This is a genomic window from Moraxella caviae, assembly GCF_002014985.1.
Taxonomy (GTDB): Bacteria; Pseudomonadota; Gammaproteobacteria; order Pseudomonadales; family Moraxellaceae; genus Moraxella; species Moraxella caviae.
Genome location: NZ_MUXU01000038.1, coordinates 1 through 57,671 on the forward strand (window position 1 = coordinate 1; position 57,671 = coordinate 57,671).

Annotated in this window: 56 protein-coding genes and 2 tRNA genes (1 of these 58 running past the window's edge); 26 read left to right on the forward strand and 32 right to left on the reverse strand. The window is 48.5% G+C overall.

From position 1 onward, the window contains the following. Positions 1-180: 180 nt before the first annotated feature. The 4 genes from B0181_RS06150 (at position 181) to B0181_RS06165 (ending at position 4,164) form a co-directional block, all read left to right on the forward strand. Positions 181-1,575 carry an FAD-binding oxidoreductase gene (locus tag B0181_RS06150; protein ID WP_078276637.1) on the forward strand — a complete coding sequence of 465 codons (1,395 nt, stop codon included), beginning with the start codon at positions 181-183 and terminating at the stop codon, positions 1,573-1,575. A 135-nt stretch (positions 1,576-1,710) separates the two neighbouring features. Then, the gene (locus B0181_RS06155; RefSeq protein WP_078276638.1) at positions 1,711-2,229 is read left to right on the forward strand and encodes a protein disulfide oxidoreductase; all 519 of its coding nucleotides are present in this window, start codon (positions 1,711-1,713) and stop codon (positions 2,227-2,229) included. Positions 2,230-2,472: 243 nt separating this feature from the next. Further along, complete coding sequence (gmk, locus tag B0181_RS06160; protein ID WP_078276639.1) at positions 2,473-3,105, forward strand: guanylate kinase; 633 nt, start codon at positions 2,473-2,475, stop codon at positions 3,103-3,105. Between the two features lie 81 nt (positions 3,106-3,186). After that, on the forward strand, positions 3,187-4,164 hold the full coding sequence (locus tag B0181_RS06165) for a multidrug resistance efflux transporter family protein (protein WP_078276640.1): 978 nt from the start codon (positions 3,187-3,189) through the stop codon (positions 4,162-4,164). A gap of 364 nt (positions 4,165-4,528) precedes the next feature. Here B0181_RS06165 and trmD read toward each other — a convergent pair whose 3' ends face one another. The 3 genes from trmD to rpsP all read right to left on the reverse strand — a co-directional run bounded on the left by trmD (position 4,529) and on the right by rpsP (position 6,360). Next, the gene (trmD, locus tag B0181_RS06170; RefSeq protein ID WP_078276641.1) at positions 4,529-5,287 is read right to left on the reverse strand and encodes a tRNA (guanosine(37)-N1)-methyltransferase TrmD; all 759 of its coding nucleotides are present in this window, start codon (positions 5,285-5,287) and stop codon (positions 4,529-4,531) included. Between the two features lie 84 nt (positions 5,288-5,371). Beyond that, positions 5,372-5,908, reverse strand: coding sequence for a ribosome maturation factor RimM (rimM, locus tag B0181_RS06175; protein ID WP_078276642.1), 537 nt, complete (start codon positions 5,906-5,908; stop codon positions 5,372-5,374). A gap of 206 nt (positions 5,909-6,114) precedes the next feature. Continuing rightward, complete coding sequence (gene rpsP / locus B0181_RS06180; RefSeq protein WP_078276643.1) at positions 6,115-6,360, reverse strand: 30S ribosomal protein S16; 246 nt, start codon at positions 6,358-6,360, stop codon at positions 6,115-6,117. 409 nt (positions 6,361-6,769) lie between these two features. Here rpsP and B0181_RS06185 point away from each other — a divergent pair, with 409 nt between their 5' ends. Both B0181_RS06185 and B0181_RS06190 read left to right on the forward strand, forming a co-directional pair. Continuing rightward, positions 6,770-8,137, forward strand: a complete 1,368-nt coding sequence (locus tag B0181_RS06185) for an ATP-binding protein (RefSeq protein ID WP_078276644.1) — start codon at positions 6,770-6,772, stop codon at positions 8,135-8,137. 86 nt (positions 8,138-8,223) lie between these two features. Further along, positions 8,224-8,664, forward strand: a complete 441-nt coding sequence (locus B0181_RS06190) for a hemerythrin domain-containing protein (RefSeq protein WP_115338105.1) — start codon at positions 8,224-8,226, stop codon at positions 8,662-8,664. 597 nt (positions 8,665-9,261) lie between these two features. Here B0181_RS06190 and alr read toward each other — a convergent pair. Further along, complete coding sequence (alr, locus tag B0181_RS06195; RefSeq protein WP_078276645.1) at positions 9,262-10,506, reverse strand: alanine racemase; 1,245 nt, start codon at positions 10,504-10,506, stop codon at positions 9,262-9,264. A gap of 314 nt (positions 10,507-10,820) precedes the next feature. Here alr and hutC point away from each other — a divergent pair, with 314 nt between their 5' ends. From hutC to B0181_RS06250, 11 genes are all read left to right on the forward strand, one after another. Next, positions 10,821-11,579 carry a histidine utilization transcriptional repressor HutC gene (gene hutC, locus B0181_RS06200; RefSeq protein ID WP_078276646.1) on the forward strand — a complete coding sequence of 253 codons (759 nt, stop codon included), beginning with the start codon at positions 10,821-10,823 and terminating at the stop codon, positions 11,577-11,579. 369 nt (positions 11,580-11,948) lie between these two features. After that, on the forward strand, positions 11,949-12,236 hold the full coding sequence (locus B0181_RS06205; protein WP_078276647.1) for a YhdT family protein: 288 nt from the start codon (positions 11,949-11,951) through the stop codon (positions 12,234-12,236). Positions 12,237-12,308: 72 nt separating this feature from the next. Further along, positions 12,309-13,766, forward strand: coding sequence for a sodium/pantothenate symporter (gene panF, locus B0181_RS06210; protein ID WP_078276648.1), 1,458 nt, complete (start codon positions 12,309-12,311; stop codon positions 13,764-13,766). Between the two features lie 202 nt (positions 13,767-13,968). Further along, the gene (locus B0181_RS06215; protein WP_078276649.1) at positions 13,969-14,517 is read left to right on the forward strand and encodes a VOC family protein; all 549 of its coding nucleotides are present in this window, start codon (positions 13,969-13,971) and stop codon (positions 14,515-14,517) included. Positions 14,518-14,644: 127 nt separating this feature from the next. After that, positions 14,645-15,652, forward strand: coding sequence for a fumarylacetoacetate hydrolase family protein (locus B0181_RS06220; protein ID WP_078276650.1), 1,008 nt, complete (start codon positions 14,645-14,647; stop codon positions 15,650-15,652). A gap of 85 nt (positions 15,653-15,737) precedes the next feature. Further along, positions 15,738-16,376 (forward strand): maleylacetoacetate isomerase, encoded by a 639-nt coding sequence (gene maiA, locus B0181_RS06225; protein ID WP_078276651.1) that lies wholly within the window; start codon positions 15,738-15,740, stop codon positions 16,374-16,376. 216 nt (positions 16,377-16,592) lie between these two features. Next, positions 16,593-17,930: a short-chain fatty acid transporter gene (locus tag B0181_RS06230; protein ID WP_078276652.1), complete on the forward strand. Its 1,338-nt coding sequence runs from the start codon at positions 16,593-16,595 to the stop codon at positions 17,928-17,930. 83 nt (positions 17,931-18,013) lie between these two features. After that, positions 18,014-18,715: a CoA transferase subunit A gene (locus B0181_RS06235; protein WP_078276653.1), complete on the forward strand. Its 702-nt coding sequence runs from the start codon at positions 18,014-18,016 to the stop codon at positions 18,713-18,715. A 60-nt stretch (positions 18,716-18,775) separates the two neighbouring features. Further along, positions 18,776-19,414, forward strand: coding sequence for a 3-oxoacid CoA-transferase subunit B (locus B0181_RS06240; protein ID WP_078276654.1), 639 nt, complete (start codon positions 18,776-18,778; stop codon positions 19,412-19,414). Between the two features lie 203 nt (positions 19,415-19,617). Continuing rightward, positions 19,618-21,006, forward strand: a complete 1,389-nt coding sequence (locus tag B0181_RS06245; RefSeq protein ID WP_078276655.1) for a GntP family permease — start codon at positions 19,618-19,620, stop codon at positions 21,004-21,006. A 71-nt stretch (positions 21,007-21,077) separates the two neighbouring features. Then, positions 21,078-21,875: a 3-hydroxybutyrate dehydrogenase gene (locus B0181_RS06250; RefSeq protein ID WP_078276656.1), complete on the forward strand. Its 798-nt coding sequence runs from the start codon at positions 21,078-21,080 to the stop codon at positions 21,873-21,875. A 32-nt stretch (positions 21,876-21,907) separates the two neighbouring features. Here the strand turns inward: B0181_RS06250 and B0181_RS06255 are convergent, their stop codons facing one another. After that, a complete protein-coding gene (locus tag B0181_RS06255) occupies positions 21,908-22,636 on the reverse strand; it encodes an RluA family pseudouridine synthase (RefSeq protein ID WP_078276657.1) in 729 nt (242 codons plus the stop codon). Positions 22,637-23,200: 564 nt separating this feature from the next. Here B0181_RS06255 and trxA point away from each other — a divergent pair. The 3 genes from trxA to B0181_RS06275 all read left to right on the forward strand — a co-directional run bounded on the left by trxA (position 23,201) and on the right by B0181_RS06275 (position 26,108). Beyond that, the gene (trxA, locus tag B0181_RS06265; RefSeq protein ID WP_078276659.1) at positions 23,201-23,521 is read left to right on the forward strand and encodes a thioredoxin; all 321 of its coding nucleotides are present in this window, start codon (positions 23,201-23,203) and stop codon (positions 23,519-23,521) included. 485 nt (positions 23,522-24,006) lie between these two features. Next, on the forward strand, positions 24,007-25,269 hold the full coding sequence (gene rho, locus B0181_RS06270; protein ID WP_078276728.1) for a transcription termination factor Rho: 1,263 nt from the start codon (positions 24,007-24,009) through the stop codon (positions 25,267-25,269). A 428-nt stretch (positions 25,270-25,697) separates the two neighbouring features. Next, on the forward strand, positions 25,698-26,108 hold the full coding sequence (locus tag B0181_RS06275) for a hypothetical protein (RefSeq protein ID WP_078276660.1): 411 nt from the start codon (positions 25,698-25,700) through the stop codon (positions 26,106-26,108). 271 nt (positions 26,109-26,379) lie between these two features. On the opposite strand, the gene B0181_RS06280 is transcribed toward B0181_RS06275, so the two are convergent. The 9 genes from B0181_RS06280 to B0181_RS06320 all read right to left on the reverse strand — a co-directional run bounded on the left by B0181_RS06280 (position 26,380) and on the right by B0181_RS06320 (position 35,764). Next, complete coding sequence (locus tag B0181_RS06280) at positions 26,380-27,906, reverse strand: fumarate hydratase (protein WP_078276661.1); 1,527 nt, start codon at positions 27,904-27,906, stop codon at positions 26,380-26,382. A 208-nt stretch (positions 27,907-28,114) separates the two neighbouring features. Continuing rightward, the gene (gene hisC, locus B0181_RS06285) at positions 28,115-29,215 is read right to left on the reverse strand and encodes a histidinol-phosphate transaminase (protein ID WP_078276662.1); all 1,101 of its coding nucleotides are present in this window, start codon (positions 29,213-29,215) and stop codon (positions 28,115-28,117) included. Positions 29,216-29,269: 54 nt separating this feature from the next. Continuing rightward, a complete protein-coding gene (gene hisD, locus B0181_RS06290; RefSeq protein ID WP_078276663.1) occupies positions 29,270-30,574 on the reverse strand; it encodes a histidinol dehydrogenase in 1,305 nt (434 codons plus the stop codon). A 113-nt stretch (positions 30,575-30,687) separates the two neighbouring features. Further along, positions 30,688-31,326, reverse strand: a complete 639-nt coding sequence (hisG, locus tag B0181_RS06295; protein ID WP_078276664.1) for an ATP phosphoribosyltransferase — start codon at positions 31,324-31,326, stop codon at positions 30,688-30,690. 387 nt (positions 31,327-31,713) lie between these two features. Further along, on the reverse strand, positions 31,714-32,976 hold the full coding sequence (gene murA, locus B0181_RS06300; protein ID WP_078276665.1) for a UDP-N-acetylglucosamine 1-carboxyvinyltransferase: 1,263 nt from the start codon (positions 32,974-32,976) through the stop codon (positions 31,714-31,716). Positions 32,977-33,094: 118 nt separating this feature from the next. Next, positions 33,095-33,340: a BolA family protein gene (locus tag B0181_RS06305; RefSeq protein WP_078276666.1), complete on the reverse strand. Its 246-nt coding sequence runs from the start codon at positions 33,338-33,340 to the stop codon at positions 33,095-33,097. A gap of 305 nt (positions 33,341-33,645) precedes the next feature. Further along, entirely contained in the window at positions 33,646-34,542 is an 897-nt protein-coding gene (locus tag B0181_RS06310) for a BON domain-containing protein (RefSeq protein WP_115338079.1), read from the reverse strand. Between the two features lie 260 nt (positions 34,543-34,802). Next, positions 34,803-35,282 (reverse strand): YraN family protein, encoded by a 480-nt coding sequence (locus B0181_RS06315; RefSeq protein WP_078276667.1) that lies wholly within the window; start codon positions 35,280-35,282, stop codon positions 34,803-34,805. Further along, a complete protein-coding gene (locus B0181_RS06320) occupies positions 35,282-35,764 on the reverse strand; it encodes an RDD family protein (RefSeq protein ID WP_078276668.1) in 483 nt (160 codons plus the stop codon). Before B0181_RS06320 ends, B0181_RS06315 begins: the two co-directional genes overlap by 1 nt. A 389-nt stretch (positions 35,765-36,153) precedes the next feature. Between B0181_RS06320 and rlmH the strand changes: the two genes are divergently transcribed. Continuing rightward, positions 36,154-36,636, forward strand: coding sequence for a 23S rRNA (pseudouridine(1915)-N(3))-methyltransferase RlmH (gene rlmH, locus B0181_RS06325; RefSeq protein WP_078276669.1), 483 nt, complete (start codon positions 36,154-36,156; stop codon positions 36,634-36,636). A 166-nt stretch (positions 36,637-36,802) separates the two neighbouring features. Here the strand turns inward: rlmH and B0181_RS06330 are convergent, their stop codons facing one another. From B0181_RS06330 to rsmH, 9 genes are all read right to left on the reverse strand, one after another. After that, positions 36,803-38,032 (reverse strand): multidrug effflux MFS transporter, encoded by a 1,230-nt coding sequence (locus tag B0181_RS06330; protein ID WP_078276670.1) that lies wholly within the window; start codon positions 38,030-38,032, stop codon positions 36,803-36,805. 64 nt (positions 38,033-38,096) lie between these two features. After that, positions 38,097-38,228, reverse strand: a complete 132-nt coding sequence (locus tag B0181_RS12455) for a hypothetical protein (protein ID WP_278044941.1) — start codon at positions 38,226-38,228, stop codon at positions 38,097-38,099. 75 nt (positions 38,229-38,303) lie between these two features. Continuing rightward, the gene (locus tag B0181_RS06335) at positions 38,304-38,516 is read right to left on the reverse strand and encodes a hypothetical protein (RefSeq protein ID WP_078276671.1); all 213 of its coding nucleotides are present in this window, start codon (positions 38,514-38,516) and stop codon (positions 38,304-38,306) included. Positions 38,517-38,760: 244 nt separating this feature from the next. After that, positions 38,761-39,858, reverse strand: a complete 1,098-nt coding sequence (gene mraY / locus B0181_RS06340; protein ID WP_078276672.1) for a phospho-N-acetylmuramoyl-pentapeptide-transferase — start codon at positions 39,856-39,858, stop codon at positions 38,761-38,763. 217 nt (positions 39,859-40,075) lie between these two features. Then, a complete protein-coding gene (locus B0181_RS06345; protein WP_078276673.1) occupies positions 40,076-41,551 on the reverse strand; it encodes a UDP-N-acetylmuramoyl-tripeptide--D-alanyl-D-alanine ligase in 1,476 nt (491 codons plus the stop codon). A 184-nt stretch (positions 41,552-41,735) separates the two neighbouring features. Continuing rightward, a complete protein-coding gene (locus tag B0181_RS06350) occupies positions 41,736-43,283 on the reverse strand; it encodes a UDP-N-acetylmuramoyl-L-alanyl-D-glutamate--2,6-diaminopimelate ligase (RefSeq protein WP_078276674.1) in 1,548 nt (515 codons plus the stop codon). A gap of 60 nt (positions 43,284-43,343) precedes the next feature. Next, a complete protein-coding gene (locus B0181_RS06355; protein ID WP_115338080.1) occupies positions 43,344-45,380 on the reverse strand; it encodes a peptidoglycan D,D-transpeptidase FtsI family protein in 2,037 nt (678 codons plus the stop codon). A 2-nt stretch (positions 45,381-45,382) separates the two neighbouring features. Further along, positions 45,383-45,742, reverse strand: a complete 360-nt coding sequence (locus B0181_RS06360; RefSeq protein ID WP_078276676.1) for a cell division protein FtsL — start codon at positions 45,740-45,742, stop codon at positions 45,383-45,385. Positions 45,743-45,969: 227 nt separating this feature from the next. Beyond that, complete coding sequence (rsmH, locus tag B0181_RS06365; protein ID WP_078276677.1) at positions 45,970-46,944, reverse strand: 16S rRNA (cytosine(1402)-N(4))-methyltransferase RsmH; 975 nt, start codon at positions 46,942-46,944, stop codon at positions 45,970-45,972. 444 nt (positions 46,945-47,388) lie between these two features. On the opposite strand from rsmH, the gene gltX reads away from it, so the two are divergent. After that, positions 47,389-48,900: a glutamate--tRNA ligase gene (gene gltX / locus B0181_RS06370; protein ID WP_078276678.1), complete on the forward strand. Its 1,512-nt coding sequence runs from the start codon at positions 47,389-47,391 to the stop codon at positions 48,898-48,900. Between the two features lie 305 nt (positions 48,901-49,205). Then, a complete protein-coding gene (locus tag B0181_RS06375; RefSeq protein WP_078276679.1) occupies positions 49,206-49,568 on the forward strand; it encodes a cupin domain-containing protein in 363 nt (120 codons plus the stop codon). A gap of 19 nt (positions 49,569-49,587) precedes the next feature. Here B0181_RS06375 and B0181_RS06380 read toward each other — a convergent pair whose 3' ends face one another. After that, a complete protein-coding gene (locus B0181_RS06380; RefSeq protein ID WP_078276680.1) occupies positions 49,588-50,397 on the reverse strand; it encodes a DUF4198 domain-containing protein in 810 nt (269 codons plus the stop codon). A 330-nt stretch (positions 50,398-50,727) separates the two neighbouring features. Between B0181_RS06380 and B0181_RS06385 the strand changes: the two genes are divergently transcribed. The 3 genes from B0181_RS06385 (at position 50,728) to B0181_RS06395 (ending at position 51,884) form a co-directional block, all read left to right on the forward strand. Beyond that, a tRNA-Ala gene (locus B0181_RS06385) sits at positions 50,728-50,803 on the forward strand. Between the two features lie 153 nt (positions 50,804-50,956). Beyond that, positions 50,957-51,032, forward strand: a tRNA-Glu gene (locus tag B0181_RS06390). A 159-nt stretch (positions 51,033-51,191) separates the two neighbouring features. Next, complete coding sequence (locus B0181_RS06395; protein WP_078276681.1) at positions 51,192-51,884, forward strand: metal-dependent hydrolase; 693 nt, start codon at positions 51,192-51,194, stop codon at positions 51,882-51,884. Between the two features lie 75 nt (positions 51,885-51,959). On the opposite strand, the gene B0181_RS06400 is transcribed toward B0181_RS06395, so the two are convergent. From B0181_RS06400 to B0181_RS06435, 8 genes are all read right to left on the reverse strand, one after another. Next, on the reverse strand, positions 51,960-52,415 hold the full coding sequence (locus tag B0181_RS06400; RefSeq protein ID WP_078276682.1) for a CopD family protein: 456 nt from the start codon (positions 52,413-52,415) through the stop codon (positions 51,960-51,962). 99 nt (positions 52,416-52,514) lie between these two features. After that, on the reverse strand, positions 52,515-53,456 hold the full coding sequence (locus B0181_RS06405; RefSeq protein WP_078276683.1) for a DUF3025 domain-containing protein: 942 nt from the start codon (positions 53,454-53,456) through the stop codon (positions 52,515-52,517). Beyond that, on the reverse strand, positions 53,457-54,341 hold the full coding sequence (locus tag B0181_RS06410) for a class II glutamine amidotransferase (protein WP_078276684.1): 885 nt from the start codon (positions 54,339-54,341) through the stop codon (positions 53,457-53,459). It abuts the gene before it with no gap. 84 nt (positions 54,342-54,425) lie between these two features. Next, the gene (locus tag B0181_RS06415; RefSeq protein ID WP_078276685.1) at positions 54,426-54,770 is read right to left on the reverse strand and encodes a DMT family protein; all 345 of its coding nucleotides are present in this window, start codon (positions 54,768-54,770) and stop codon (positions 54,426-54,428) included. A 27-nt stretch (positions 54,771-54,797) separates the two neighbouring features. Beyond that, positions 54,798-55,793, reverse strand: coding sequence for a homoserine kinase (locus tag B0181_RS06420; protein WP_078276686.1), 996 nt, complete (start codon positions 55,791-55,793; stop codon positions 54,798-54,800). Positions 55,794-55,920: 127 nt separating this feature from the next. Then, the gene (locus tag B0181_RS06425) at positions 55,921-56,649 is read right to left on the reverse strand and encodes an amino acid ABC transporter ATP-binding protein (RefSeq protein ID WP_143821579.1); all 729 of its coding nucleotides are present in this window, start codon (positions 56,647-56,649) and stop codon (positions 55,921-55,923) included. A gap of 181 nt (positions 56,650-56,830) precedes the next feature. Next, the gene (locus B0181_RS06430) at positions 56,831-57,496 is read right to left on the reverse strand and encodes an ABC transporter permease subunit (protein ID WP_078276688.1); all 666 of its coding nucleotides are present in this window, start codon (positions 57,494-57,496) and stop codon (positions 56,831-56,833) included. Continuing rightward, a protein-coding gene (locus B0181_RS06435) for an amino acid ABC transporter permease (RefSeq protein WP_078276689.1) crosses the window boundary here: on the reverse strand, positions 57,493-57,671 show its end. Its footprint extends 571 nt past the window's final position; the window shows 179 of its 750 coding nt (coding positions 572-750); the start codon falls outside the window, past its right edge — the gene reads right to left on this strand; its stop codon occupies positions 57,493-57,495. The genes B0181_RS06430 and B0181_RS06435 overlap by 4 nt, the downstream gene beginning before the upstream one ends.

The window sequence follows — 57,671 nt, forward strand, 5'->3', positions numbered from 1 at the left end:
CTTTATCTACGTCAGCCCCATGATTTTTACTTGTGGTAATGTTACTGGGGATTTGGTGGGTGCCAAAGTGGTTGATCAGCTTGAAAAATCTCACCACAAATCCTAAGTTTGCCGAATAATGTACACGCATTTTGCAAAATCTGTTATCATATCCACATTTACCAACAACCGAGAAATTTCATGACCGCACAAAACTTTTTGACCGCACTCAGCCAAGCCTTGCCAGAAATCCCCGTCAAAACTGACGCAGACAGCCTAGACAACTGGGGCAAGGACTGGACGAAGCACTTTGCGCCAGACGCCAGCGCCATCGTCTTTCCAAAAACCACCGAAGAAGTCGCTGCCATCGTCAAACTTGCCAACGAACACGGCACGCCACTTGTACCCAGCGGCGGACGCACAGGCTTGTCGGCAGGCGCGGTGGCGGCGCATGGCGAAGTGGTGGTGAGCTTTGATCGCATGAACGCCATCGGCACATTTTACGAAGCTGACCGCATGGTGGAAGTGGAAGCAGGCGTAGTTACCAAAGCCTTGCAAGAATTTGCCGAAAGCAAAGATTTGTACTATGCGGTGGATTTTGCCTCCAGCGGCTCAAGCCAAATCGGCGGTAACATCGGCACCAACGCAGGCGGCATCAAGGTGATTCGCTACGGCATGACACGCAACCAAATCCTAGGCTTGACGGTCGTAACAGGCAAAGGCGACATCCTAGAGCTAAACGGCGGTATGCTTAAAAACGCCACAGGCTATGATTTTCGCCATCTGTTCATCGGCGCAGAAGGCACACTCGGTTTTGTTACTAAAGCCTTGATTAAGCTGGAAAAACAGCCTGTCAATTTGACCGCCATGGTGCTTGGTGTGCCTGATTTTAACAGCGTGGTCGCCCTACTTGACCGCTTTGGCAAGGCGCTCAATCTCACCGCTTTTGAATTTTTTGACAACGTGGCGATGGATAAAGTGCTGGCTGCAGGACACGCCAAGCCGCCATTTGACAGCCGTACGCCATTTTATGTGCTGCTAGAATTTGAAGCGCTCAGCGATGACGTGCTGGACGTGGCAATGGGCGTGTTTGAAAATTGCGCCGAAGACGGCTTGATTGAAGATGGCGTGATGAGCCAAAGCGTGGGGCAGCTGCACGAACTTTGGAAATTGCGTGAAAGCATTTCTGAGACGATTTCGGTATTCACCCCTTATAAAAACGACGTGTCGGTGCTGATTAGCCATTTGGGCAATTTCATCGCTGACATTGAAACCATCGTCAAAGAAAACTACCCAGACTTTGAAATCTGCTGGTTTGGACACATTGGCGATGGCAATTTGCACCTAAACATCCTAAAACCAGACAACCTAAGCAAAGACGAATTTTTCGCCAAATGCCAAACGGTGAACACGCTGGTGTTTGACACGGTGAAAAAATACAAAGGCTCAATCAGTGCCGAGCATGGCGTGGGCATGACCAAAAAGCCATATTTGGACTACACACGCTCGCAAGCAGAAATTGACTACATGAAAGCCGTCAAAGCGGTGTTTGACCCAAATAACATCATGAATCGTGGTAAGATTTTTGATGTGTGATGGTAATTGACGTAAACTTGTGCGATTGACACAGCTCAGCACGGCTTGTAAACTTTTTCAAGCCGTGTTTTTCTTAAGTTTTTCCTAGCTTTAACTTTACTAAGTTTATCAACCTTTTAAACACCAAAACCAACAATGACCCAAGCCAAACCCGCCCATAAAGTTTTATCCTTGCTTAAAAACCTTCTACTGTATGCGCTGATGTTTCTCGCCATTTATACGGCGGTGAATTTTTGGCGCGCGCCTGCCGCCCCAGCCGCTCCAGCCTTTGCCATCACAAACGCAGACGGTCAGCGCACGGATTTACTTGCCAAAAGCCACGATGAAGCCATGCTGGTGTACTTTTGGGGAACGTGGTGCGGCGTGTGCCGCCTGACATCGCCAAACGTTCAAGCCCTGCACGCCGATGGGCAGCCCGTCATCACGGTAGCGGTGGCGTCTGGCGATGACGCCGAGCTGGGCGCTTATTTAAATGCGCACGGCTACACTTTTGCCACGCTCAATGACGATTCTGGCGAGATGTTTCGCACTTGGCAAGGGCAAGTAACGCCATCGTTTGCCATCATCAAAGACGGCAAAGCGGTGCAAACTTTCACAGGCATTGCGCCTTTATGGTCGCTGCGTTTACGTCTTTGGTGGGCGAATTTGGCGTGATGATTGGCAGTGATTGGAGTGGCGATTGAGCGATGGTTGATGTGGTGGTTGGCATAACATTGGCGCAACAACCGGCATGAAAACTGGCGCAAAACCCCAATCACGCAAGCAACAACTGACTTTTAAGCCGATAAAATCATTGAGTTTCGTCCAGCCGCCACTTATAATAAAGGTTTGAACTTGCCATCATTTATCAAAACTTGTTAGTTTTTAACAACCCAAATTTTCACAAAAAGGCACATCATGAGCGCACAAACCCAAGCAAAAGGTACGTTATTCATCATCACCGCAGCGTCTGGCACAGGCAAAACCAGCCTTGTTAAAGAGCTACTTGCCACCACCGACAATCTAAAAGTGAGCATTTCACACACCACACGCGCGCCACGCCCCGGCGAAACGCACGGCGAGCATTACTTTTTTGTGAGTAAAGATGAGTTTTTATCGCTGATTGATGAAGGCGCATTTTTAGAGCACGCCAACGTCTTTGACAATCATTACGGCACAAGCAAAGCCGCCGTGCAAAGCCTTTTGGACGCTGGCACGGACGTGATTTTGGAGATTGACTGGCAAGGCGCATTGCAAGTCAAAGAAAAGTTTGATGACGTGGTGATGATTTTTATTTTGCCGCCAAGTCGCGCTGCCTTGGCAAGCCGCCTATCAAACCGTGGGCAAGACAGCAAAGAAGTCATTGAAAAGCGTCTGGCAGGCGCAATCACCGAGATGACACAGCACACGCATTTTGATTTTGTGGTGATTAACGATGATTTCGCCACCGCACTTAAAGAATTGCAAGGCATCATCATCACCGAACGCCTGCGCACCGCCAAACAGCGCACACGCCATGCTGCGATGATTGCTGATTTGCTGACGCCCTAATCTGGCAAATTAAACCCAAAATCCAAAACTTTAAAACCCAAACCTTAAACCTAGGGACTGATCAGCTCAATAAGGACACTCATGCTGCGCCTAATTTTCATCGGACTGCTTGCTGCACTATTTTTTAGCACTACTTTTGTGCTGAACGAAATGATAGCAAAGTCTGGCGGGCATTGGTTTTGGTCGGCAAGCGGTCGCTATATTTTTATGTGGCTGCTGCTAAGCGTGATTATTTTGCTAAGGCGTGGCGGCTGGGCGAATTTGTGCGGACTTGTGCGCTTATTTTTCACGCACATCAAATTTTGGGGTGTGGCTGGCGGTATCGGCTTTGGCGGATTTTATGCGTTTTTGTGCTTTGGCGCAGAACACGCACCCGGCTGGATTATTGCCGCCACTTTTCAATCAACGGTCGTGGCAAGTTTGCTGGTGCTTGCGGTATTTGGCGAGCGCATTCGCCTGCCAGTGCTGTTTGCCAGCTTGCTAATTTTTCTGGGCGTGGCGATTGCCAATATTGGCGAAGGCGCACGCAGCAGCACATCGACAAACTTAAGCGAGCTGCTGCTGTTTGGCGCATTGCCTGCGCTCATGGCTGGGTTTTGCTTTCCGATTGGCAATCAGCTGGCATGGTACGCCAAAAATCCCATGCCACGACTTAGTCGCCACGCCATCGGCAAGCACATTCCTGCCATTCGCTCACCGCTTTTAAACAATCCCTTACACATTGTGTGGCTTTTGACGACAGGCTCGCTGCCTTTGTGGGCGGTGCTTGGCGGTATCGTCATGCCGTCTTTGCCTGATGGCGCACAGATTATCAATACCTTTTTGGTGGCACTGTTTGCTGGGGTGATTGCCACAAGCGTGTTTTTATACGCGCGCAGCCACGCCACGACCAGCGCACAGATTGCGGCGGTTGATGCCACGCAGGCTGGCGAGATGATTTTTGCCATCATTGGCAGCGCCTTACTGCTTGGCACAGCTTTACCGTCTTTACTTAGCGGCGCAGGGCTTGTGATGGTGGTTGTGGGCTTGGCGTGGTTTGCCAAAATGCAAGAACATTAGTTTAGTAAATAGGCTTAGAAAATGAGCTTATTTTATGAATTGAACTTAATAAAGCGAAAATCCAGCATTTGATGGTGATTTTTTGTGCAGTTGTTGGGTTGTTGTGCCAATTCAGCTTGCGGTTTTTTTACCAAACAAACTGATGATTTTGCTTAAATGATGGGCTGTAAGTTGGGTTTTCCTTAAAAAATTAAAAAATTAACAAATTCAAAAAGTTGCCATAAAAAGCTGTCGCAAAAATTGGCACAAAAAAGTTGGGCTGCATTACACAAGCCCAGCTTAATCAATCAGTCTGCAAATCAATTTACCAACCCGTTTACCAGCCAGTTTACCAGCTGACAATTTTCACTCCATCAAACTTCGCTCAATCGTCCAGCGCTTTTAGCCAGCGGCTTTGCTCTTTATTTGGCGTGAATGCCGCCCACAAATCAGGACGGCGTGCTTTGGTGCGTTTGACCTGCTCCAAAAAACGCCACTTGGCGATGTTGGCATGATGTCCAGACAGCAGCACGTCAGGCACACGCTCACCGTGAAATTCGTGCGGCTTGGTATAATGCGGACAATCCAGCAAGCCATCTACAAAACTGTCTTCCAGCGCAGAATTGTCGTCCTGCATGACATTTGGCAAGCGGCGAATCACGCTGTCCATCAGCACCATCGCAGGCAGCTCGCCGCCAGTCAGCACATAATCACCGATGGAAATCTCACGCTCCACATAGCGGCGCAAAAAGCGCTCGTCCACACCTTCATAACGCCCACACAGCAAAATCATGCCATCAAGTGGCGCAAGCTCACACACCATCGGCTCGTCCAGACGCTCACCTTGGGGCGATAAATACACCACAGGACAGTGATAATCATCACGCCCAAGGCGGCTAAAATGCTCGCGCGCCAAGTCCTTAGCGTGCAGCACCGCCTTTTCTAGCGGCTCTGCCATCATCACCATGCCCGGCCCACCACCAAAAGGACGCTCGTCAATGCGGCGATAATTATCGGTGGTGAAATCGCGCGGATTGATGGTGTGCAGCACCACTTGCGCCTTTGCCAGCGCCCTACTCGTGATGCCAAAATCGCTCACCGCCCGAAACATCTCAGGCATGATACTAATCACCGCAAAAAACATCGCTTTGCCTTTTTGGTTTGTATGTTGTTAAATTTTAAAGAAAATTTTATAAAAATGCGTACGCAATTTAGCACGCAGCACGCATCAATAATCCGCGCCCCATGCCACCAGCATCGTTGCCGCTGCCAAATCCACTTTTAGCACCACGTCCTTATGCCAAGGAATCAGCCGTTCTTCGTTGTCAATGCTCTCAGCCGTTGGTGCAACGGTGATGATTTCGTGCGCGCCTGTTTCAAATAAATTTTTAATCTTGCCCAGCGTCTCGCCTGCTTCGTTCACCACGACAAGTCCCACCAAATCCGACCAATAATACTCTTCTTCATCAAGCGCAGGCAAATTGGCACGCTCCGTCCACACCGTTACGCCATTCATGGTTTCTGCGACATTGCGGTCTGGCACTTCTTTAAAACTTGCCACCAAGCCCTGACCTTGCTCACGCCAATTCGTTACCGTCAAAGGCTTAAAGCCAGTTGCCGTCTTCATCCACCACGGCTGCATAGCAAACACATCAGCACGGTTGTCGGTGTCGCTAAACACCCACAGCCAGCCTTTAATGCCATAAGGCTTTTTGAGCGTGGCGATTTTAATCAGTTGGTCAGCGTTGGGCGCAGTTGCAGTCATGGTATTTCCCCACAAGTATCGTTTGCGTTGGTATTTTTATTGGTTTGGTTTTTAAAAATTGCCGTTATTTATCAACTTGACAACAATCCAAAACCCAAACCAACAAAAACACAGGCAATAAAAATCGGCTTGCGTCTTTGCTTTCGCAAAACCACGCAAACCGACTTTCGGCATGACGCCTTGCCTAAATAAGACTTAGGCGTGTATTAAGCAGCTTGTTTTGCTTTTACAAGTTGCGCTACACGGTCAGAAGGCTGTGCGCCTTTTGCAATCCACGCATTGTATGCATCTAGGTCAATGCGGAAAGTTTCTTCTTGACCACGAGCTAGTGGGTTGAAAAAGCCGATTTTTTCAATGTGGCGACCATCACGAGCAGCGCGCTTGTCAGCAACAACAACTTGGTAAAATGGGCGTTTTTTTGCGCCACCACGGGCTAGACGAATTACAACCATGATATTCTCTCAAAAATTCGTAAAAAATTTCAATAAATGGGTATGGTGCAAGAGTATTATAATCGTTCCACCGCCTAAATTGAGGATGAGCCGTGGCGCAGAACCATTAAATCAGCCAATTATAGCAAATTTTTAGCACAAAGCAAAGACAAATTTCATCAATGTGCGTAAATTTTTGGTAAATGGCGTGAAATTTGATGGCGGCTGGCGTAATTTTACCGCTGAATGCTGGCGGTGAGTTTTGATGGTAAATCTACTGGCGATTTTATTTTGGTTTTCGCAGCAATTTCACACCAACTTTTGCACTGATTGCACACTAATTTTACGCCAATTTCACACCAATTTTATGCTTGAGTTTTCACCCACGCAGCGCATTTGTGCTACAATGTCGCAAACACAAGGAATACTCATGAGCGCATTTCACACCCTACTTGCCAAGGCGCGCCGCCGCTTTTATTCAAACACATGGCAGACCATCATCGTGGTTTTTTTCATCGTTTTTGCCAGTGTTGGGCTGTCAATTTGGCTGTTTTGGCGAAGTTTATATTTACCAGAACTTAAAAATCACGCCAGTTATCTTGCCAGTGAAATTCGCCTGATTGATAATGCACGCGCCAAATGGCAGGACGATTCGGACGTGCTGGCGTGGATTGAACAAGAAAGCCACTTGCAAATCGTGCGCAATCCTGATGATTTTCCAGACGTAACCGACAAGCTGTTTGTCGGCAGCGTAACGGACATCTTAGCGGCGGAAGTTGGGGCAGACTTAGGGCGCAGCGTGCAGGTGTATTTTAAATTTAAACCTGTGCCAAAGCTGTGGGTGCAAGACAGTGCCAATGCCGACATTTGGCTGAGCGAGCCTGTTACGCATTATTCGCAGTACAGCACAGGGCTTTTGGCGGGTTTTATTTTTGGCTTGCCGTTTTTGACTTTACTCACCATTTTTATTCTTGTGCGGGGTCTTAACCGCCCTTTGCGCAAGCTGGAACGTGCCGCCAGCGACTACATTTCCCAAGGACACGCCACCACCTTGCCCACGCAGGCAGGCCCCAGCGAAATTCGCCAAGTGAATACCGCTTTTAATCGCCTTTTTACCACGCTTAGCCAAGCGCAAAAAGAGCGCACCATCATGCTGGCTGGGATTTCGCACGACTTACGCACGCCGCTCACCAGAATGCGCCTGACTGCCGAAATGCTGCCTGACGAATTTTTCCGTGAAGGTTTGGTGTATGACATTGAAGACATGGACGCGATTTTAGAGCAGTTCATTTCCTTTATGAAAGACGGCTCGGACGAACCTGTGCGCCTGACCAATCTTGAAACGATTTTCAAAGAAATCATGGTGCAATTTACAGGCACACGCTTCATTTACGAAAGCACGCTCACCGAAGATGTGCCCGTGCGTCCGCTGTCCATCAAGCGGCTAATCATCAACCTTGTGAACAACGCCATTCGCTATGGCGAGCAGCCCATCCACCTAAACGCTTACATCAAACCCAGCGACACAGAAGGCGAACACCCCACGCTCATCATTTGCGTCAAGGACGAAGGCACAGGCGTGGCGGACGACCAGCTTGAGCGCATCATGCAGCCTTTTGAACGTGGGGAAACCGCCCGCACCACACAAGGCAGCGGACTTGGGCTTGCCATCGTCAGCCGCATTGCCAGCCTACACCAAGGCACGGTACAGGCCATCAACCACCCAGATGGCGGCTTGCAAGTCAGCGTGCTGATTCCGCTTTTGACCAGAGCGCATGACGGCAGTGATGATGAGTGATTGTGATTGCCCAGTCAAGCCACTTTGCCAAACAAGCATACTTTGACACCATCAAAACCACAAAACAAGAAAAACTGGGAGAAAATATGAAACGCCACCCTTGCCTGCAGCCTTTATCTCGTGAGCATCATTTGGGCTTGGTGCTATCTCGCCGTGCCGCAAGCCTTGCTGATGATGACGCAGCGGGCATTGCCGAGCATTGGCAAGCACTCACCGACTATCTCACCACGCAAATTCCTGCGCATTTTGCCACAGAAAAAGAGTGCATTGCCGATGTGATTTTCGCCAAATTGCCCAGCGATGAAGCCGTGCGCCTAGCCAATGAAATGCTAAAACAGCACAATGAAATTGAAGCCTTGCTGCAAATTTCTGCACCCACCGCTGCCGATGTGCGTAAATTGGCGCAAGCACTGCACGACCACATCCGCTTTGAAGAGCGTGAAGTTTTCCCTGTGGCGCAAGCGGTGCTTGACAACAATGAACTACAAGCGCTGTACGCTGCCAGCAGCGATGCCGCCAAAAAGTAACGCGCCACAAAAGCGATACGCCAAAAAAAGCGCACGTCAATACAGCACGCCAATTTTGCGTGAAACACCTTGTGTGCGCGGATATTTTTGGTGCAAATCCAAAATATCGCTCAATTTTTCACCCTGATACATTTATCAATCTGTCGCCCAGTTTTCGCCAAAAATATCGCCAAGCCTTGCCATTATTAGCCTTGCCAAGCCTTAAAATTCTTATCCCCAAAATCTGTGGATAACTTTGTGGAAATGGCGTGATTTTATCCGCCCAAGCCTTTATCATTCGGTGCTTGCAGCGTGATTGTAATTTGTCATCATTATGACACATTGATAAATTTTATCTTTTAAAATCAATTATTTATAAATAATTGATATTTTTTATAAAGACACAGAAAATCGCAATTTTTTCAAATCATCGCACGCATGATGTTCCACGAAATTGATAAAGATTTTATGCTAAAATCTGTGGATAACTCATCAAAATTTATCATCATATCAATTCTTAAAACATGGTAAAAATCGCTTTTTATCTCATTTTACCAACGAAAAACCCAACCAATTTGGCTGGGTTTTGCGGTGAATTTCGGTGAAATTCAATCAAATTTAGGGCTTTTTGATTTTTGGATTTGAATTGCCCCAAATGGTGTACAAATCAGCAAGCAATGCGTCATTGATGTCTTCTATTTCCGCCTGCGTAATCTCGCCTGCGCCCTGCTTGCCATAAATCACCACTTCATCACCCGCCACCACGTCAGGAAAATCGGTTACGTCCACCATCGTGGTGTTCATGGACGTTTTGCCCAGCACAGGCGCGCGATGCCCACGAATCAGCACCACACCTTTATTGGTGAACGCACGGCGATAACCGTCCGAATAGCCAAACGGCAAATTCGCCAAATACGAATCGCGTGTCAAGGTGTGCGTGCCATCGTAGCCGACTTTCGTGCCAGCCTTATAAAAATGCACCGCCGCCACGCGCGATTTAAAGCTCATGACAGGCTCATAAGCGGGCTTGGCGTCAATCGTATCGCCATACACCAAGCCGCCCGGGCGCACCATGTCAAGGTGAGATTCTGGCACGGCAATGGTGGCAAATGAGTTGGCAGCGTGCAATGTCAGCTTGCTGCGGTCAAGTTTGGCGGTGTCAATCAACCAGCTGCTTTGCTCATTAAACAGCGCTAAAGCCGTGCGCACAAAATCTTCATCTTCCACCGCAAAATGCGTCATAATGCCCGTCAGCTCAAGGTTTGGCAATGCCACGATTTGCAGCGCATCGCCCTTGCCACGCCCATCTGCCAAATCCAAGCCGTTTCTATCCATGCCGCCAGCGTTGAGCGACAGATGATATTTGATTTTTTGGCCGTGCTTTGCCGCCAGTGCGTCTAGGGCTTTGGCGTGGTTTAGATTGCCGATAAGCTCTTCCATCTGGTAAGGCAGCGCCGCTTCAATCTCATCAATGCTTGCCGCACGCACACGCGCAATCACGCCTTGATAGCCGTGCGCCCTTGCCACACGTGCTTCTTCGTTGCTGGCGATGCCAATGCACGGCACGCCAAGTTTGATGACGCTTGGCATGAGCAAATCAATGCCGTTGCCGTAGGCGTCCGCCTTCATGATGACGCAGACTTTGGATTTGCCGTCCAGCTCACGCATCAGGCGACCAACGTTATTTTCAAAGGCGCTTACGTCCACTTCCAGCCATGCGTTCGCTGATTTGGCTTGGCTGATGTCATAATTGCCAAAAGTCTGAAGTGGCGGCGCAGCGGTGGCGGTGCTTGCCAAGGCGATGGCAGCGGCGAGTAGGGTGGGTTTGAGTGTGGCGACTGGTGAAAATTGAGCAAATTTCATCATTTATTCCTTGTACAGCTTATTAAAATTGTTTGCCAAATGTTAAAAAATCACCCTATCTTATCACAGCTTTTACATTGTGTGCGATATATATTGCGCTTGGCATGATTTTTTGGCAAAATTACGAACATTTATTCACCAAATTGCAAGCAAACCGTGTTTTTAGTATGATTGGCGTTCAATTCATTTGCTTGCATTTTGGGTAAAATTGACCATTTGCAAGTTTGGATTTGCCTTGTATTACTTAATCCGCTTGCAAATTTACTTTAAATTGCAAGCAAAAACCGCCAAACAGCCAGCACACGAAGCCAGCCATGACAACTTACAACAAAAGCACCCACACCGAACCCATCTGCAAAACCACGGACGAAACCAGCGTACCTGTGTACGAACGCATCAAACGCTACATCTTAGCGCACATTCACGATGGCCGCTGGCGCACAGGCGCAATGATTCCCAGCGAAAACGAGCTTGCCGAAACCTTTGGCGTGTCTCGCATGACGGTCAATCGCGCGGTCAAAGAACTGGCAATAGAAGGCGTGCTGGAGCGCAAACAAGGCGCAGGCACGTTCGTTATTCAAAAGCAATTTAGCCAAACTTTCGTTACCGTGCACAGCATCGCCGAAGACATTGAGCGCATGGGCAAACGCTACCACGCCAAGCAAATTTTCGGTGGCGCACAAGCGTACAACACTCTGCCCGCCGAAGCGCAAAAACTTTTCACCCCACAGCAAACGCCCTATCGTGTGGACGTGGTGCATTTTGGTGATGATGTGCCGCTGCAATACGAAAGACGCTGGGTGGATTTGAATCTTGTACCAAAATTTGCCGAACAAGATTTTAACATCGTCAGCACCAGCAACTATCTCATCGCTCAAACGCCGCTGGTGCGTGGACTTTACACCATTGAAGCGCTCGCCTGCCCTGACGACATCGCAAGCTGCCTTGCCATGCCTGCGGGTGCGCCTGCCTTGTGCTTGCGCCGCCACACTTATTCAGGCGAGCTTGTGGTTACGCTGGTGCAAATGTGGCACAATGGCGCAAATTTTAGTTTCACTGGCACGCTGGAATGACTGCGCCACAATTCGTACGTCAAACCACTTAAACCAACAACAAACGCAAGCTGGATTCTGCCCCAGCTTGCAAATTCTTTTTTTAAATCCGCCATTTTAAACCCATCACTCAAAATTCACCGCCTACAATTCACCGCTCACAATTCACCACAAACCCAATCCAAACCCAGCTCAAATCCGCCTCGCGCCCAATTCACCGCCATTTCTTTAAAAATCGCCACGCTACGCCATAAGTTGTGCTAAACTAGCCTGTTTTTTTACGCAGCTTGCAATGGCAAATCACTTTACAAACCGTCTTGCAAGCCGCCCTTGCAAATTGCAAGCCATTACAAACCGATAACACAAGCCAACACCAACAACGGAGTTGTCATGACCAAATCCCAAGAACACCAACTCGCCAAAGAAGCGATGTGGGCTGTGATTTTAACCGTCTTTTATCTGATCGGCTGGGTGATTGCCGCCTATTTTAGCCCTGATGGCGCAGGATTTTTTGGCTTTCCTTTGTGGTTTGAAGCCAGCTGTTTTTATTTGCCGCTGCTGTTTTTGTTTGTTAGTTTTGTGGTGCTAAAACGCGTGTATCAGCCGCTGGATTTGGACGCTGCTGCACACGATGGGACACAGCCAAACGATAAAACCATCAATAAAAATAATCAATAGAAATAATCAATAGAAATAATCAATAGAAACAATTATTTATAAAAATACCATCGCCACACCCAGAGAAACGCCATGACTTTTGAAACGACTGCTTTTAATATTGAGATTTTTATTCCGCTGGTGCTGTATTTGCTGTTTGTTTTTGGCGTGGCGTATCATGCCTATCGTAAGCGGCAAGCGGGCAATTTTTTGAGTGAATATTACGTTGGCGGACGCTCGATGTCAGGTTTTGTGCTGGCGATGACCACCGTTGCCACTTATGTCAGCGCAAGCTCGTTCATCGGTGGGCCGGGGGCGGCGTATCATTATGGGCTAGGCTGGGTACTGCTTGCCATGATTCAAGTGCCAGCAATTTGGCTGACGCTTGGTGCCTTGGGCAAAAAATTCGCCATTCACGCCAGACGCACAAACAGTATTACTATCAATGACTTACTGCTGGCACGCTACAAAAATCCTGTGGTGGTGTGGATTGCGTGTGCGGCTTTGTTGCTGGCGTTTTTTGGCATGATGGTGGTGCAATTTATTGGCGCTGGGCGACTCTTGGAAACGACGCTTGGCATTCCTTATGCGCTGTCGGTGATGGTTTTTGCGCTGGTGGTGGGGCTTTATACGTTTATTGGTGGTTTTCGTGCGGTGGTTTTGACGGACACGGTGCAAGGGCTTGTGATGATGATTGGCACGCTGCTTTTGCTGGGCGGTACGGTGATGGCGGTTGGCGGCGTGGATACAGCGATGGCAAGCCTTGCCGCTATTGACCCTGCGCTGCTAAAGCCTGCAGGCGTGGGCGATAAGCTGTCGGCAAGTTTTATGGCGTCGTTTTGGGTGCTGGTGTGTTTTGGCTTGATTGGGCTGCCGCACACTGCCATGCGTGCGATGGCGTACAAGGACAGCGCGGCGCTGCACCGTGGTATGTGGATTGGCACGCTGGTGATGGCGGTGCTGGTGCTGGGCATGCACCTGACAGGCGTGCTGGCGCGCGTGGTGATTCCTGATTTGGACGTGCCTGACAAGGTGATTCCTGCGCTGATGATGCAAGTGCTGCCGCCTGTGGTGGCTGGCGTGTTTTTGGCAGCGCCGATGGCAGCAATCATGTCGTCCATTGACTCGATGCTGATTCAATCGTCCAGCACGCTGATTAAGGATTTATACCTTGCCATCAAGCCTGCCGCCGCCCAAGACGAAAAACGCATTGGGCGCTACTCCACAAGTTTTACGCTGATTTTCACCTTTATTTTGGCTGGCGTGGCGGCTGTCAATCCGCCTGATATGCTCATTTGGCTAAATCTTTTATCCTTTGGCGGACTAGAAGCGACGTTTCTTTGGGTGCTGGTGCTGGGTCTGTATTGGGATAAGGCGAACGCCACTGGGGCAATTTTTTCTATGGTGGCAGGATTGGCAAGCTACATCATTTTTGCGCTATTTGAGATTAAGATTTTTGATTTGCACGCGGTCGTGCCTGCGCTGGTGCTGGGTTTGATTGGGTTTTTGGTGGGTAATGGGTTGGGTGTGCGTAAACAGCACACCATCTAAACGCCAAAACACCCTTTTATGAACGCTTGCGCCGATGGTGCAGGCGTTTTTAATGCGTAGAAGTTGTTGGCTTGGGCTGCGCTTAACCAACCAATACATTACAATTCATCGCAAAATCCGATAAATAATCCGAATAATTGCCATTTACTCCCTGTCAATTTTTTGATGAAATAAACACATCTTTTCAAACAAGGAGTGTATCATGCCCATCACGAACGGCATTCATCACGTTGCCTACCGCTGCAAAGACGCCAAGGAAACGGTGCTTTGGTATCAAAAATATCTCAACCTGCCATTCGTGCTTGCGATTGCCGAAAATCAAGTACCGTCCACCAAAGAGCCAGATCCTTATATGCACATCTTTTTGGATGTAGGCGGCGGCAATATTTTGGCGTTTTTTGAACTGCCCACCAAGCCAGAAATGGGACGAGATGACAACACGCCACTATGGACGCAGCACCTTGCACTACACGTTGATAGCATGGAAAAAATGCTGGCAGTCAAAGACAAACTAACCGCTGACGGCATTGATGTGCTTGGGCCTGTGGATCACACGCTGTTTCAAAGCATTTATTTCTTTGATCCAAATGGACATCGCATTGAGCTTGCCTATCAGACCAGCACGCCCGCCATGGACAAAGCGCTTGATGCGGTCAAATGGCAAATGCTGGACGAATGGGCAGCCACCAAACGTGCGCCAAACCACGCACGCTGGATTCATGACGGCACACCGCCGCCAGTCTTGGATTGATATTTGCGATTTATTGAAAAATTCAATAAAACCGGCTTACCAACATTAACCTTCAAAACACTCAGCTCAAAACAAACCAGTAAGCCAAATTAAAAACCCAAAATTCATCAACGCTCAAGGATTACCCATGAAACTTGCCACCCTAAAAACCCACGAACGCGATGGCGTTTTGGTTGTCGTCAGCAAAGACTTACAACGCTGCCAAAAAATCGCCGACATCGCCACACTGCAATACGCCCTAGACCACTGGCAAGACTGCGCTCCCAAGCTGCAAGCAGTTTACGACACGCTCAATGCCAACGAAAATACAGGCGAAGCATTTGATGAAGCAGCCTGCCATTCTCCGCTGCCACGCGCCTATCAGTGGGCGGACGGCTCAGCGTACATCAATCACGTTGAACTGGTGCGCAAAGCTCGCGGCGCAAGCGTTCCTGAGTCTTTTTATGAAGATCCTTTGATGTATCAAGGCGGCTCGGACAGCTTTCTTGCACCGCATGATGACATCACAGCGCACGAAGATTGGGGCATTGATTTAGAAGCTGAAGTTGCCGTCATCACAGGCGATGTACCGCTTGGTGCAAGCGCAGACGAAGCCGCCAAAGCCATTCGCCTTGTCATGCTGGTGAACGATGTGTCGCTGCGCAATTTAATCCCTGATGAGCTTGCCAAAGGCTTTGGGTTTTTCCAAAGCAAGCCTGCATCCGCCTTTAGCCCTGTGGCGGTTACACCTGATGAACTCACCGCTTGGCAAGGCAGCAAACTGCACCTGCCGCTTGTCGTGCATATCAATGACAAACCTTTTGGTAAGCCGAATGCTGGCACAGACATGACTTTTGATTTTGGGCAGCTTATCGCTCACGCCGCCAAAACCAGAAATCTTGCCGCCGGAACAATCATCGGCTCTGGCACGGTGTCAAATAAACAAGACAGCCTATGGGGTTCAAGCATTGAGCATGGCGGTGTGGGCTACTGCTGCCTTGCTGAGCTAAGAATGTATGAATCCATAGAAAGCAAGGCGCAAACACCATTTTTAAAACATGGCGATACCGTGCGCATTGAGATGTTTGATGAAAACCACGAAAATATTTTTGGCACGATTAAAAACACGGTAAACGCCATCAACCGCCAAGCCTAAGCCAAATCGCGGTTGGTTGGTCTATGTCATCAGCACCAAACCGATAACGCTCGCCAAATCAAAACGGTAACATTAAGGCAATTTTATGGACAAATTCTACACTTATTTTCGCAGTTCAGCCGCCTATCGTGTGCGCATTGCTCTTGCACTTAAAGGCGTGGCGGTAGAAAGCCTGCCTGTAAATCTGCGCACAGGCGAGCAGCATGGCGACTATGCCGCCGCCAATCCACAAGCGCTTGTGCCTGCGCTATGCACCGCCGATGGCGTGTTGTTATCACAATCGCTTGTGATTTTGGAATACTTAGAGCAAACTTACCCGAATCCACCCCTGCTGCCATCTGATTCCATGCAAGCATTGGCGGTAAAATCCATTGCCTATCACATCGCCTGCGACATTCACCCGCTTAACAACCTGCGCGTACTAAATTTTTTAAAAAATGAGCTGGCGCACTCTGAAAACACCATACAAACATGGTACGCCCACTGGGTGCGCAAAGGATTTAGCGCACTAGAAAAGCAGCTGGCAAATAGCGCAGGTAAATTTTGTTTTGATGATGCGCCTACGCTTGCCGACTGCTGCCTAATTCCACAAGTGTACAATGCCAAACGCTATGGCATAGCGATGGAAGATTTTCCCATCATCACACGCATTTATGAGTATGCGCTCACCCAGCCTGCCTTTATCGCCGCCAAACCTGAAAATCAGGCGGATTTTGTGGAGTGAATCCACTTGTGTATTTGACTGCCAAAGCATGCCAATTTACGATAAATTTCCATAGCAATCGCTTGCCAAAAACGTACCAATCAAATATACTTACCAAGGCGTGTCCGTTTTTATGTTCGGATTTGATACGCATTGCCCTACTTGCCTGCGCGCCATCACTCACGCTATGGCTTGTGCATTGGCTAGGATAGCCATCAATGTTGCAAAGGATTGCTCATGTTTCGCACACTCACTCATTTTAGCGTTCAGCTTGTCAATCGCTACCTGCCTTCACCGTTTAGCTTTGCGGTGCTGCTTACTCTTTGCGCCTTTTTGCTTGGCATGACACTCACACACCAAAGCCCCGTCGCCATGGCGGTGCATTGGGGCGATGGCCTGTGGTCGCTGCACGGCTTTGCCATGCAGATGGCGCTGATTTTAATCACAGGCTATGCGCTGGCAAACGCACCCATTGTCCAAAACTTTCTGGATTTTCTAGCAAGCAAAATTACGCGCCCCACCACCGCCATTTTTGTCGTTACATTTGTAGCGATGATTGGCTGTTTGCTCAACTGGGGATTTGGTCTGGTGATTGGTGCAATTTTCGCCAAATCACTTGCCAAAAAAGTACCAAACGTGGATTATCCACTACTGGTTGCCGCTGCTTATTCAGGGTTTTTGGTGTGGCATGGCGGCTTATCAGGTTCAATCCCTTTGACGCTAAGCTCTGGCGGTGAGACGCTCGCCACTTTGTCAGGCGGCACATTGATGCAAGCCGTGCCACTGTCGCAGACCATTTTTAGCACCTACAATCTGGTGATTGTCGTATTGATTGTACTGATTGTGCCGCTGATGAATGCGTTTATGCACCCCAAAAAGCCCACCACCATCGACCCCAAGCTGATTGCACCCACCAAAAGCACTCTGCCCACACCCACCACGCCTGCCGAACGCTTGGACGACAGCCGCATCATCATGGCAATCCTTGGTGTGGTGGCGTTGCTGTATTATGTGGGCAAATTCACACAAGGCGTAGAAATTGGGCTAAATATCGTCATTGGGCTGTTTTTGTTTGCAGGCGTTGTGTTGCACGGCTCACTGGAGCGGTATTATCGTGCGGTTGGCAATGGCATTGGCGGCATTACTGGCATTGTGCTGCTATTTCCGTTTTACGGCGGCATCATGGGGCTGGTAACAGGCAAAAATGCAGACGGCACATCGCTTGGCACGGTATTTACTGAATTTTTCTTGCAATTTGCCACCCAAGACACTTTTGCATTGCTGGCATTTTTAAGCGCAGGCTTGGTGAATTTTTTCGTGCCATCTGGCGGCGGACAATTCGCTGTACAAGGCGTCATCATGCTGCCAGCTGGCGCAGCTTTAGGCGTAGATCTCAGTGTATCCGCCATGGCAATCGCATGGGGCGATTCTTGGACAAACATGATTCAACCGTTTTGGGCGCTGCCACTTCTAGGCATTGCAGGGCTAGACGCACGCGCCATCATGGGATATTGTCTGATGATATTTTTCATTTCAGGCGCAATCATGGCAGGCGGTTTATACTTTTTAACATGACAAGCCGTTATTGACATGAAAGTAAATTTTATCAATAAAATCAGTTTTTTAGTAAACTTACCACATCATCAAAAGGAGCATGTATGATTTCAAAAGTTTATCCCACTGCCAGCGATGCTTTGGCAGACATCATCGCCGACAACCAAACCCTTGCTGTGGGTGGATTTGGCCTGTGCGGCATTCCTGAAGCCTTGATTAGCGCACTCAAAGACAGCGGCGTTACAGGCTTGACGTGCATTTCAAACAACGCTGGCGTGGACGATTTTGGTCTAGGCTTACTGCTCAAAAACCGCCAAGTCAAAAAAATGATTGCGTCTTATGTGGGCGAAAACAAGGAATTTGAGCGTCAATTTTTATCAGGCGAACTGGAGGTAGAACTCACACCCCAAGGCACGCTTGCAGAAAAATTACGCGCAGGCGGCGCTGGCATTCCTGCCTTTTATACCGCCACAGGCGTTGGCACGCAGATTGCCGAAGGTAAAGAAGTGCGTGAATTTGATGGGCGCAGCTACATTTTAGAACGCTCGCTCACCGCAGACATTGCATTAATCAAGGCGCAAAAAGCAGACAAAGCAGGCAACTTGGCGTTTAATAAAACCGCACGCAATTTCAATCCAGATTGCGCCATGGCAGGTAAAATCACCGTCGCCGAAGTCGAAGAATTGGTGGAGATTGGTGAAATTGCCCCTGATGACGTGCATTTGTCAGGCATTTTTGTGCAGCGAATCATCGTAAACGACAAGCCTGAAAAACGCATTGAAAAAATCACCACCAAACAATCCTAAATTTTTAGATTGCAAAACAAACCATAACTTTAGTGCATTTATACAATCAAGGAGAAAAACATGGCTTGGAGCAGAGACCAAATGGCGCAGCGTGCCGCCGAAGAACTACAAGACGGTTTTTATGTCAATTTAGGCATCGGGCTGCCGACGCTGGTTGCCAACTACATTCCAGACGGCATGGACGTATGGCTGCAGTCTGAAAATGGGCTTTTGGGCATTGGTGAATTTCCAGAAGCTGACAAGGTAGACGCAGATTTGATTAACGCAGGCAAACAAACCGTTACCGCAAAAACAGGCGCAAGTTTTTTTAGCAGCTCAACGTCCTTTGCCATGATTCGTGGCGGCCATGTCAATTTGGCAATCTTGGGCGCGATGGAAGTGTCCGAAAAAGGCGATTTGGCAAACTGGATGATTCCCGGAAAACTCGTCAAAGGCATGGGCGGCGCAATGGATTTGGTGGCTGGCGTGGGGCGTGTCATCGTACTGATGGAACAAGTGAACAAATACGGCGAACCAAAAATCCTGCCAGAATGTACGCTGCCTTTGACTGGCAAAGGCGTGGTTAATCAAATCATCACCGAGCTTGGCGTGTATGATGTAACTGCTGATGGCTTGGTACTGACCGAGCTTGCCGATGGCGTCAGCGTAGACGACATCAAAAAAGTAACGCCTGTGCCACTGACAGTTGCACTTGGATAAAAGCTGGCGAAACGCATTGGCTGCCCGTACATCAAAACGCAACCAATGCAACCACTAAAGCGACTAAAGCATTTGCCGCCTAATTTATCAAACGTAAAATGGATTTCGCTTTTATAAATACAGTTCGCTGTCTTCATTAAATAACGAAGACAGCGAACAAATCGAGCGCATGGAAAACCAACTGCCAGCAAAAGGAGTTTGCAATGCTTAGCATATTGCCGATTGTTTTAACCTTGTTTTTATTGATGTTTTTTGCGTATCGTGGTTATTCTGTCTTGATTTTAGCACCGATTATGGCGGCGCTGGCTGTCATTTTGACAGGCGATTGGCTTCATAGCTTGCCTGCTTATACAGATGTTTTTATGACGGCGTTAAGCAATTTTTTATTAAAATTTTTCCCTGTGTTTTTGCTGGGCGCATTATTTGGCAAGCTGATGGCCGATTCTGGCGCTGCCACCAGCATCGCACACTTTGTCGTCAATAAACTGGGGGGGGAACGCGCCGTCTTAGCAGTGGTGCTGATTTGTGCCCTACTCACCTATGGCGGCGTTTCGCTATTTGTGGTCGCCTTTGCCATTTACCCCATCGCAAAAAACCTATTTTATCAAGCTGACATTCCAAAACGTCTGATTCCAGCCGCCATCGCACTGGGATCTTTCACCTTCACCATGACCGCCTTGCCCGGCTCACCTGCAATTCAAAACGCCATTCCAATACCCTATTACAGCACCAATGTTTTTGCCGCACCAATTCTAGGACTGATTGGCGGTGCGATTATGTTTGTTGGTGGTGTATGCTGGCTCAATCGCTGCGTTCAGCGCGCTAAAATCTGTGGCGAAGGCTATGGCAAGCACAGCGATGATACGCTCGAGCAAATCAAACCAACGCACAATATCCCCTTTATCATGGCAATCACGCCACTCGTGCTGGTGGTACTGATTAACGCCTTGCTGATTTATTTTGTATTTCCACGCATGGATTTTTCCGCATTAGATAGCACGTTTCCTGCGCTAAACATTGGCAGCTCTTTAGGATTGTGGTCGCTGATTATTGCCATGCTGGCAGCGTGCTTATCCGCCATGATTATTCATTTAAAAAGCCAATCAAATCTAAAACACACCATCAACCAAGGCGCAACCGATTCCATGTTGCCAATTTTCAACACCGCATCAGAAGTTGGTTATGGTGCTGTGATTGCTTCGTTGGCAGGATTTGCGCTGATTCGTGATGGCGTGCTGAATTTATCGCCAAGCAATCCGCTGATTTCAGAAGCCGTCGCCATGACGACACTGGCAGGCATCACAGGGTCGTCTTCAGGCGGACTTAGCATCGCCCTATCCACGCTTGGTGATGAATACCTTGAAATGGCACTTGCTGCAGGAATCAGCCCAGAACTCATGCACCGTGTCGCCACGATGGCGGCAGGCGGACTAGATACTCTGCCACACAGTGGCGCAGTAATCACCTTGCTTGCCATCTGCAAATTAACACACAAAACTTCATATCTAAACGTCGCGGCAGTTACCATCGTCATTCCGCTGATTGCGACAGCCACCGTCATCGCACTCGGGACAATGTTCGGCTCTTTTTAATGGTTATTCATTAAAAAATTGACAGATTTAACGCTTGGCAGCTGCTTGCAAGCATTTACAAGGATACAACGATGAATTTATTAGCCCAAGATTTGACCAATAAAGTTGCGCTCATCACAGGCGCTGGCAGTGGATTAGGCAAACAAATGGCGTACACTTTTGCACAAGCGGGAGCAAAAGTTGGCGTTGCCGACATCAATCAACAAAGCGCTCAAATGGTCGCCGCAGAAATTATTAAAAATCACGGCACGGCATTGCCAATTTTAATGGACGTCAGCTGCGAAAAATCCGTGAATGACGGCATGAAGGCGCTGATTGATGCTTATGGCGATATTGATATTTTAATTTGCAATGCAGGCATTCAAACCATCAGTCCGATTGACAAACTGGCGTTTAGCGATTGGCAAAAAATGCTTGCCATACATCTTGATGGCGCGTTTTTGACAACCAAAGCCGCCTTGCAATACATGTATCAAAATGACAATCCCAGCACCATCATTTATATTGGCTCTGTACATTCGCATGAAGCCAGCGCATTAAAAGCGTCTTATGTCGCTGCCAAACATGGCTTGCTAGGACTAAATCGCGTGCTTGCCAACGAAGGTGCGGTGCATAACGTGCGCTGCTGCGTCATCTGCCCGGGATTTGTAAAAACGCCATTGGTAGAAAAACAAATCCCCGAGCAAGCCAAAGAAAAAGGCATCAGCGAGCAAGCAGTGATTGATGATGTCATGCTGGTCAATACGGTGGATAAAGAATTTACCACCGTAGACGATGTGGCGCAGTTGGCGCTGTTTTTATCGGCTTTTCCCACCAATGTCTTTACTGGTCAATCCATCGTGGCAAGTCATGGGTGGTTTATGAATTAGCAAACAATTTGGTCTTGATTAACGCTCAAATGCTAAAACCCCACCTCACTCACCCAATCCATCCACGCGCCGTGCGTTGGGTGTTTTAGGCGCAGCTTGTGGGCGTGCAGATTTAAGCGTGGCGCAAGCTGCCTTGCCACGCCTTCAGCATAAATCGGATCGCCAATCATCACATGACCCAAATGCACCATATGCACCCGCAGCTGATGACTGCGCCCCGTGATGGGCTTTAACGCCACTCGTGTAACCGCGTGCTGCTCACCGCTCTCATCGCCGCGCAGCTCGTGGCGCAGCACCTGATAATGCGTCAGCGCACGCTTTGACCACGTCTCATCAACGATGTGGCGCGGCTTAGTGGTCGACTCATAGCGTACAGGCACGTCAATCACGCCTTTTTCGCCCTGCTCGCCAAGCGTCCCAAACACCACCGCCTGATATTCTTTTTGGGGAATGCGCTCAATAAATTGCTTGCTGATGTGCGTTTGCGCCGCCGCCGATTTGCCAAAAATCATCAGCCCAGACGTATCCATGTCCAAGCGATGAATCAGCTTCACTTCGGGATTGACACGCAACAGCCTTGATTGCAAGCTCACTTTGAGCGTCTTGCCGTCCACGCTCAAAAGCCCAGCTGGCTTATCCACCACCCAAATGTCATCGTCCGCATAGACGGTGATGGCGTGCGCAAATTCTTCAAAAAACGCCTGCGGTTTATCCAATTCTTCGGCATTTAGGCGTGCGATGTCAGCTTCAGTGATGTTCATAATGATAAAATGATGGCGGATTGATAATAGATTGGTGAATTGTCAATGCTGGTAAAAATTAACGCTTTTTTACTTCTCGCTTTTTATGGCAGTTTTTGGCAAATAATTTTACGCTTAGCATGGTTTGATTTGAAAATTTGGGCTTAAAAATTGGGTTTGTAATGGATAGATTGCAATAGATTGTAACGATTTGATAAACGGCTCAGTTTGCACGCTTATTTTTGCAATTTCATTGGCGCAATTTAATTTGTACAACCGCCCTAAATCTTTGTCAAAATTGGCAAACGCATTCACGCCAAATCCGACAGCTTACCCAAGTCAAAACCAAAACCCCAACCAAGCCTAAGCCACGCTTAAAGTTCACAAATTTACACCAGATAAATTTTAGCGTTTTAAAAAACTCAACGTCAGCATTGCCAATTTTTTCAAAAAGTTTGCTATTATAGCACCAAAATCAGGCAAAAATGCAATCGGTGCGCAAAGTGCTTGGTGCGCCTTGAAATTTTGCCGACACGCCTTATCTAAGATAAGGACATCAACTCAATAACCAAAAAGGTAATCATTATGTCAATCATCAACACCACAGACGCAAATTTTGAAGCAGACGTGCTAAAATCAGACAAAGTCGTATTGGTAGACTTTTGGGCGGCGTGGTGCGGCCCTTGTAAAGCCATCGCGCCAACGCTAGAAGAGCTGGCTGGCGAATACGCTGACCGCGCCCAAATCGTGAAAGTAAACGTGGACGAAAACCCAGAAGTTACCGCACGTTTTGGCATTCGCAGCATTCCTACGCTGTTTGTGTTCAAAGGCGGCGAAAAAGTGGACACTGCTGTGGGCGCATTGCCAAAAACCGAATTGGCAGCCTTGCTAGACAAGCACATCTGATTTGTTCTGTGATTTGCTCTAAGAATTTATTGCAAATCAGAAAATCATGTTGCACGAAAAGACTCACTTTGGTGGGTCTTTTTTGTGGGTTTTGCGTGGGTTTGCGCAGAATTTGATAAAGTTTTTGCCAGATTTTTGAAATTTTACTAAAAAGCCAAAACTTTACACCTTGCCATCACCGTTTGGCTTGCCACTCAAGCAAGCGCAAATTGCATTTTCACACCGAATTTTCACCGCCAAGCCTTGACTTTTTACCCCCAAACCCTTTATTATTAGCACTTAGCCGATGGCGAGTCCTTCGCCCATTATTCTTACGGCTAATGCAGCTTTTTCCACGTTCACGCATTTTTTTTCTTGTTAGCCTACTGACAAGCCAACGCTTTGCGTGCAAATCCCTGCAAATCACTCAATCCTTGACTGTTGGTGCGCTTGGCGTATCAGCCCATCACCGCTATTTTTCTTTTTTCGCAGTTGCTCAAAACATCATGAATCTCACCGAACTCAAACGTAAATCCGTTGCCGAATTGCTTGCCATCGCCCAATCTATGGGGCTTGAAAACATGGCGCGCAGCCGTAAGCAAGACATCATTTTCGCCATCTTAAAAACCCACGCCAAAAACGGCGAAGCCATCTACGGCGATGGCGTGCTAGAAGTACTGCCTGATGGCTTCGGCTTTTTGCGCTCGTCTGAAGGCTCGTACTTGGCAGGCCCTGACGACATCTACGTCAGCCCAAGCCAAATCCGCCGCTTTCATTTACAAACTGGCGACTCCATCGCAGGGCAAATCCGACCACCCAAGGATTCTGAGCGTTATTTTGCACTGCTCAAGGTCAGCGAAATCAACTTTGACACGCCAGACCGCAGCCGTCATAAGCTGATTTTTGAAAACCTGACGCCACTTTTCCCGACCGAGCAGCTCACGCTTGAGCAAGGCAACGGCACGACCGAAGACTTGACAGGCCGTGTGATTGATTTGATTGCGCCCATCGGTAAAGGTCAGCGCTCCATCATCGTTGCGCCGCCAAAAGCAGGTAAAACCGTACTGCTGCAAAGCATCGCCCACGCCATCACCAAAAATCACCCAGAATGCCACGTCATCGTGCTACTGATTGACGAGCGCCCTGAAGAAGTAACCGAAATGCAGCGCACCGTGCGTGGCGAAGTGGTGGCTTCCACCTTTGATGAGCCGCCAACACGCCACATTCAAGTCGCTGAAATGGTGATTGAAAAAGCCAAACGCCTTGTGGAGCATAAGCAAGATGTGGTGATTTTGCTAGACTCCATCACACGCCTAGCTCGCGCCTATAACACCGTCATTCCATCAAGCGGCAAAGTTTTGACAGGTGGTGTGGATGCGCACGCCCTAGAACGCCCAAAACGCTTTTTTGGTGCGGCGCGTAACGTAGAAGAAGGCGGCAGCTTGACCATCATTTCCACCGCCTTGATTGACACAGGCTCAAAAATGGACGGTGTGATTTTTGAAGAATTTAAAGGCACGGGCAACCAAGAAATCACCCTTGAGCGTGATTTGGCAGAACGCCGCATTTTCCCCGCCATCAACATCAAAAAATCCAGCACACGCCGCGAAGAACGCCTACTGGACGAAGAAACCCTGCGCCGTGTGTGGATTTTGCGCAAGCTATTACAGCCAATGGACGACAGCCAAGCGACCGAATTTTTGCTTGACCACCTAAAAGATTCCAAAACCAACGATGAATTTTTTAGCAACATGACCAAAGGCAAGTAAGCCATGCAAAGGCGAATCACACATTCAAACCATCGCTCAACTGTGAGCGGTGGTTTTTTATGTCAATCATCTTATGCCAATTATCAAGCCAGCCAAGCCATAAACCATCAAAAATCACAAAATCATGCAAGAAGTTTTTGCAGCCGAGCGTTTTTTGTGATAATATAGAACAAGCGTTTACCAAAACTGCAAGCGAGTTATTACATCACAATTATATGGCAAATGAATGACAATTTGCCCCAAAACAAGGCTTTGAAATATTTTTTTACATATTTTGCAGCTTTGCTTGGTAAAATGCTTTTTATTTCCATATAATTACTATATAATTCGCACAGCAGTACAGTATATGGCTCATGTAATTACACTTACGATATTGTGGGTGTGGCGTGGGCTTTTCTGTCGCTAATCTATATCTTACGGAGATTATCATGCAAACCAAACTATTCGTATCTGCCCTAATCGCTTCTCTAGCACTAACCGCTTGCTCAAAGCCTGCTGAAGCTCCAAAAGCTGAAGAAGCTGCTGCTACCGAAGCAACTGAAGCCGCTGCTGAAGCTACCGAAGCTGCTGAAAACGCAGAAGCTGCTGCTGCAGAAGCTACCGAAGCAACCGCTGAAACTGCTGAAAACGCAGAAGCTACTGCTGAAGCTGAAGCAAAAGACGCTGCTGATGCAACCGTTGAAGCTGCTAAAGACGCTGCTGGTGCTGTAGCAGACGCTGCTACTGACGCTGCACAAGCTGCTGCTGACGCTACTGCAGAAACTGCTGCTAACGCTGCTGAAGCTGTTGCAGACGCTGCACAAGGCGCTGCTGACGCTGCTAAAGAAGCTGCTAAATAATTTTAGTTTAGCAATAAGCAAAAAAGAGAGCCATTTAGGTTCTCTTTTTTTATTCTCCAATCCAGTCAGTCTTATCAAACCACTCTTATCAAACCAACAAATACAGCCTAAAATTTTACGGATGCTGCTTGATGGATTTTGCAAGACAACAAATCCCCGCCCTGTCAATTAAGCCAACAAGCTGGCACAATCACCACTAAAAAACCACCCCAAACTTACGCTTGAGATGGTTTTTGGTTTTTTGGGTGTTTTAGCTTAAGCCGAGTACCGCTTAGGCTTCTACCACTGGGATTTTGCCGATTTTGGCTTGCCAGATTTTTGGTGCGGTGGCGTGTACTGAGTTGCCGCTGCTGTCCACCGCCACAGTAACTGGCATATCCTTGACTTCAAACTCATAAATCGCTTCCATACCCAGCTCTGGGAATGCCACGACTTTAGCGTTTTTAATCGCTTTAGACACCAAATAAGCCGAGCCGCCCACTGCCATCAGGTACACCGCTTTATTATCAGCGATGGCTTGGCACGCCAATTCACCACGCTCAGACTTACCAATCATACCAAGCAGACCCGTTTGCTCAAGCATTTGGCGGGTGAATTTATCCATGCGTGTGGCGGTCGTTGGGCCAGCAGGGCCGACCACTTCATCACGCACAGGATCCACAGGACCAACGTAGTAAATCAGCTTGTTGGTGAAATCCACTGGCAAAGTTTCGCCATTATTTAGCATATCTGTCATGCGTTTGTGCGCAGCATCACGGCCTGTGTAAATCTTACCGCTCAGCAAAATCACATCGCCTGTCTTCCAGCTTGCCACTTCTTCTTTGGTCAGCGTATCCACGTTCACACGCTTGCCGTTTTCAGGGTTGTAAGTGATGTCAGGATACACGTCTAGGCTTGGCGGTGTCAGCTCCACAGGGCCTGAGCCGTCCAGCACAAATTCCACATGGCGAGTGGCGGCGCAGTTTGGAATCATCGCCACAGGCTTACTGGCTGCGTGCGTTGGGTAGTCTAAGATTTTTACGTCCAGCACCGTTGTCAAGCCGCCCAAGCCCTGCGCACCAATGCCCAGCGCGTTCACTTTTTCATAAAGCTCAAGGCGCAGGCTTTCGGTGGTAGAAAGCTCGGCACCGCTGGCGGCTTTTTCTTGCAATTCATGAATGTCAATGTGGCTCATCAAGGATTCTTTGGCAAGCAATGCCGCCTTTTCTGGTGTGCCGCCAATGCCAATGCCTAAAATCCCCGGCGGACACCAGCCTGCGCCCATCGTTGGAACGGTTTTTAGCACCCAATCCACGATGCTGTCTGATGGGTTTAGCATGGCAAGTTTTGATTTGTTCTCAGAACCGCCGCCTTTTGCCGCACAAGTTACTTCTACTTTATCGCCTGCCACGATTTCCATGTGGATAACCGCTGGCGTGTTGTCTTTGGTGTTTACACGCTTGCCCGCTGGGTCAGCCAGCACAGACGCACGCAGCTTGTTTTCGTTTAGGTTGTACGCACGGCGCACGCCTTCGTTCACCATGTCTGCCACGCTCATGGTGCTGTCCCATTGCACGTTCATGCCCACTTTTAAGAACACCGTGGCGATGCCTGTGTCTTGGCAAATTGGGCGTTTGCCTTCGGCGCACATACGACTGTTCACCAAAATTTGCGTCATTGCGTCTTTGGCGGCAGGGTTTTCTTCACGCTCTAGGGCTTCGCTTAGGGCTTGAATGTAGTCGGTTGGGTGGTAGTAGCTGATGAACTGAAAGGCGTCAGCGATACTTTGGATAAAATCATCTTGCTTAATGATGGTCATAAGAGTTCCTTTTTTGGCTGTTTGCAAAGCAAATGGCTGTGGTAATTTGGCGCAAAACCGTGCCAACCCACACATTGTAACAGAAAACCGCACAAAATTTGGCAAATTTTCTGTTTTTATTTTTATCTTGTTATGATTGATAAAATTAAATTATAATCATATTTTTGATAATTTAATCAATCATAAAATGACGGTTCAACGGTAAAACTCACAAAATTTGCGTCAAAACCTGAATCAAGCGTGCGTTTTGCTCGGCAGTTCCTACCGTGATGCGCAGATACTCACTGATACGCTCTTTTTGCCAATGGCGCACAATCACGCCTTGTTCACGCAGTTTTTCAAACACGTCTTTGGCACTAAGCGTGTGATGATTTGGCGCAGCAAACACAAAATTTGCCGAACTTGGCAGCACTTTAAAGCCAAGCTCATTCAAGTCATTCACCAGCGCAGCACGCAGCGCAATCACTTCAAGGCGTTTTTGCTCAAAGTATTCACCATCAGCAATGCTCGCTGCCGCACCAGCCTGCGCCACACGGTCAAGCGGATAGCTGTTAAAGCTGTTTTTCATGGCGCTAAGTGCCGCAATCAAACTTGGATTGGCAAACGCCATGCCCACACGCAAACCCGCCAAGGCACGCGATTTTGAGAAGGTTTGGGTAACGACTAAATTGTCATATTTACGAATCAGCGACACCGCACTGGCAGCCGCCACGTCATCGGCATAATCAATGTACGCTTCATCAATCACCACCACCGAATCGCTGTGGCGACGTGCCAGCGTCTCGATGTCAGCAAGCGATAACAGCACGCCAGTCGGTGCGTTTGGGTTGGCGATGATGATGCCACCGCACGGTGCTTGGTAGTCGTTAATATCAATACAAAAATCAGCATTCAAAGGAATTTTTTGCAATTCAACGCCAAAGGTATCGGCATACACAGGATAAAAGCTGTAACCGATGTCAGGCGTCAAAAGCGGCTGCGGCTTTAAAAAGAAACTGGCAAATACCAACGCCAGCACTTCATCAGAGCCATTGCCCACAAACACTTCATCAATGTCAAGCCCATGAAAATCCGCCAACGCCTGTCTGAGTGCGTCCGATTCTGGCTCAGGGTACAGGCGCAGCACCGCTTCATCATCAAGCACCGCACGCATGGCAGCGATGGCTTTTGGGCTTGGCGCAAAGGGGTTTTCGTTGGTGTTTAGCTTGCACAAATTGGCGTGCTTGGGCTGCTCACCGGGAACGTACGGGCTTAGGCTTTTTGCCTTGTCGCTCCACAGGCGTGTGTTTGGGAGTGTTGGCGTTGTCATAATAATCCTTGGATTTTCAAGCAGTTAAACCAAACGATACATCAAAACCATCAACTAAGCATGTCTAAAACGTGCCGACAAAGCGTGCGCATCTAGGTTTTCTTCCACCGCCAAAATGTCCGCTGTCTTAGCCAGTGGCTTGCTGCCTTGTTCTGTGCAATAAATCAGCGATGATTTTTTGGTGAAGTCATACACCCCAAGCGGCGAGCTAAAACGTGCCGTGCCTGACGTTGGCAAAACGTGGTTGCTGCCTGCGCAATAATCGCCAATCGCTTCTGGCGTGTGTCGTCCCATAAAAATCGCGCCTGCGTGGCGAATGTCGTCCAGCACTTCTTCAGGATTATCCAAAGACAGCTCAAGATGCTCTGGTGCAACTTGATTCACCACCGCCAAGCCTTCCGTGCGGTCTTTTACCAAAATCAGCGCGCCACGATTGGCAAGTGCGGTGCGTGCGATGTCAGCTTTTGGCAATTTTTCCAGTGCCTTATCAATGGCGGCTTGCACAGCATTCAGCTGATTTTCGCAAGTCGTTACAAAAATCGCCTGCGCCACCGTGTCATGCTCCGCTTGCGACAGCAAATCCATCGCCAGCCAGTCGGCATTATCCGCCGCCTGCCCTTCGGCATACACCAGCACTTCAGACGGCCCTGCAATCATATCAATGCCCACCTGCCCAAACACCGCTCGCTTAGCAGCCGCAACATATTTATTGCCCGGCCCTGTGATTTTATCCACCGCACGAATGCTGTCCGTGCCATACGCCAAAGCCGCCACCGCTTGCGCACCGCCGATGGTAATGACGGTATTCACGCCTGCCAAATGCGCCGCCGCCAGCACCAAAGGATTGAGCTCACCATTTGGCGCAGGCACGACCATCGTGATGTTTGACACGCCAGCCACCTTGGCAGGAATGGCGTTCATCAGCACGCTGGACGGATAACTCGCCAAACCGCCCGGCACATAAATACCCACGCTGTCAAGCGGTGTTACCTTTTGCCCTAGCATATTGCCAAGGCTGTCGGTAAAGCGAAATCCTGTTTCCACTTGGTGCTGATGAAAAGCAAAAATGCGCTCGGCTGCCAGATTCAGCGCCGCTTTCACTTCATCATTAAGTGCATCAAAGGCGACTTTTAGTGCATCTGCGCTGATAAAAAGCTCGCTCATCGTGGTCGCTGGGTGTTTGTCGAACTTTTGCGTCAGCTCAAGCACCGCTGCATCGCCACGCGCTCGCACATCAGCGATGATGTCATTAACGGTAGCGACAAGGCTGTCATCAGTTACGGTTTCAAAGGCAAGCAGCTTGGCAAGGTCGGTCTTAAAATTGGCGTCGCTTGAGCGCAAAGTAAGAATGTTTGGCATGATGTTCTCGGTTTGGTTTTGATTTTTGATTTGATTAAAAATTTGGCGATTGGTTTTGGCTTAATTTCAAGTTCATTTTAAAAAAGTTTGCAATGATTGCATCAATCACACCATCAATCTTTAGCAATGGCGGCTTGTAATACGTCCAAAATCGGCTGTAATTGCGCAAGTTTTTGCTTATAACTTGCTGGATTGGCAATCAATCTTGACGACACTTGGCAAATCTCGTCGCGCGGCTCAAGCCCATTGGCACGCAGCGTGTTGCCCGTGTCCACCACATCCACAATCATATCGCCCAGCCCCACCAAAGGCGCAAGCTCCATTGAGCCGTACAGCTTAATCAAATCCACCTGCACGCCTTGGCTGGCAAAGTATTCACGCGCCACATTGACGTACTTAGTGGCAATGCGCAATCTACGATTTGGCAGCGGCTCGCCTGCCACGCCTGCGGTCATCAGGCGGCACTTGGCGATGTTCAAATCCAGCAGCTCATACACCTGAGCATCATACTCCATCAGCACGTCTTTACCAGCAATGCCCACGTCCGCCGCGCCATGCTCCACATAGGTTGGCACATCAGACGCACGCAACATCAAAAGGCGCACTTTTGGGTCGCTGGTGTGAAAAATCAGTTTGCGAGATTTGTTCATGTCTTCAAGCGGCGTAATGCCAGCTTGGGCAAATAATGGCAAAGTTTCATCTAAAATGCGCCCTTTGGACAAGGCGATGGTCAATCCGTTAAAATCACTCATGATACTCTCTTGCGCTACTTTTTTAAATGTCGGTTTTGGTGATTGTTTTGAAAATTTTGTTATGGAATTTTGGTTTTAAAATTTTAGTTTAAAGCGGTTACGGTAAATTTATGCGCATCACCCCATTATACACCAAATCGCCTTTAAGAAAAGCCACAACGCACCACAACTTGACACAAAACTTATATTTATAAACCATTTTATCTTAGCAAACGATTTTTAAACCATCAAAACAAGCCCAAATCAAACCCACAAAAAACGCCCTGCCAATCAAGCAAGGCGTTTTAAAATAAGCGAATAATTTAAAAAAATTGCAAAAACCACCCATGGTTCGACAAGCTCACCACGAACGGTTTTTAATTTAACTCGTTTTCCAAAAACCAGCCATCAGCCCTTGATGCGCTCAATATTCACGCCCAAGCTGCGCAGCTTATTTTCCACGTCATCATAGCCACGGTCAATGTGATAAATGCGGTCAATGATACTCTCGCCATCAGCGCACGCCGCCGCCATCACCAAAGACATAGACGCACGCAGGTCGGTCGCCATCACAGGTGCAGGCATGAAAGTCTCCACGCCTTCTACGATGGCAGAATGTCCGTCCACCTTGATGTTTGCGCCCATGCGCTGCAATTCTGGAACGTGCATGAAGCGGTTTTCAAAGATGTTTTCAATGATGGTACTAGTGCCTTCTGCCAAGCAGCACACCGCCATCAGCTGCGCTTGCATATCGGTTGGGAAACCGGGGTGTACTTGGGTGCGAATGTCCACCGCCTTTGGTCTGCCTTTCATCACCGCACGAATCCAGTCATCGCCTGTGGTGATGGTTGCGCCCATCGCTTCAAATTTTTTCAATACTGGGTGCAAAAACTGCGCTGAAGTGCGTGTGGTCAACACATCGCCTTCGCTCATCAGTGCGCCCGCCAAATAAGAGCCTGTCTCAATGCGATCAGCAATCACGCTGTACTCACAGCCGTGCAAGCTGTCCACGCCTTCAATCACCATCGTTGGTGTGCCGATGCCGTCAATTTTTGCGCCCATCGCCACCAGCATATTCGCCAAATCCACCACTTCAGGCTCACAAGCGCAGTTTTCTAGGCGAGTTACGCCTTTTGCCAAGGCTGCCGCCATGATGACGTTTTCGGTGCCACCCACCGTTACCATATCAAAGGTAAAATCACAGCCAATCAAGCGTCCGCCTGCAGGTGCTTTGGCGTTCACATAGCCATTTTCCACCGTGATGGTTGCACCCAAAGCTTCAAAGGCTTTTAAATGCTGATCCACAGGGCGTGAACCGATTGAGCAGCCGCCCGGCAAGCTCACCACCGCTTCACCAAAGCGTGCCAACAGCGGCCCCAGCACCAAAATAGACGCACGCATGGTACGCACCAATTCATAAGGCGCATAATAGCTGGTTACGCTGCGTGCGTCCGCCACCACGGTATTGCCTTCTTTTTTGATGGCAACGCCAGTGCCTGCGATCAACTCAATCAAAGTTGCCGTATCTTTTAGGGTTGGCACATTGTGCAGTACCGTTTCGTCATTTGGCAGCAGCATGGCAGCCAACAGCGGCAAGGCGGCATTTTTTGAGCCAGAAATGACAACTTCGCCAGCAATGCGGCTTTTGCCTGTGATTTTAAATTTATCCATTGGGTTTCTCTACTAAAATACGAACCACTAAATTCGGTACTGTGATGTTTGGTGCTACTGTCTTTGGCGCTGTAAATTTCGTGATACAATCAGCGCCATCAATCAGCACAAGCCATGCTTAGGCGTTTTTCTTTTCGGCATACTCAGCTGGAGTCAGCGCATGAATGGTCAAAGCGTGCATTTCGCCACTTTGAATGTGCGGATTGGCAATGGCATAAACCATCTGCTGACGTGCCACCAAACGCTTACCTTCAAAGGCTTCATCAACAATCAGCACTTCAAATTTATTGCCTTGGTTTGCCGCTTGAATCTCAGCATTCACAAAATGTGGGCGCAACAGCGCAATCAAATCATCTGCGTTCATAATACTCTCTTGATATGTTTTTTAATAGTTTAATAATCGTTTTAAAAATATGCCAAAGCGAAAATCGGTTCGGGTGAATTAAAAATCAGACCTTAATCAGCTCACCCTTGACAAGCTCAAGGCGAACCAAAATCACTTTAGCCTACTTTTATCAATGGCAATGCGCACACGCCTAAACGCCTGCGCAAAAGCCAATCGCTCATACCGCCATTATAGCAAAATTCCATCAAAAATAGCGATGTGCGCCCATAATTTTTAAGAAAAAACGCACAATTTAGCGATGTCTGACGTTTGTCAAATGCCGCTTAAGGGCTGTTTGTGCCTTGATACAGCTCCACATAGCTGCTCGTACCGCCTGCCGCTGGGTTTGCTGGGCTTACCGCTGGATTTGGATTGGCGTACACAGGCGCAGCGTTCGTTGGGGCGTTGGTTGGTGCATTTGGCGTGTAGATTTCTTGCATGACGTACGGCTCAGTGTCAGGCTGCGTGGCGACATAATCGTCCGCACCGCTTGACGTACCTCCATACACCACGCTGTCATTGGCTGGCGCTGCCATATTTTCATTCATCACATCGTCAGTGCCAAGCTGTGCACCTTCATCGCTCACCAAGGTCGTCAATGTAACTGCCGCTGCCATGCCCGGCGTGTTTTGGATGGCGTCTAGGATATGCCCTTGCTGCGTTGGCGTTAAGTAGCCCATGACGTAAGCAGTCTGATCACGCACGATGACCTTATACTGAGACGCACGCACGGATTTATTGGCAAGCAATCTGGCGGCGATTTTTGATTTTAAATAGCCTTCGTGCATGGTGTGGCTTTGACTTTTTGGCGTGTCGGCAACGGTCAGATAATTATACACCGCTGTAACATCTTTCATAGAACCCACCATGTTTTGCACGGCAAGTTTCACCGCTTCGCTCGGCACTTCGCCTGTCAAAAGCACTTCTCGGCGAAAGCTGTCAATGGCGATGCGCACCGAATTTTCGTTCACGCCTTCAATGCGCGACAAATTTTTGCGTGCAGTCAGCTCAATGCTCTCATCGCTGATACGCTCAGGAATGGTGCGGCTCATCACTGGCGCACCAAAATTGGCGTTCTCGCCTGCACCCGTGGTTGCGCACGCTGTCAAGCCTGCCATAGCGGTCAGCAGCACCGCTGGCAGTGCCAATTTTTTATACAAAGAAGTGGTGAAAAAATTCATGGTATCGCTCACAAAGGGTTGAGTATTTGATTTGATTTGATTTTCTTGATTTAAATTTAAATTTGTATTTGCAAATAAACTTTAAAACCGCAAACGCTCGTTGATGGCTTGGTTGGCATATTTTACCAAAATTTATATATGACTTAAACGTGCATCAATCATCATGGCGATTTTTTCGTCAATTTTTGCCAATTTTTAAGTCAGTTTTTAAGTCGGCTTTTAAGTCAGCTTTTAAGCTGGTTTTACTGATTTTACGCCAACTAGTACGCTAAAAATGCAGCGACAATCCACTGTGGCACGCTTACGCCTTTCTCATCAACATCAAACGCCACCACGTCAAATCGGCAATCATACTCAGCAAATTTGGGCGACTGCTGCAAAAAATGCTCGGCAGCAGCAATGATACGGCGGCGTTTTGTGGGCGTGATGGTCTCAAGACTTGTGGCAAATTGGGCGTGAGTCATCTGTTTTCTGGCACGCACTTCCACAAAAATCAGCGTGTTTTGCGCTCTGCCACGCACCGTCTGGCTGCTGGTGGCAATGATGTCAATCTCGCCAATCTTTTTTGCGTCAATCGCATGGTAATTGCGCGCGATGATGGTCAAGCCCTGCGCTTGCAAAAATTCTACCGCCTGCTGTTCAAAATAATCACCGATGGCTTTGGTATTTTTGCGCTTGGCAGGTGATGGTTTTGATGGCGGTTTTGGTAGTGGCTTTGGCGATAATGGCAGCGCAGTCATCAGCGTTCACGCACGACCACAGTTTTGGCGATTTTATCGTGCCACGTTTGTTTTTGCTTATCAAACGCCGCCCAAATATAGCCCAAAAACAGCACAAGTCCTGACACGATATAGCCAAAATAACGCAGCACGGCTTGCTTGAGCGTGGGTAAATTGCCCGTCTTGGCGTCTCGCACTTGCAGCCCAAACAGCATTTTACCGGGCGTGGCAGCAAAGCGTGTCCAGAAAAACATCACCGCCACAAAAGGCAGCACCACTTGCACCAGCACATCAAATGCGCCCAAAAACACTGATGACTCGCCGTACAAAAACTCATCGCCATACCACAAATACAGCGCAGGAACGGTGATAAGTGCAATCAAAATCCCATCAATAATCTGCGCAAAAAACCGCGCCCAAAACCCTGCATAAACGTACTGCACGTCATTATGCGCTGGGTGAGATTGCAAGGGCTGATTTGGCGGCTGGGGTAAATTATTCATGTTACGTCCTGTTTTTAGTTTTTAATTTGATAAAGTTGGTTTTGGTGAAATTTGGCGTGGGCAAATGGCTCAAGTATGTGCTTAAAGAGTTGTTTCAAAGTCGTCTTAAAAGCTGTTTTTAAAATTAACTTTAAAACCGTTTTTTGAAAAACCTTCCCTTAAACTTGCGCTCACATTCACGGCAAATTTCACCGATATACCGCCTAGCATAGCAAAATTTTTCTTATTTCGTCAATTTATGGCGTGAATTTTGGGCAGTTTTTAAGATTTTTTCTTAAAAATTGATTAAAATAAGGTTTTGTGATTTGCCAGCAAACCTTGCCAAGTCGCTTCATCGGCAAATCAGCCAGCGATTTTAACCATCAAACTCAATAAACCAAATCAGGGTTATGAAATTAAGAATTTTAAGTGTCGGGCATAAAATGCCTGCGTGGGTGCAATCAGGCATTGACGATTATCTAAAACGCCTGCAGCCGATGATGTCCACCGAAATCGTGGAAATTGCGCCTGCCAAACGCAGCAAAAACCCATCGCCTGCCGAAATTGACAAATACAAACACAGCGAAGGCAAGGCGATTCTTGCCGCCAAACAGCCCAAAGAAAAGCTATGGGTGCTGGAAGTAACGGGCAAAATCATCAGCACAGAACAGCTTGCCGAACGCCTAGAAAATCTGATGCCAGAAGGCGTGGACATCGCTTTGGTGATTGGTGGTGCTGATGGCGTGTCGTCTGAAGTGCTGGCGGCGGCAGATTTTAAGTGGTCATTATCTATGCTGACGCTGCCACACCCTTTGGTGCGTGTGGTGCTTGCCGAGCAACTCTACCGCGCCATGAGTATTATCAATAATCACCCTTATCATCGTGGTGGCTGATTTTTTCTGTTATTTGTGGCTTATTCGTCTTAAAAAATTAGTTTGCCACTCTTAAAAAATCATTCGTGGTGAACCTATTAAGCCTAACAGTTTTTTCTCAAACAAAAAACCGCCAAGCAAAAGTTTGGCGGTCGTTTTTTGGTTCTTGTATTTTAGTAGGAACTCATCAATCCACGCCAGACAAATCCATTTTCGCATCAAGACGATACACCAACAGCGTGCCAATCGCCACCAGCGTAGATGTAACAATGCCAAGTTTAATCACAGGGCTGACATCAAACAAACTGAGCAACACGCCACCAAAAATCCCCACGCTAAATTGCAGCGCACCTTGTAAGGCTGAAGCCATGCCAGCACGCTTTTTTTGGTGCGCCAAAGCGATGGCGGTGGCGTTTGGCTGCGTAAAACCCAGCCCAGCAATACAACAAAAAATCGCCAAAATCACCGCAGGCATATAGGCTTGCGCTGAGAAAAACACGCCCAAAAACAGCAAGCACAGCGCCGACACCAGCTGCATAAGCGTGCCAAAACGCAAAAGCTGCACCAAACGAAAACGCTTCGTCAAAAACTGATTGACCTGCGTCAGCGCAATAAATCCAAAAGCATTCGCCCCAAAAGCGATGGCAAATTGCTGCTCGCTTAGATGATAATGCACCATGAACAGCTCGCTTGAGATGGATAAATAAATAAAAAACGCCCCTTGTAGCAAACCGCCCGCCACCGCTGGCACGATGAAAGTTTTATCCTTGACAAGGCTGGCGTAGCCTTTGAACGTTTCGCTGACAGGCTTGGTGTTGCGGTTTTCAGGTGCCAGCGTTTCTTTTAAAAACAGCTTCGTCAAAATCAAATTCAGCGCACCATAACCCGCCAAAAACCAAAACAGCGCATGCCAACTTGCCAATTTTAAAATCAGCGCACCCAGCGTTGGCGCAAGAATGGGCGCAACCCCCATCACCAGCACCATAAGACTGAACGCACGCGCGCCTTGAATCGGATTCATGGTATCACGAATCGCCGCACGCGTTACCACCGCCGTTACACACGCACCCAGCGCCTGCATGGTACGCGCGGCAAACAGCACGATTTCGTTATTCGTCAGCGCACAAATGATGGACGCCACCACAAAGACCGTCATGCCAATGTACATCGGCAACACACGCCCCACACGGTCAGAAAACGGGCCGTAAAACAGCTGCCCCACCACCAGCCCAATAAAATAAGCAGGCACCGACATGGCGACATTTGACACAGGCACGCCAAAATCGTCCGCCATAGACGGCAGCGCAGGCAGATACATATCAATGGCGAGCGGCCCAATGGCGACCATCATACCAAGCATCATCACCCACGCCACAGGAAAAGGCTTTTGGGCGGCTTCAAGGTTTCTTGTGTTCATGTGAATTGTTTTGTGTTTTTGATTTGAATTTGATGGACATCAAAGCACGGCAAACTTGGCAATTTTAGCGCAATTTGCCACGCATAAAACGGCTATCATACCACAATACGCCAATAATGTGCGGATTGCGCTTGATGAAATTGGTGTTTGACAGATTTATAAACCAAGCAAATACGACAAACTCTAACACTTGCATAAAATTTGCGTTTTGCGACACCGACTTTACGCATAAAATGTTTGGCTGTGTTTATGCCAATTCAATGCAAAGTACTTACTTTAAATCGTCCAATTCAGGGAAAAACGAATAAATTTCTTCTAAAACGCCCATCTGCGTTTCGCCAATGAGCTCACCAATATTGCGCTTGAGCTTTTCTTGCAACTCTGGCGAGCATGACTGAAAATGCGGCGAGCGCAAAATCATGGTTAAATGTTCTACCGATTTTAAGGCGTGTTGCTGTGTTTCAATGGCAAATTCTTTGTTCATGGCGATTTCCTTGTTTTTTAATTATCTTCAAAAATCCTAGGCTGCACTAATTCAAATGGTGGATTTGGATTAAAAACGATATGTAGGTGGTTGAGTGGAACGAAAACCCAACATGGTTTTAAAATCCGTTCTAAAATGTTGGGTTGTGCTAACGCTAACCCAACTTACAACCTTTAAGTTTAGAAGCAACAACCCAACAAAACCCAATTTACAAAAAAGCCCAACATCTGTCGGGCTTTTTTGATCAGCGCAGTTTTAAGGTCATCAGTCCCAGCACCACCAAAATGATACACACGATATAAAAACGTGCCACCACTTTGGTTTCTTTAAGCCCCATTTCTTCAAAATGATGATGCAATGGCGCCATCAGAAAAATGCGTTTTTTGCGCAGTTTGTACGAGCCGACTTGCAACATCACCGACAACGCTTCCGCCACAAAAATACCGCCCATGATGGCAAAGGCAAGCTCTTGGCGTGTCATCACCGCCATCGTACCCAGCATACCACCCAAAGACAGCGCGCCCACATCGCCCATAAACACTTCGGCAGGCGCAGCGTTGTACCACAAAAAGCCCAGTCCAGCACCGATGATTGCCGCACACACGATGGTTACTTCGGCATTATAAGCGATGTGCGGAACGTGCATATACGCCGCATAATTCATCGAGCCTGAAATGTACGCAAACACGCCAAGCCCTGCCGCCACAAGCACCACCGGCAAAATCACCAAGCCGTCCAAGCCGTCCGTCAAGTTCACCGCATTGGACGAACCTGCCAGCACAAAATAAGTCGCAGCGATAAAACCAATGCCCCAAGGAATTGCCGAAAACGGAATCGTCATATCCTTAAACAAAGGAATCAGCATATCTTGCATGGCGATGGCGGTCGCTGCGTCTTGCTGCATGGCGATGTAATACAAAGAACCACCTGCAAACAGCGAACCGACCGACAGCCAAAAATACTTTTTACGGGCAATCAAGCCTTGTGGGTTTTTATGCTTGATTTTTAGCCAATCGTCCGCCCAGCCGACCGCCCCAAAAATCACCATCACCACAAGCAAAATCCACACATAAGGGTTGGACAAATCCGCCCAAGCCAGCGTAGAAATGCCGATTGCCACCAAAATCAGCACACCGCCCATCGTTGGCGTGCCTTGTTTGGCAAGGTGAGTTTTCGGGCCGTCATCACGCACCGCTTGCCCGTATTTGAGCGTGCGCAGATAATTGATGACAGGCTTGCCAGCAAAAATCACAATGAGAAGCGCAGTAATCACCGCCAAAAGCGCTCGCAAAGTCAGCGATGAAATGGCGATGTCGCTGTGTTGAAATAACCAATAAAGCATAATTTGTCCACTTATGGGAGACTGATCTTGCCTGCTGTTTGGCAAGGTAAATCAATAATTGATAACAAAATCTAAATACAACAATAATAAAACAAAATGGCAAACAAATCAAAGGGCTAAGTCTTAAATGCCAAGTTTTAAATACTCAGTTTCAAACCTAAAATTTCAGCTCTTATTTAGCCCTGTTTTGACCTTTATTTGACTTGCAAATTTTCAGTTATTTTTGCAAATCAGCAATCAAACTTTCCATTTTCATGCCGCGTGAGCCTTTAAATAATACCGTGCTTGCGCCTTGATTTAACAGCTCTTTTAGTGCAGCCAGCAGTGCAGTTTTATCGGCAAAGTGCGTGGCTTTTGGCTTGGTTTGGCTGTCTGCGGCATTGATGGCGGTGGCGGTGTGCGCCATATGCTCGCCCACCGTCAGCACATAATCCAGCCCAAAACCAGCCAGCTTCTCGCCAAGCGTGCGGTGTTCATCATCAGCCGCTGCGCCCAACTCAAAAATATCACCCACCACCAAAATCTTGGTATGCTCAGCCTGCTCCAGCACGCCTGCCGCTGCCAGCATGGACGTTGGGTTGGCGTTATAAGTGTCGTCAATCAGCAAATGCTCGCCAAACGCCAAGCGTGTCAAGCGACCTTGTGGCGGCTTGGCGGCCTGCAATCCAGCGGCGATTTGCTCCACAGGCACGCCCAGCGCAATCATCGCCGCCGTTGCCGCCAGCGCATTGGCAATGTTATGCTCGCCCACAAACGGCAGCGCCACAGGCACGCTGTCAATGTCGTCTACGCTCAAATTCACATTCAGGCTAAATTCGCTGTGCGCAGGCTGCACGTCCACATCATCGGCAAACACATCGCCCATCATCAAAACGCTTGTTACGCCTTGCTCGGCAAGCATTGCCACGTCTTCATCGGCAAGCTCGGCTGCCGCAAGCGGTACATTTTGCTCGCCAAAGGTGATAAAACGCTCGGTGAACTTGGCAGCTTCTTCTTGCAAAACGCCAAAAAATTCATCACCAAAAGGCAGCACCGCCACGCCATCGGCACTAAGCGCGCTGTAAATCTCCGCCTTGGCGCGGGCAATGTTTGCTCGTCCGCCAAATTCGCCCAAATGCGCCGTGCCAATGTTCAGCACGCACGCCACGTCAGGACGCACCAAATTGGCAGTATAAGCAATCTCGCCCAGATGATTTGCGCCAAGTTCCATCACGGCAAATTTATGCGCATCCGTCAGCTCAAGCAGCATCATCGGCACGCCAAGGTCGTTATTCAGATTGCCGCGCGTGATGAGTGTCGGTGCGATTTGACTTAAAATTGCGCCCATCATCTCTTTGGTTGTAGTCTTGCCAGACGAACCTGTGAGCGCCACCACCGTCAAATCAGGGTGCGCATCACGGCGATATTTGCCCAGTGCGCCCAAGGCAAGTTTGGTATCCGCCACAATCAGCTGCGGCAAATCCACCGCCACGGCACGCTCCACAATGATCGCCGCCGCACCGCTTTGTTTGGCGTTTTCCACAAAATCATGCGCATCAAAATTATCGCCTTTGATGGCAAGAAAAACGTCGCCTTGCTCAATTTTTCGGGTGTCGGTGGTGATTTTGGTGGTGCTAAGCGTGCTGACGTCGCCTTGCCAAGTGCCACCTGTGGCGTCTGATAATGCCTTTGCTGTCCAAAGATATGGGGTCATGATGTTCTCTTTTTGTTGATATTTTTATGAGCAGTTTTTGGGCGATTTATGATAAAACTTGCTTTGGGCTAAAAGCTGGCTTGAGCTAAATTTGCACAAAACTCAATCCCCTAAGCCAAACTGACTATTGTAATCCGTTTGCCGTCTTTTGTATGTTGAGCTTTTGTTGCAAATTTAGTACATCTTACGCCTTTTTTGCCACTGCCAGCACATCGCCAAGCACCGCCACGTCATCAAAATCATGGCGCACGCCTTTGATTTCTTGGTAAGTTTCATGCCCCTTGCCTGCAATCACCACGATGTCGTCTTTGCCTGCCATGCGCACCGCTTCGGCGATGGCGGTTTTACGGTCAGGCTCAATGCTGATGCGATAATGATCTTCGCACGTCAAGCCTTGCTGCATATCGCTTAAAATGGCGGCTGGCTCTTCAGAACGTGGATTATCCGCCGTCAAAATCACATGGTCGGCATGGTCAAGACCCGCTCTGGTCATGATTGGGCGTTTGGTTTTGTCTCTGTCGCCGCCACAGCCAAAGACAGCAATCAGCTTGCCCGTACAATGTCTTTGTAAACTTGTCAGCACTTGCTCCAGCGCATCTGGCGTGTGCGCATAATCCACCAAAAATAAGCCTTCGCTAGACGGCACACGCTGCATACGCCCACGCGCGCCTTGTAATTGCGCCACCAAATCTGGCAATTCGCTCGCTTTTTGTGGATACAGCACCAAAAATGCCGCCACCGCCGCCAAAAGATTATCCACATTAAACAGCCCCAAAAGCGGACTGCCAAGCGTCATCGCCCCAAAAGGCGTATCCAGCGCAATCTGTACACCATCAAGGCTTGGCGTGATGGCGGTGGCGTGATATTCTGCTGGCTTTTGCTGGCTGTAATGCACAATCTTATAATCACTTGGCAAAGCGTCATTGGTGAGTAGCGGATATTTGGCGTCCGCATTCAGCACGCCATGCGCAAGTGTTGGGAAATATGCCTTGTCAAACAGGCGCGCCTTCGCCAAGCGGTAATCGTCCATATCAGCATGATAATCCAAATGATCGTGCGATAAATTGGTATAAATCGCCACTTCCACAGGCACGCCCTGCAAGCGGTCTTGGTGCAAGCCGTGCGAGCTGGCTTCTAGCGCCACAAGCTCCACACCTTCGCACGCCATGCGGTGCAAAAATTCATGCACCATCAGCACATCGCCTGTGGTGTTTGCCGATTGCTCAAGCGCGCCCAGCTTGCCATTACCAGCCGTACCCATGATTGCCGCAGACACGCCAGAGCGCTCGGCAAGCTGCGCCACCAGCTGACTGACGGTGGTCTTGCCGTTCGTGCCTGTTACCGCCACCACTTTTGGCAAAGGCGCTGGTTTGACAAGCTGCAACTGCGCAGCAATCAAACTGCCCAGAACCTTACGAATCTGCGGGTGCGACACCACAGGAATAGCCACGTCCAGCTCATCAGCTGGCACGTCCGTGATAATAAAAGCCGCCTTATCGTTCACCGATTTGGCAAAGTTTTGCGCACGCGCAATCGCCGCATTTTCATCGCCGCTCACGCTTTTTAGCAGCACAAAGCCATCTTCTGCGCCAATCTTACGGCTGTCTAAGCAAAACTTGCCAAATTCACACGCCAAAATGGGCGCAAAAACCGCCTGCCAATCCGCCAACTGCGTTTGGCAAACGCCAGATAAATTCGCTTTGGCAAGCACATCGGCAAATACGACTTTCATAGTTTTTTCCTGTTACTGTTTTTCTATTAACTTTACAGCTTTGGTGTTGTTGATTTGGCGTTATTCTACCTGCAAAGGCTTATCAAACGGCACGTTATAAAGGCGCAGCGCTTCTTTCATTACATTATGAAATACTGGCGCAGACACTTGCCCTGCATAAGACTGGCGGCGTGGGTCTTCCACCAAAATCACCACCACAAAGCGTGGATTGGACGCTGGCGCAAGCCCTGCAAAAATCGTGCGGTGCTGGTCTGTGTAGTAGCCGCCTTGCGGATTGACACGGCGTGATGTCCCTGTCTTGCCTGCCACACGGTAGCCGTTGATTGCTGCGGCTCGTGCCGTACCGCCCGCTTGAGTAACCAGCTCCATCATTTTTACAATGCTTTGGGCATTGCCTGCGCTGATGACTTGGGTCGGCTCGGCAAGTTTGTCGTCTTTGATGAGACGCAAAGGCTGCAAATTGCCGTTATTGGCAAGCACCGAATACGCCTGCGCCAGCTGCGCCAGCGTTACTTGCAAGCCATAGCCATAACTGAGCGTGGCACGGCGTGAGTACTCGCGCGCTTTTGGTGTGGTAACACGTCCTGCAGCTTCAGCAGGAAATTCTAGGGCGGTTTTTTGCCCAAAGCCAAACTTACGCTGCATATCCACGATGGCTTCAGCTGGCAAGTTCAAGGCGATTTTTGCCGAACCTACGTTACTGGATTTTTGAATCAGCTTGGCAAGGGTGATTGCGCCATAATTACTGCCATCACGAATGTTAAAGCCGCCAACGTGCAGCACGCCCGGCGATGTGTCAATCAGCGTGCTGGTGCTGTATTTGCCAGAATCCAGCGCTGCCGCCACGGTGAACGGCTTCATCACCGAACCCGGCTCAAACACGTCAAGCACTGGGCGGTTGCGCTCGTTTGCGCCTGTGCGCTCAGATAAGTTGTTAGAATTAAAAGACGGCCAAGAACCCATCGCCAGCACGTCGCCTGTCTGCACGTCCACCACCATGCCAGAGCTTGAGCGTGCCGACTGCTCACGCCCCACCTGCTCAAGCTCTTTGTACAGCACATATTGCAAGCGCGAATCAATCGTCAAATGCAAATCCTGCCCTGCGATTTCAGGCTTGATTTCTTTGATTTCTTTGATGGCGGACGCTCTGGCATCTTTTAGCACCAGCACTTGCCCACGCTCGCCTGCCAGCGTTTTTTCGTACTTTTGTTCAATGCCAGCACGCCCAGCATAGCCGCCATTTTCTTCGCTGTTTGATTGCGCCATATAGCCCAATAGCGGTGCGTTTGGCTCGGCCTGCAAATAATAACGCTGGAAAAATTTCTCTTCGTTCACCGCCACAAAATCCAGCGCCATGATGGGTGCAGCAATCTCTGGAGACACACGATTAAGCAGCACCATGCGTCTTGAGCCAGCGCCTTTTGGCAAGGCGGCTTCCACCGCTTTTGGATCGCTCAAATCCAGCGTATCGTCCAGTTTCACCGCATTTTCCAGCCGCTCAAGCGGTACGTTGGTCGTGGCGGCAAGTTTCACCAAACTCATATCCGCCAATGCTTGACTTGCCTTGGCGCGCGCGGACAGCTGCGCTGGCGTTAGGTTTTTTTCTGAGCCGTCTTTGGCAGAATTATTAGCAACGATTTTTTTTAGCCGATAATACTCGGACGCATATTCACGCGGGTCAAACACCACCGTGGACAGCGGCGCATTTGCCGCCAAGGGTGCGCCCATCGTGTCGGTAATCATGCCACGATACACAGGCTGGCTGCGCTTTGAGGTGATGAGTTTATCGCCTTTTTCCACATAAAATGACGCATTGATGACTTGCAAATAAAACGCTCTGGCAAACAGCACGCCAAAAGCTGCCACCATCACCACCCAAATGGCACGATAACGCCACAAGTCTTGCTTGCCGCCCAACATGGACGCACCACGGCGTTTTTTACCACCAAAAATTTTGGTCAATAATCTACTAAACCAAGACGGCTCGCCTAGGTTTTTGCCTTTTAAGCCCTTGGCTGGATTGGCTTTGGTGGCGTGTTTTTTGCGTAAAGGCGGTGTTACTGTAGACGCTGCGCCTGTTTTTTTGGTCGTTTTCATGCTCATTCCGCCTTATCCATGCTGCTGGTTGGGGCGATGACTTGCCGATGGCTGCCCACAGGGAAAAACATACCCAGCTCACTCACCGCACGTCTTGCCACTTGGGGCGTGGAGCTAAAAGTCTGCTGCTCAATGAGCAAACGCTGCTCTTCTACTTGCAGCGCGGTCAGCTCACGACCAAGTTTTTGCAGCTCACGATACGCCGCGTGGTGTTCTTGGGCTTGCTTGGCGATAGAAACACCTGTCCACAAAATCGCCGCCAACAAAAGCAGCACAATCAAACGCAGCACGCCTATCATGCCGCTGGGCTTGGCGGTGGTCGTGTCATCATCAATCAAGGTGGCGTGTCGGTGTTTGCTCATGGTCGGTTTGTACTGTTTTTAGATTGTTATTTTGGATTGCTGTTTTTAAACGTTTAGGTTTTAAAGTTTTTGGTTTTAAATTTGTCAATTATTGGTTTTTAAATTAAATGCGACTTATACTGGCAAGTTTTGATGTTGGTAAGTTTTTATTTTTAATCAATTTATGCCGATAAATGATCAGCAAATTTCACCCATCAAGCCGTCCAATTTGCGCCCATCACACATCTTTAAGCCAGCGGTACATCGCTGCGTTTTGCGCCACGCAGCCACGCACTTCTGGCGCGCGGATTTGCGCTGACTTCAGCGGCACTTGGCGCAATGCGCACAGGTTTGCCAAAATATTTGGCACGCTTTGGCGGCATAATCAGCGCTTCATCGCCTTCCCAGCGCCCTTTGCTGTGGTCGTTAAAAAAGCGCTTGATGCGTCTGTCTTCTAGCGAATGAAAGCTAATCACCGCCAAATGTCCGCCTGCCACCAGCACCGATAAGCTCTGGCGCAAAAACTCGTCCACATCACCAAGCTCATTGTTAATAAAAATACGCAGTGCCTGAAAACTTTGCGTGGCGGGGTGCTTGCCCTTTTGCCATGCAGGGTGCGCCGCCTTAATCACATCCGCCAGCGCAAGCGTAGAATCATAACTTTCCATCGCCTTAATCGCACGGGCAATGCGTCTGCTGTGCCGCTCTTCACCATATTCGTACAACACATCAGCCAGCGTGTCCACGTCCACTTTGGCAAGCCACGCACTCACAGGCTCACCACGCGTGGTATCCATGCGCATATCCACCGCGCCATCACGCATAAAGCTAAAACCGCGTGCGCCATCGTCCAGCTGCGGACTGGACACGCCCAAATCCGCCAGCACGCCATCTACTTTATCAATGCCCATCGCCAAAAGCTGCGTTTGCAATGCTGCAAAGCTGTCATGCACCACACTCACACGCGCATCTGTGTCTGCTAACGCCTTGGCGCACATAATAGCTTCTGGGTCTTTATCAAAGACAATCAGCCGCGCGTCATCACTTAGATACTCAAGCAACAGCCGACTATGCCCACCCCTGCCAAACGTTGCGTCCACATACACACCGCTCACACTGCGCTTGGCAAGCAAATCAAGGCTCGCCACGCCAAGCACGCACGCCACCGTTTCTTGCAAAAGCACGGTCAAATGCGTAAATTGAGTGGCGGTAGTCTCGGTCATAAAAACGTCCAGTGAATCAAGTGGATTGGCGGTGCGCTGCTGTTGGTATTTTTATCAAATTTTTTAAAAATTATAATAAAAGTATTATAATTTTCTTAAATAAATCGCCAAAATCGCAGCAACAATTTTTCATGGTGTATTATCGCAACAACTGCCAGATAGTCAAGCCAAAACCGTGATTTTCTCGCAGTTTTTTGCACTTTTTTATGAAAATCTGCCCCAGCAGACGATTTTTTGGCATTTGCCACAAACAAAGCTACCCACCATTCGTCAAAATTTGGTATCATAACGCATTTATCACCAGATTTTATCATCGGACGGATTTGCGCTTGATTTGGCGCACCAATCCACCGATTTATAATTTTATCTTAAAAATCATTCATTAAAAACGGTCAATAAACCAGCCATTAAAACGACACAAAACCATTGATTTAGAGAGCCATCATGACACAAACCAAAAAAGTCCGCACTCGCATTGCCCCATCACCAACAGGCTTTCCGCACGTTGGTACGGCTTACATCGCCTTATTCAACATGGTCTTTGCCAAAGCGCACGGCGGCGAATTTATCCTGCGCATTGAAGACACCGACCAAGCACGCTCCACCGCCCAATCCGAAAAAATGATTTTGGATGCGCTAAAATGGGCAGGCTTGACGTGGAGCGAAGGCCCTGATGTGGGCGGACAATTTGCGCCATATCGTCAGTCAGAGCGCAGCGACTTGTACAAAAAATACGCCCAAGAACTTTTGGATAAAGGCCATGCGTTTCGCTGCTTTTGTACGCCAGAAGAGCTGGACGCCATGCGTGCTGAGCAGATGGCAAAAGGCGAAGCGGTGCGTTATGATGGTCGCTACGCCAACTTGACGCGCGAAGAAAGTGATGCTTTGGTTGCCCAAGGCAAGCCGTACGTCATTCGTATGCGTGTGCCAAGCGAAGGCGTGTGTACGTTTCACGATATGCTGCGCGGTGAAATCACAATTCCGTGGGAGCAAGTGGACATGCAAGTACTGCTAAAAACAGACGGCTTGCCGACTTACCATCTCGCCAACGTCGTGGACGATCATCTGATGCAAATCACCCACGTTTTGCGTGGTGAAGAGTGGCTGCCATCTGCGCCCAAGCACAAACTTTTGTACGAATATTTCGGCTGGGAAATGCCGGTGCTGTGCCATATGCCACTGCTTAGAAACCCTGACAAATCCAAACTTTCCAAGCGCAAAAACCCAACTTCCATCACTTATTACCGTGATGCAGGCGTACTGCCAGAAGCCTTGATTAATTACCTTGGACGCATGGGCTACAGCCTGCCAAACGAGCAGGAAAAATTCACCCTAGATGAGATGATTGCAAGTTTTGACATCAATCGTGTGTCTTTGGGCGGCCCTGTGTTTGACATTGAAAAACTCTACTGGCTCAATGGCGAATACCTGCGTGCCATGGAGCCAAGCGCGCTGAAAAATGCGATTTTGGCGTGGGCAAGCGATGACGACAAACTCACCGCCATCGCCAAAGCCATCGCCCCACGCATTAACGTGCTGTCGGACGCGGTGAATTGGGCAGGCTTTTATTTTCAAAATCTGCCGAACGTTACTGCCGAAAGTTTTGCGCACAAATCGCTGGATAACGACAAACTGCTAGAAATTCTCTACATCGCCACATGGCAACTGGAAACCCTGCCAGAATGGAGCGAAGAGAACATTTATAAGACGCTAAAAGGCTTGGCGGCGCATTTTGAGATTAAGCTTAAAGACTTTATGCAGCCGTTTTTCGTTGCCATTGCGGGCAGCACGTCCAGCACGCCTGTGATGAATTCTATGGCGGTGATTGGTGCGGATATGACGCTGGCACGCCTGCGCCACGCTTGCGATGTGCTGGGTGGACTTGGCAAGAAAAAACTTAAAAAACTAGAAGAAGACAACAAACGCTTGCCGAACTTTCTAAGCGAAACGGCTTAAGCAAAACAGCCCAAATAAAACGGCTTAAACAAGCGGTCTTCACAAGGTTTAATCGTTAAACCAACACCAAAAACGCCTGCCTTTGCGGGCGTTTTTTATTGTCAATTCACCACCTTTAAAAGCACCAACAAAGCAGCAAAAACCACATCGTCCAAAGCTAAAAGAGCAGGCAAAAGCCCACAAAGTGAAAAACCCCAAAAACACCAGTGATTGATACGCTGGATGTTTGGCGGTATAATGAAAGTGATGGCTTGGCGATACCACCAAATCATCAAACCCACCTTTCAAGTTACAGGCAATACATCATGTCCATGCCTAGCATTTTAAATTTTGCCGATTATTTGCAAAGTTCGCCCACAGATTCTGTGCGCACCGTCATTCATCAATCCGCAGAGCATAATTTGGTGCTGTGGCAAATTCCGCCAAACGCCAAGCTGCCCACGCACCGCCACCCACAAGGGCAAGACATTTGGGTGGTTATGCAAGGCTCGGCACTGCTGCTTGAACAAGCGGATTTGGCAAGCACAAAAAACAACGCCCGCCGCATTCATGCAGGGCAGGCGATTGTGATAGACACGCAGCAAATCCACGGTGTGTACAACGATGGCGCACAAGACTGCGTGCTGGTGTCCATCATTCACCCCAATGCGGCATTTGTGGCGGTGTAGCCTGTTATGGCGATGTCTGTCAGTGATGATGTCCGCCAATATCAAAGGTCAGCGTGCTGTAAGTCGCTTCGTGTTGGCACAGTTTTGGGTCGTGAAAATCTATCTTATATTTCACGCTCGCTTGCCAAAATCCTTGGCGCAAAGGAATGATATGCACCACGCCATCATCGTTGGTCGTATCAAAAAACGCCTGCGCTGATTCTTTGTGCGTGTGGCTGCGGTCGCTTACATCAAAGCCTGCAAAAGTGGCGCTCACTGGGTGATTTGCCAGCGGCTCGCCACGATACAGCACACGCACCGCCAAAGGCTCGCCCACGTGTACATTGGCAGGATTATCCAGCGGCACCATCTCCAAAAGCTGCCCCACAGGTCTTGTAATCACTGCCGTATCCGCACTGTCATGCCCCACGTTCACCACCGCTTTGCCGTACATTCTGGTCTGCTCGCAGTAGCTGGCGTCTGGCATTTGCATCAGGTTTTGTCGCTGCCAGCCTGCGCCATTTTTACTCCAAAAGGTCGGCTTATATTCTGCCAGCAGCAAAAAACTGCCTTCTTGCACAGGTGATTTACTCTGATAACGGTAATTTTTGGCGTCTTTTTGAACAAGCGTTTGCTTGCCCTTATCCGTAACCAAAGTCAAAGGCGCAAATAAATCCGTGCGTGTCTTGGCAATCGGCTCAAACTTGGGAAACTCACCATAACCCAAATTGGCACGCAGCACTTCACCGCCATGCACATGGTCAGCCTGCACCCACACACGGTGCGCCTTGGCTGGCACGCACAGCACACTCGCCGCAGCACACGCCATCAATAAAGCAAATTTTTTCATCATCTCTCCTTTTGTTGGTTTGCACAAAAATCTGATTGTTGGTAAATCATTATGTTATGTTATTTCTTTTTACTTGTCAAACGATTTATGATAATTTATATCATTTCATAAATGCCAATATTTTTATCAACTTTCAATCATGCCAGTCCAAATTGAGAGCATTTTTATCAAAATAAAGTTCACCACAGCGGCGGTTTTGCAACATCATCTCAAGAAATTTTAAATTAAAAAACTTTTAAAATCATAAAGTTGTGTTATTTTTTTAAATTTTTGAAAATTTATGCTTGACGGATAAAAATTCGCCCTATATAATACGCCCCATCTTAGCAAGGGGCTATAGCTCAGTTGGTAGAGCACTTGCATGGCATGCAAGGGGTCAGCGGTTCGACTCCGCTTAGCTCCACCAATTTATGAATTTTGACGCATTGTCAAATTCAACCGCTAAGACCAACGTAAGCACCTAGGCAACGCTTTGTAAGCAAACTTACGTTGTAAAAACTCTTTATATGAGTTGAAAAACGAGCGAATAATGCGAAGTTTATCAGCACATATACGATGCGCTCCATTCGTCTAGAGGCCTAGGACACCGCCCTTTCACGGCGGTAACAGGGGTTCGAATCCCCTATGGAGTGCCAATATTCCAAACAATCCCCAGACCAATGGTTTGGGGATTTGTTTTTATGGCGGTTTTGGTAAAATCAGCATTTGATAAATTTCATCGCTCATTTTTCATTGTAAATTCTCATCACTTGGCAAAACTTGGCAAGCACCCTTTATTCAGCGACTGATGTTTTATGGCAAATTTTCACACGCATTTGACGGTGGCAGCAGTTGGCAGCACGGCATTGGCTGGCGTGATGTTTGCCGCTGGGCAGCTGGGCGCAACCAGCGCTGTGCTGTGCGCAATTTTAGGGACGCTTGGCGGACTTTTGCCTGATATTGATTTGGATAATTCCACGCCTGCCAAACGTGGATTTTTCATCGCAAGCCTAGTCGTATCGGCACTTTTGACCATCGTTTATGCCAATCGCTACACTCAAGATCGGCTGATTTTGGATTCGTTAATTTTATGGGCGGTAAGTTTTGGCGTGCTGCGCTTTGGCGTGCTTGGACTGTTTAGCCACCTAACGGTGCATCGCGGCATGGTGCATTCGGTGCCTTATATGGCGGTGTTTGCGCTGGCGGTGGTGTGCGGTGCGTTTCATGGCATGCGCATGACGGCGTTTGTGAGCTGGACGTTTGGGCTGTTTGTGTTTTTTGGCAGCATGGTACATTTACTGCTGGACGAAGTTTATAGCGTAAACGTGCTGGGCGTACGCCTAAAGCGCTCATTTGGCACGGCTTTTAAGTGGTTTGAGATGGATAAAGCGCTGCAATACCTTGCGCTGTATGGGCTGGTGGCAGCGCTGTTTTATGTCGCTCCGCCTGCCGATGAATTGATAAAAAGACTTGTGAATACCGCTCAATTTTTCACGGCTGCGTTTTAATGGCTGGTTTTTCACGGCCAGCTTTTAATCATCACACTGATTTTAAACGTGATTTTGGCATTTATATGACGCAAATCACCATGCCCCGCCCCAGCGAAACATCATGCCTGTCGCCACAAATGCCACGCTCCACACACAAATCAGCAAAACGTGTACGCCCATATTCTTAAGCGTCTTATCGTCATGCGTGCCACGCTCAAGCCGCGCCACCACACGAAAACGTGCGTGCAAAGCAGTCAAAAGCGTCAAAATCAGCCATAAAAATTTTGCATGAATCAGCGCACCTAACGACCCCAAAGGCGAAAACCACAACGACGCTGGCACAAATCGGCTCAGCAGATACGCTCCAGTAATCACCTGCAGCAAAAGCGCCGCCATGCCCAGCGGTTCGTAGCTTTTTTCAAATGCCAAAAATCCTTTAACATCTTGATTTTTAATGAAATTTGGCATAAGGCGCACCAGCAAATACAAATGCCCGCCCACCCAAATGCACGCACCCAGCAGATGAAAAAACAGAGCGATTTTTTGCATGGCGATATTCCAAATTCTAATTTATGATGATTTGATGGCGATGGCTTGATGGCGATTTATGCAACGATGTAATTTTTATGTTTTTGGGCGGCAAAATCACTACACCGATTTATCTTGCTTATCCTGCCTGCGCCCTGCACGAAACACGGACGTATCGGCATAAAATTGTGGGTCGGCATTATCCCAAAAATACGGCACACCCAAAATCGGCAACGGGTGCAGCTCCCTTGGCGTTACGCCATCTTGCAAAAGTTGTTGCAACTGCGCCGCCAGAGCATCGTCTAGCATGGCAAGCTGAACAGGCAGCGGCGCGGCAAAAAATTCTTGCGGCATAGAAATAATCAACGTGTGGCTGCACAGTGATTTTCTGGGGTGTACAAGCTGCTCAAGCAGCGCATGACCAAAGATGAATGCCTGCGCCTTAGGATTTGGCGTGCTAAAATCCGCCCACTGCGCACGGTGCTGCACCAAGCACGTCTGCCAATCAAACCGCCTGAGGCCATCAGCAATCGCCTTGCCCACATCGTCATCTGCCACCACGACCACCGCACCATTTTCATCAAATACCGTGATGGTATCACGCACACGATTGCGCTTATTGCCGCTGTCATCGTCATGCAAATGCGTGATGTGCTTGGCGTTTAGCACCGCTTTTGATTTGGGAAATTTCGCCCAAATGCACGCACCAAACCAATCGTGCAGATTATTTCTGGTGGGAATTTGCTGGTGCTCACCGATGAATTTTTCGTACGCCACACCGTGCGGCAAGTCGTTTTGGTGTGTAAAAGTCAGTCTTTGCTTGGCGTTATGATTTACAGAGCAGCCACTCACTGCATGACCATACAGCGTGATGGCATTTTTAGCAAAATAAGCGTTTAGCCATTCATACAGCGCACCAGCAAGCGTCAGACGCTCATCATCGCTCGCCTGCGCTGCAGCATCGGCAAAACTTCGGTGCAAATCCGCAAGGTGAAAAAGCCACGGCGCATCGGTATTGATGGTGGCAAATTGACTGATAAAATCGCCGCAATCGCCCGCCATTTATACGCTCGCCCCCACGCTTCTTGCCAGCGCAATGCCTTCTTCAATGGACAGATACGTTTTTTTGCTTGGCGTGTCTTTAAAAACCACGTCGCCATCTTGGAAAATCACGCACTCGTCCACCGCCAGCTGCTGCCACGTCTCGTTGTCGGTCAGCGGTATGGTTACCAAAACGGTTACTTTGTCTTTGTCGGTGGTTACGTCTTTAAAATTGACACTCATCTCACCATCAGAAAGTTTCGCTTCGCCAAACGGCGCTTGGCGTGTCAAATAAAACAGCAGACTTCCTGCATAGGCAAGCTGCCAATTTCCGTTAGAAATCAAGCAGTTAAATAAACCATTGGCGGATAAATAACGGCACTGCGCCGTCAAAAACGCAAACAAGGCTTCATCTGATGGGCGTGTTTTAAACGTGGCTTTTAGGCGGTTTAGCAGATAGCAAAACGCAAGCTCGCTGTCGGTGTCGCCCACAGGTGCATAATGCTCGGCATTGCCATTGGCAATCAGGCGCTCGGTGCGGCGAATAAAGCTGTCGGTCATCTGTCCATTATGCGCAAACGCCCACTGCTCGCCCCACACTTCACGCACAAATGGGTGCGTATTGGCAAGCGAATTTTCGCCCGTGGTGGCTTTACGAATGTGGGCAATGACGTTCATCGCCTTGATGGGATAATGATTCACCAAATCCGCCACAGGCGACAGATGGCTTGGCTTGTCGTCGTGAAATTGGCGCAATCCAATTTTGCCATTGGGATTACGCTCAAAAAATGCGATGCCAAAGCCGTCTTCGTGATGGTCGGTCGCACCGCCACGCTGACGAAAGCCTGCAAAGCTAAAGCCGATGTCGGTCGGCGTATTGCAATTCATTCCAAGTAGTTGGCACATAGATTCTCTTTTTATTTTTAATTAAAAATTTTCTTTTATTTTCTTATTAAACAGCGCAACAATCAGCGGTAAACTGCTCGCCAATCAGCCACGAAAAGCAAAATACACCGCCCCTAAAATGCACAAAAAACTCCACAGATAATTCAACTTAAACCCTGCGTTCAAATACACCACCGCAAAAATGGCAAAGACTGACAAGGCGATGACTTCTTGTAAAATTTTCAGCTGAAAAGGATTGATTCCCCACTTTGCGCCAAAGTGATTGGCAGGCACAGCAAAGCAATATTCCACCAGCGCAATCGCCCAACTAATTAGCACAATTTGCCAAATCGGCAAAGACGTGGCATCAGGCTTGATGTGCCAATACCACGCAAAGCTCATCACGATGTTAGAAAGACACAAAAGCGCAACGACAATCAGCCAAGACATAAAATACTCTCATGCTAATTTAAGTCATTAGGCGACTTTTGCCCAATGCAAACTCGCCAATCGCTTCATCAAATCAGGGTTTTTCACCATGATGTCATCGCCTGTACGTCCTTGTTCACGGTTATAATGAATCACATTTAGGCGCAGCAGCCAAAAAATCGTTGCGCTGTAGGCAAGCATGACAGGCAAAGCCGCCGTTTCATCGCCTGTCAGCGGACGCACGCTTTCATAGCCCTGCATAAAGGCGCGCATTTTGCTTTCATCAAAGTCCACACGCTCGCCATCGGTGGCATTACCCCAAGTGGTACAAAAATCGTTAATCGTGATGGCAATGTCCATCACATAATGCTCCACGCTCACTTCGGTAAAGTCCAAAAGCCCCGTCAGGCGTGGCACAGACAAATCCCACAGCGTGTTATCGGTAAACATATCCAAATGGCATAAGCCCTTTGGCAAATCGCTCGGCAAACGCTCATACGCCGCCCAAATGTCGTTCATCAGCCCAGCTTCATCGCTTGGCATAAAGGCGGTTTCACGCGCTTTCACCCTTGCCCAATCGTACAAAGGCACGCCGTATTCTTCGGCAGGTTGCAGCGTTTGCAAGGTGTTATGCAAAATCGCCAACGCTTCGCCCATGCTGTAGCACATCGCTTCGGTGGTGGCAGCTGGATGCTTGCCTGCCAGCTTTGGCACGAGCAAAATTGCCTTATTTTCATAGCGCATGACGCAATCTTCGCCAATATTTTCGCCTTTGGCGGTGAGTTTGATGAGCGGTGCAGCAATCGGCAATTTGTCCTTCAAGGCGTGCATGACGGTCGCCATTTTTATAATGTCAGCAGGCACACGCTCTTCAAACAGCGTGAACACATAGCTAAAATCATCGCCTTCATCGGTGTCTGTTTGGATAAACCAGTTGGAATTTTTGATGCCTTGGGTGATGGGAATGGCTTTTTTGAATTTCACGCCATACAGCCCACAAAAGGCAAAAAATTCATCATCAGACAAATGGGTATAAACAGACATAGGATTTTTCCAAATTAACAAATCTCAAAAGCCCTATTGTAAAGGGTTTTTGTGAATTTTACCATTAAAAAACGCACCGATGATGGTGCGTTTGTCATTTGTTGGTGAAATGTGGTGTTTTCACCCATCAATGATTTAAAATCTTGGACAAAAAGCCTTTGGCGCGCTCGCTTCTTGCACCAGCAAAAAACTCATCACGACTGCAATTTTCCACCACATGACCTTGATCCATAAAGATGATGCGATTTGCCACTTGACGTGCAAAACCCATTTCATGCGTAACACACATCATCGTCATGCCGTCTTTAGCAAGACTCACCATCACGTCCAGCACTTCTTGAATCATCTCAGGATCCAGCGCCGATGTCGGCTCATCAAAAAGCATCGCCACAGGATCCATAGACAGCGCACGGGCAATCGCCACACGCTGCTGCTGACCGCCAGACAGCTCGGCAGGATACTTATTGGCGTGCGCCGACAGCCCGACACGGTCAAGATACGCCAGACCCTTTTTGATGGCTTCGTCTTCTTTTCTGCCCAGTACCTTAATCTGCGCCAGCGTCAAATTTTCCTTGATGGATAAATGCGGAAACAGCTCAAAATGCTGAAACACCATGCCCACACGACTGCGCAGCTTGGCAAGGTCGGTCGCTTTATCGCCCACAGACGTGCCACCCACCAAAATTTCGCCTTTTTGAAATGGCTCAAGCCCATTGACCGTCTTAATGAGCGTGGATTTACCAGAGCCTGACGGCCCACACACAACCACCACATCGCCTTTATGAACGTGCGCCGTGCAATCGGTCAGCACCTGAAAATTTCCATACCACTTGCTGACGTTTGACAGCTTAATCATAATCTCATCAGACGCATGACCTTCATTGGACACCAGTCCGCCAAATTCGTTAATCCATGTGGTTTCGTTGATTTTTTCTACAATCGCCATTGACTTTCCTTTGTGTTGTTTTCATTTTTTGTTTGCGTTTGGCCATTCTTGCGGCATTTAGGCTTGTTTTTTTAAGCCATCATCGCCACAGCTAAAACCGTAAGCGGCGCTTGAGCGCATTCACGCCTGTGCTGGCAATCAAGCTAATCACAAAATACACCACGCCTGCGCCTAAAATATAAGGCGTCAGATAGCCCATCAAATCACCACGCACATAAGCTGCGCGGAACAAATCCACAAGCCCAATGGCAAAAACCATGGTCGTGTCTTGAAATAAAATAATGCACTGCTGCAGCACCAAAGGCAGCATTTTACGAAAGGCTTGTGGCAAAATCACCAGCTGCATGGTCTGCCGATACGTCATGCCAAGCGCATACGCTGCCGACACTTGCCCACGCCCAATAGACTGAATGCCTGCACGCACAATCTCACTAAAATACGCCGCTTCAAACAGCATAAACGCCACTACACAAGACGTAAAGGCAGTATCCAGCGTGAAAAATTTGCCCGTAATCCAGTTATAAATCATGGGTACGGCAAAATAAAACCACAAAAGCACCAAAAGCAGCGGCACAGAACGAAAATAATTGACGTAAATTGCCGCAGGAATGGACAGCCATTTTTTGCCAGACAGTCGCATGAGCGCCAAAATCGTACCTATTGCCAAACCACCAACGATGGCAAGTCCTAGCACCTTTAAGGTAACGCCAAATCCCGCCATCAGTGCAGGCATGGCAGCATGAAGTTCTGTCATCATGTCGCACCCCCTTGTCCGCTGATTTGTCCTTTAATGCGCAGTTTTTTCTCAAGGGCGGTCATACCAAGAATCAACGCCAAATTAAACACCAAATACAAGACTGTGGTGAATGTATAAACTTCAAAGTTATTTTGGGTGTATTCGCTGATGGTTTTGGTTTGGCTGATAAGCTCTG

Coding starts and splice junctions, on each gene's coding strand:
- B0181_RS06150 (WP_078276637.1), top strand. CDS start 181: ATGACCGCACAAAACTTTTTGACCGCACTCAGCCAAGCCTTGCCAGAA.
- B0181_RS06155 (WP_078276638.1), top strand. CDS start 1,711: ATGACCCAAGCCAAACCCGCCCATAAAGTTTTATCCTTGCTTAAAAAC.
- gmk (WP_078276639.1), top strand. CDS start 2,473: ATGAGCGCACAAACCCAAGCAAAAGGTACGTTATTCATCATCACCGCA.
- B0181_RS06165 (WP_078276640.1), top strand. CDS start 3,187: ATGCTGCGCCTAATTTTCATCGGACTGCTTGCTGCACTATTTTTTAGC.
- trmD (WP_078276641.1), bottom strand. CDS start 5,287: ATGTTTTTTGCGGTGATTAGTATCATGCCTGAGATGTTTCGGGCGGTG.
- rimM (WP_078276642.1), bottom strand. CDS start 5,908: ATGACTGCAACTGCGCCCAACGCTGACCAACTGATTAAAATCGCCACG.
- rpsP (WP_078276643.1), bottom strand. CDS start 6,360: ATGGTTGTAATTCGTCTAGCCCGTGGTGGCGCAAAAAAACGCCCATTT.
- B0181_RS06185 (WP_078276644.1), top strand. CDS start 6,770: ATGAGCGCATTTCACACCCTACTTGCCAAGGCGCGCCGCCGCTTTTAT.
- B0181_RS06190 (WP_115338105.1), top strand. CDS start 8,224: ATGAAACGCCACCCTTGCCTGCAGCCTTTATCTCGTGAGCATCATTTG.
- alr (WP_078276645.1), bottom strand. CDS start 10,506: ATGAAATTTGCTCAATTTTCACCAGTCGCCACACTCAAACCCACCCTA.
- hutC (WP_078276646.1), top strand. CDS start 10,821: ATGACAACTTACAACAAAAGCACCCACACCGAACCCATCTGCAAAACC.
- B0181_RS06205 (WP_078276647.1), top strand. CDS start 11,949: ATGACCAAATCCCAAGAACACCAACTCGCCAAAGAAGCGATGTGGGCT.
- panF (WP_078276648.1), top strand. CDS start 12,309: ATGACTTTTGAAACGACTGCTTTTAATATTGAGATTTTTATTCCGCTG.
- B0181_RS06215 (WP_078276649.1), top strand. CDS start 13,969: ATGCCCATCACGAACGGCATTCATCACGTTGCCTACCGCTGCAAAGAC.
- B0181_RS06220 (WP_078276650.1), top strand. CDS start 14,645: ATGAAACTTGCCACCCTAAAAACCCACGAACGCGATGGCGTTTTGGTT.
- maiA (WP_078276651.1), top strand. CDS start 15,738: ATGGACAAATTCTACACTTATTTTCGCAGTTCAGCCGCCTATCGTGTG.
- B0181_RS06230 (WP_078276652.1), top strand. CDS start 16,593: ATGTTTCGCACACTCACTCATTTTAGCGTTCAGCTTGTCAATCGCTAC.
- B0181_RS06235 (WP_078276653.1), top strand. CDS start 18,014: ATGATTTCAAAAGTTTATCCCACTGCCAGCGATGCTTTGGCAGACATC.
- B0181_RS06240 (WP_078276654.1), top strand. CDS start 18,776: ATGGCTTGGAGCAGAGACCAAATGGCGCAGCGTGCCGCCGAAGAACTA.
- B0181_RS06245 (WP_078276655.1), top strand. CDS start 19,618: ATGCTTAGCATATTGCCGATTGTTTTAACCTTGTTTTTATTGATGTTT.
- B0181_RS06250 (WP_078276656.1), top strand. CDS start 21,078: ATGAATTTATTAGCCCAAGATTTGACCAATAAAGTTGCGCTCATCACA.
- B0181_RS06255 (WP_078276657.1), bottom strand. CDS start 22,636: ATGAACATCACTGAAGCTGACATCGCACGCCTAAATGCCGAAGAATTG.
- trxA (WP_078276659.1), top strand. CDS start 23,201: ATGTCAATCATCAACACCACAGACGCAAATTTTGAAGCAGACGTGCTA.
- rho (WP_078276728.1), top strand. CDS start 24,007: ATGAATCTCACCGAACTCAAACGTAAATCCGTTGCCGAATTGCTTGCC.
- B0181_RS06275 (WP_078276660.1), top strand. CDS start 25,698: ATGCAAACCAAACTATTCGTATCTGCCCTAATCGCTTCTCTAGCACTA.
- B0181_RS06280 (WP_078276661.1), bottom strand. CDS start 27,906: ATGACCATCATTAAGCAAGATGATTTTATCCAAAGTATCGCTGACGCC.
- hisC (WP_078276662.1), bottom strand. CDS start 29,215: ATGACAACGCCAACACTCCCAAACACACGCCTGTGGAGCGACAAGGCA.
- hisD (WP_078276663.1), bottom strand. CDS start 30,574: ATGCCAAACATTCTTACTTTGCGCTCAAGCGACGCCAATTTTAAGACC.
- hisG (WP_078276664.1), bottom strand. CDS start 31,326: ATGAGTGATTTTAACGGATTGACCATCGCCTTGTCCAAAGGGCGCATT.
- murA (WP_078276665.1), bottom strand. CDS start 32,976: ATGGATAAATTTAAAATCACAGGCAAAAGCCGCATTGCTGGCGAAGTT.
- B0181_RS06305 (WP_078276666.1), bottom strand. CDS start 33,340: ATGAACGCAGATGATTTGATTGCGCTGTTGCGCCCACATTTTGTGAAT.
- B0181_RS06310 (WP_115338079.1), bottom strand. CDS start 34,542: ATGAATTTTTTCACCACTTCTTTGTATAAAAAATTGGCACTGCCAGCG.
- B0181_RS06315 (WP_078276667.1), bottom strand. CDS start 35,282: ATGACTGCGCTGCCATTATCGCCAAAGCCACTACCAAAACCGCCATCA.
- B0181_RS06320 (WP_078276668.1), bottom strand. CDS start 35,764: ATGAATAATTTACCCCAGCCGCCAAATCAGCCCTTGCAATCTCACCCA.
- rlmH (WP_078276669.1), top strand. CDS start 36,154: ATGAAATTAAGAATTTTAAGTGTCGGGCATAAAATGCCTGCGTGGGTG.
- B0181_RS06330 (WP_078276670.1), bottom strand. CDS start 38,032: ATGAACACAAGAAACCTTGAAGCCGCCCAAAAGCCTTTTCCTGTGGCG.
- B0181_RS12455 (WP_278044941.1), bottom strand. CDS start 38,228: ATGCAAGTGTTAGAGTTTGTCGTATTTGCTTGGTTTATAAATCTGTCA.
- B0181_RS06335 (WP_078276671.1), bottom strand. CDS start 38,516: ATGAACAAAGAATTTGCCATTGAAACACAGCAACACGCCTTAAAATCG.
- mraY (WP_078276672.1), bottom strand. CDS start 39,858: ATGCTTTATTGGTTATTTCAACACAGCGACATCGCCATTTCATCGCTG.
- B0181_RS06345 (WP_078276673.1), bottom strand. CDS start 41,551: ATGACCCCATATCTTTGGACAGCAAAGGCATTATCAGACGCCACAGGT.
- B0181_RS06350 (WP_078276674.1), bottom strand. CDS start 43,283: ATGAAAGTCGTATTTGCCGATGTGCTTGCCAAAGCGAATTTATCTGGC.
- B0181_RS06355 (WP_115338080.1), bottom strand. CDS start 45,380: ATGAAAACGACCAAAAAAACAGGCGCAGCGTCTACAGTAACACCGCCT.
- B0181_RS06360 (WP_078276676.1), bottom strand. CDS start 45,742: ATGAGCAAACACCGACACGCCACCTTGATTGATGATGACACGACCACC.
- rsmH (WP_078276677.1), bottom strand. CDS start 46,944: ATGACCGAGACTACCGCCACTCAATTTACGCATTTGACCGTGCTTTTG.
- gltX (WP_078276678.1), top strand. CDS start 47,389: ATGACACAAACCAAAAAAGTCCGCACTCGCATTGCCCCATCACCAACA.
- B0181_RS06375 (WP_078276679.1), top strand. CDS start 49,206: ATGTCCATGCCTAGCATTTTAAATTTTGCCGATTATTTGCAAAGTTCG.
- B0181_RS06380 (WP_078276680.1), bottom strand. CDS start 50,397: ATGAAAAAATTTGCTTTATTGATGGCGTGTGCTGCGGCGAGTGTGCTG.
- B0181_RS06395 (WP_078276681.1), top strand. CDS start 51,192: ATGGCAAATTTTCACACGCATTTGACGGTGGCAGCAGTTGGCAGCACG.
- B0181_RS06400 (WP_078276682.1), bottom strand. CDS start 52,415: ATGCAAAAAATCGCTCTGTTTTTTCATCTGCTGGGTGCGTGCATTTGG.
- B0181_RS06405 (WP_078276683.1), bottom strand. CDS start 53,456: ATGGCGGGCGATTGCGGCGATTTTATCAGTCAATTTGCCACCATCAAT.
- B0181_RS06410 (WP_078276684.1), bottom strand. CDS start 54,341: ATGTGCCAACTACTTGGAATGAATTGCAATACGCCGACCGACATCGGC.
- B0181_RS06415 (WP_078276685.1), bottom strand. CDS start 54,770: ATGTCTTGGCTGATTGTCGTTGCGCTTTTGTGTCTTTCTAACATCGTG.
- B0181_RS06420 (WP_078276686.1), bottom strand. CDS start 55,793: ATGTCTGTTTATACCCATTTGTCTGATGATGAATTTTTTGCCTTTTGT.
- B0181_RS06425 (WP_143821579.1), bottom strand. CDS start 56,649: ATGATTAAGCTGTCAAACGTCAGCAAGTGGTATGGAAATTTTCAGGTG.
- B0181_RS06430 (WP_078276688.1), bottom strand. CDS start 57,496: ATGATGACAGAACTTCATGCTGCCATGCCTGCACTGATGGCGGGATTT.